The sequence below is a fragment of the Stenotrophomonas sp. STEN030 genome, from assembly GCF_056759995.1.
Window position 1 is genome coordinate 1 of the sequence record NZ_JBRREB010000026.1, and the last position, 57,671, is coordinate 57,671.

A 57,671-nucleotide genomic window follows, 5' to 3' on the forward strand; every position below is an offset into this window, starting at 1 on the left:
GGGGTGGGGCCGGTGCGCCGCGCCCGGGGCGGCCCCCCCCCCCCCCGCCCCGCCCCCCCACCCCCCCCCCCCCCCCCCCCCCCCCCCCCCCCCCCCCCCCCCCCCGCTCCTACAAAAGAAGCAGATGGCTATTTTCTGCTCGGATCCAACGAGATCAACCGGGTCACATCCAGCAACGCAGCAGGTAGATGCACGCCCCCCGGCGCGGCCAGATAACGTGGCCTCCACTCCGGTGCGAACTTGGACTTGAAGCGGCGCAGCCCGCTGAAGCCATAGAAACGCTCACCGTGCCGCGCGACCAGATTGGCAAAGCGGTTCCAGCGACCGGCGAGCCGGTGCTGGACCAGGCCGGTCAACGGCGCCATGCCCAGCGAGAAGCGGGTATAGCCATTGGCAGCGCCCCACAGAAACAGCTCGATGAAGAGGAAATCCATCGTGCCCTTGGGCGCATCCGGACGATGGCGCATCAGGTCCACCGACAACTCATGCCCGGCCGGTGCCTGCCAGATATTGGCAAACGCGACGATGCGGCCCTCGGCCTCGACCAGCGCCACCGGGAAGCGGCTTAGATAGTCGGGATCGAAACTGCCCAGCGAGAAGCCTTTCTCTTCGCCAGCCTTTTCGTCCAGCCAAGCGTCCGAGATGTCTTCCAACTCGCTCAGCAAGGCCGGTACCTCACTGGCCGATGCCAGCCTGAAGCTCAGTCCGCCACGCTTGCCTTTGTTCCATGCCTGGCGCAGGTCCGCGCGTTCGCTGCCGGCCAAGCTGAAATCCTGCAACGGCACCATCGCTTCCTCGCCTAGCTTGACCAGGGTCAGGCCCAGGTCAAGATAGTGCTGCCAGTACTTGTCGCTGGTCTGGTAAAACACCGGGCGCAGGCCAAGCCGGTCGGCTTCCTCGCGGAATTTCCAGATCAAGGCAGCTGCCACCGTTGGTGGCCCGACCGGGTCGCCCATCGCCACCAGCGAGCCGCCGTAGCGCTGCAGCATCACGAAGCCGTCTCCGGCTTCGCTGCGCAGGATCGCCTTGTCGCCGGTCATTGCCACGCAGGCCTGGGTGTCCTCGGCCAAAGCCAGCACCGGGCGCAGTTGCTCTAGCGTTGCTGCATCAGGCAAGGGCAGCGGACTGCGGGTGCTGTGCAGCAAGCGCGCCAGTCCAAACACGATCAGCGCGATGCAGACCAGCAGCAAGGCGCGCAGCGCACGTGGGGCATTACCGGAGGTGGCGAACTGCCACCACAGTTCGTTCTGGTATTCGACGTGGCTGTAGACGAAAAACAGCAGCCACACCGTCGCCACCAGCACCAAGGCGACATTGCGCAGCCATGGCCAGGACCATGCCTCGTCCAGCAACGCGCCTTCGCGGTAAAACTCGCGCCGTGCGGCCCATAGCGCCACCGCTACCAGCGGCAAGGTCAGAGCTACCGTCAGATGCCCGCCGCGCAGCCATGCCGGCACCGGCAAGGCGATGCACAGCGCCAGCGCCAGCATCCAGGCAGAGTGACTGCGACGTTGCAGGCCTTGCCCGATCAGCAGCAGCAACACGCCGCCAAGGCTGCCGAGCAGGTGCGAGGTTTCCACGATCGGCAGCGATGCTGGCAACAGTCGTTGATGCGGTACTGGCAGGGTGCCGTCGATCAGCAACAAAGCACCGGCAGCGAACACCGCCAGCGCGATCAACTGCGGCAGCCATGGCCGGATCACCGACCAGGCGGTGCCAGCACCACTGCGCAGCGGACGCCGTACGCTGGCCAGCGCGGCCAGCAGCGCGGACAGGAACAACGGCAGCAGGTAGTAAGTGATGCGATAGGCCACCGCGGCGGCGAGGATGGCGGCCGGTGCCACCTGCGGCAGCAGCTTGAGCAGGCTCCACTCGAACACGCCCAGCCCGGCCGGTACGGTGGAAACCAGCCCGGCCACAACCGCCACCAGATACAGGCCGACGAAGCCCGTGAAGCTGACCTCGGCCTGCGCCGGCAACAGCACATAGAACGCGGCCGAGGCCAGACCCAGCTCGACCACGCTCAGTGCAGTGACTTCCAGCACCGTGCGCCGGTCGGGAATCCACATGCGGTGCTGGCCCCAACCCACGCTGCGGCCGTTGCTCCCGACCAGCAGCAACATTGCGGCGAAGCCGGCCAGCAAGGCGATGCCGAGCGTATGCACAGCTGTGGCCGAGATCGGCAATGCCAGGGCCGCAGCGCCTGGTTCCAGCAGCAAGGCCAGGCCAAGCAGCAACCATGCGCCAAACACAAAGCCCAAGGTGCTCATCAGCACCACCTGGCCGATCTCGGCCAGGCTCAGCCCGGCCTGGCCGTAACTGCGTACGCGGATGGCGCCACCGGTGAGTGCGGCAAAACCCAGCGTCTGCCCAGCAGCATGCGCCAGAAAGGCGGTTATGCCGACGCGAGTTGCCGGCAACGGATGCCTGGCGCGGCGCAGGCCGATCGCATCAAATCCGATCAGGCATGCATAGCTGGCCATGCCCAACAGCGTTGCCATGCCCAGTTGCGACCATGAGAGCCCGCGCACTGCGCTGCGGATCTGGTGATAGCCATGGTCGCTGAACTCGCCGGCCAATGCATGCAGTGCCGTCGCCATGATGGCCATTGTGACGAGGATGGCAGCGATGCGGCGCCAACCCGGCGTTGAAGGCTCCGAAGACGTGGAAGACGCGGTCATGCAGGTGCTGAAGGGTATGCGCTGGTGCGGCGCGGACGCATAAGACTAGCCCTCATGCGTGATGGTGGCTGCATGCGCGGGCCAGGGCGTTTTCACCGGCTTCAGTCGGCGTGGTGGGTGCAGGCGCACTAGACTTGGCAGCTCAAACGCTGGGGAACGGGCATGGGCGAACATCGGCGCAAGGCAGGGAGACAATCGGCCGTACCGGAATTGGCGGTATTGGTGGCGTTGCTGCTGTTCTTGCTCATTGCCATTGGCCTGCAGTTCGCCCGTGATGATCTGGATTGGGTGCGCGCCACCCTCAGCCTGTATCTGCACGGCCCCTATGGCGTGCTGCTGCGCGGGGCCTACTGCGTGCTGGCCTTGGCCATCGCCGCACTCGGCTTGATGCTGTACCGGCAGGCGCGCGGAAGCGCGCGACGTGGCTTGCCGCCCAGTTTGTTTGCGGTGGCCGGAGTTGGTCTGGCTGGAGTGGCGATCGGTGACAGCTGGTTGCCGCAACATGCGCCGCTGTTGGCGCCCTTGCTGCATGGGCTGGCTGCGCAGACCGCCTTCCTGTGTGTGACCGTAGCGATGCTGCTGCAGGCTTGGTGCTTCGGCCGTGACCCACGGTGGCAGGGCCTGCATCGACTGGCATGGATATGGGCATGGTTGGCCTTTGCTGGGCTGTGGTTGCACGTACTGTGGCGTGGCAGCCCGCGTGGACTGGGGCAGAAGCTGGTGATTGCAGCGGTGGTGGGCTGGTTGCTGTTGGTGGCGTTCTCGGCATGGCGTCGTTCACGCAAAGAAACGCCTGAAACTTCCACTTGCCCTCACAATGGCAGGCACACCCACAACACGGAGTCACCCCAATGATCCAGCGCTTCGATACCGGCCCGCGCATGTCGGAAATGACCATCCACAATGGCGTGGCCTATCTGGCCGGGCAGGTGCCGGAAGATACCAGCGCAGATATCGTTGGCCAGACCGAGCAGGTACTGCAGGCCATCGACGATCTGCTGCGCCTGGCACCGACCGACAAGACCAAGATCCTGCGTGCCGAGATCTTCCTGGCCGACCTTGCCGACTTCGCGGGCATGAACCAAGCCTGGGACAAGTGGGTGCCGCAGGGTGCAACGCCATCGCGCGCCACCGTGCAGGCCAAATTGGCCAACCCGGCGTGGAAGATCGAGATCGTGATCACCGCTGCGGTGCCGTAAGCGGGCTGATTGAAATCGTCAATCTGCCTTGGACGTTACGGCGCCCTTGGCAGTTCAGACATTGCTGTCTTTGCAGGGAGGCAAGGGGAAAGGAATGAAACGCAGTCTGTTGTTCGGCGTATGTTGCGCGTTGACTGTTGCCAGTGCGGCCGTATGTGCCGCGCCACCGGCGCAGGCGCCGCTGTCGAAACTGATCTACGCGCAAGTGCCCTTGCAGCGCGTTGAGCCCTTGGACTACCCACAGTTCAAGCTGATCGAGGCCGAGCTCCGCAACACCGTGCGTCGATTTGGCGATCGCCGCGTGCCCAACCACTTCTGCGCGATTGGCTACCAGCTCGGCGGCGGCACGGTGGAAACGGTGCTGATCTGGGACAACGCGCAATGGCTGATCCGCTGGTGGGGTGGCGACGCGCTGGCTACCTCGGAGGAACGGCATGCGGTGTCCGCATCGTTCTCGCCGGTTACTGATCTACGCACGGATCTGGTCGAGGACAACCGCTATCCGCTGGGCACGCGCGCGATAGTACGCGCGGATGCGGAGGCCTTGATTGCGGATTGCCAGGCGCATGGACGGCAGTATACGGTGCCGCCGCTGGCGCCCAAAAGCGAAGATGACGAGTACTGACCAAGCGCGCTGTTGCTCGTTTGTGGGAGCGGCGTGAGCCGCGAAACTGGCATTGTTTGGATCACAGTGTTCAACATGATCTGGAACAGCTGCGCCTTTGCCGATTTATATCGGAATCTTTGCCAGCTGGGTTTCTACGAGCTTCGCGGCTTACACCGCTCCCACAACCCCGGCAGATCCTGCATCCGATACAGTTAGCAGCTCAATGCAATCCACCGGACAGGGCGGGATGCACAGCTCGCAGCCTGTGCACAGGTCGGCCAGCACGGTGTGCATGTACTTGGCGCCGCCGACGATGGCATCGACGGGGCAGGCCTGGATGCACTTGGTGCAGCCGATGCAGTCGGCTTCAACGATCACCGCAACCTGTGCTGGTTTGTGTTCACCGCGGCTGTGGTCGTAGGGCAGGGCTGCAACACCTAGAAGATGGGCAAGCGCCCGCGCGCCCGCGTCGCCACCAGGCGGGCAGTGATCTATACCGGCGTCGCCAGCGGCCATGGCTTCGGCATAGGGACGGCAGCCGTCAAAACCGCACTGCCCACACTGGGTCTGCGGCAGCAGACGGTCGAGGCGTTCGACCAGCGCGGCAGTTCCTTCTCCCGTTGGCAGAAGGTTGCGTGCAGCGTTGGATGAGGGTTGGGTAATCATTCGTTAGTCCTGCTGTTCGCCCTCACCCCAACCCCTCTCCCAGAGGGAGAGGGGCTCAGGTCAAGCATTTGCCGCGATACCAACGCTCGTGCGCCAGCGCCAGCATGGGCTTGTCCTCGCTGCTGTCGCCGTAGGCATGGATACGTTGGAACGAACCCAGGTCGAACATGCGCCGTACCAGTGCGACTTTGTGCCGCCCGCAGTCGCGTTCGGCGTAGCGCCCGGTGAGGCGATTGTCCTGCACTTCCAGCTTGTTGCAGATCATCTTCAGGCCAAGCGAATCGCACCAGTGCTGCAGGTACAGATCAATGGAGGCCGATACCACCGCCACGGTATGGCCCTGCGCCTTGTGCCATTGGATCTGCTCCAGCATTTCCGGGCGCACCATGTCCGGCAGGTGCTCGCGTGCGTAGTCGCGCGCCATCTGGGTGACTTCACCGGCATGGCGGCCGGTGAACACCTGTGAGGTGACGCGGCGACGGATGCGCTCGGCGGAGATCAGCTTCAGCCGGTAGGCCAGCAACCACGGCCCGACCCGCCACCAGCCCTGCGCGCGCTGCTCCGGCGTGGCCACGCGACGCAAAAACCGACTGTAGGTGTCACAGACGGTGATGGTGTGGTCGAAATCGAAGAGGGCTAGCTGCATGGGGTCAAGGCGGGAATCGAGATTGGGAGTTCGCAACCGCAAGAACGGGCGTGGGTTTTCGATGTATCTGGAAGCCCTGCTGCCTGCGCGATGTCGGAACCAGGGCTGTAACCGCTCCCTGATCCCGACTCCCGAGCGCCGGCTTCAGCGAACCGGCATGCCCGGCAATGCTCCACCATCGGCATCCAGCAGCGCGAGCGCGCCGCCGTCGAAACCGGCCGACAGGATCATGCCTTCGCTCAGGCCGAAGCGCATCTTGCGCGGGGCCAGGTTGGCGATGAACACCACGTTGCGGCCGACCAGCGCTTCCGGCTCGGCATAGCTGCCACGGATACCGGAGAAGATCTGCCGCTGGCCGAGGTCGCCGGCATCCAGCAGGAAGCGCAACAGCTTGTCCGAGCCTTCGACGAAGCCACATTCCAGCACCTTGCCGATGCGCAGGTCGAGCTTGGCGAAATCGTCGATGCCGATGTACGCGGAGGCTTCACCTTCGGCCTTGGCTTCGGTCTTCACTTCGACCTTGGCGGGCTTTTCGGCCTTGGCCGGCTTGGCCTCTGCGACGGGCTGGGCGGCGAGGGTGTCCTTGGAGGCGTCGGTCATTGCGTCAATCATCTTGGTGTCGATACGGGTGAACAGCGCCACGTAGGCGGCGATGCTGTGTGCGGTCAGCGGGACGGTGATGTCGTCCCAGCCGTGAACGGGTGCATTGAGGAAAGCCTCGGCCTGCAGCGCCGTGGCCGGCAGCACCGGCTTGAGGGCGGTGACCAGCACGCGGAACAGGTTCAGGCCCTGCGTGCAGACCGCCTGCAGTTCGGCGTCGGCACCCTCTTGCTTGGCGATGACCCACGGCTTGGTGTCGTCGATGTACTTGTTGGCTTCATCGGCCAGCGCCATGGTCAGGCGGATGGCAGCAGCGGCGTCGTTGCGCTCGTAGGCCTCGCGAATCGGGGCCAGCGCGGCGATGAAGCGGTCGTACTGGGCTTGGTCCGGCAGCGCGTTGGCCAGTTTGCCGTCGAAGCGCTTGGCGATGAAGCCGGCGCAGCGGCTGGCCAGGTTGACGAACTTACCGACCAGATCGGCGTTCACGCGGGCGGTGAAGTCGGTCAGGTTCAAATCCAGATCGTCGACGCCGCCGGAGGACTTGGCGGCGAAGTAGTAACGCAGCGCTTCCGGTGCCAGGCCGGCATCCAGATAGGTGCGGGCCATGATGAAGGTGCCGCGCGACTTGCTCATCTTGGCGCCGTCCACGGTCAGGTAACCGTTGACGTGCAGCTTGGTCGGCGTGCGCAGGCCGCTGCCCTTCAGCACCGCCGGCCAGAACAGGCCGTGGAAGTTGACGATGTCCTTGCCGAGGAAGTGGTGCAGCTCGGTACTGCTGTCAGCGGCAAGCACGGCGTCGAAGTCGTCGCCGGTCTTGGCGCACAGGTTCTTGAAGCTGGACAGGTAGCCGATCGGCGCGTCCAGCCACACATAGAAGTACTTGCCCGGTGCGCCGGGGATCTCGAAGCCGAAGTAAGGTGCGTCACGCGAGATGTCCCACGCGCGCAGGCCGCCCTCGGCATCCAGCCACTCGGCCAGCTTGGCCTTGACGCCGGGCAGGGCCACGTCGCCGGCCAGCCATTCGCGCAGGAACTCCTGGAAGCGGCCGACTTCGAAGAAGTAATGCTCCGAATCACGCATTTCCGGGGTAGCGCCTGATACGACCGACTTCGGCTCGATCAGGTCGGTCGGGCCGTAGGTGGCGCCACAGACTTCGCAGTTGTCGCCGTATTGGTCGGGCGACTTGCAGTTCGGGCAGGTGCCCTTGATGTAGCGGTCGGGCAGGAACATGCCCTTGGCCGGATCATAGAACTGCGCCACCGAGCGGCGGCTGATATGGCCGGCGGCGTCGAGCTTGGCGTACAGGGCTTCGGTCAGCTCGCGGTTGGTGGCCGAGTTGGTCGAATCGTAATGGTCGAAATCCACGCCAAAGGCGGCGAAATCGCGCTCATGGCCGGCCTGGATGTTGGCGATGAAGGTTTCCGGGCTTACCCCGGCCTTCTCGGCGGCCAGCATGATCGGCGTGCCGTGGGTGTCATCGGCGCAGACGTACCAGACCTTCTCGCCCATCATTCGCCGCGCACGCACCCAGATATCGGCTTGGATGTAACCCACCAGATGGCCGAGGTGCAGCGGGCCGTTGGCGTAGGGCAGGGCATTGGTGACTAGGGCGTTGCGGGTCATGGCGATGGTTTGCAGCAGGGGACTGCAGATTATCGCATGGCTGAAAAGAAGCAGCCCCGGGAGACCGGGGCTGGTGCTTTGGCTGGAGCTTGCAGGTCAGAGATCGAGCCAAAGCTCCTTCCTTCTCCCGCATGCGGGAGAAGGTGCCCCGAAGGGGCGGATGAGGGGGCTTTTGACTTTCCAGCTAAACGCTCCCCCTCACCCCAACCCCTCTCCCGTGAACGGGAGAGGGGCTTCAAGCAACGGCTTTGAGCGGCTTACTGGTCGCGCAGCCAGGTCTGGGTGCGGCAGATGAAGGCGATGCAGCCGGAAACGTCCAGCTTGCGGCCGTTGTCCACCAGTGCCACTTTCGAGCTGTAGGTCTTGCCCTTGGCCGGGTCCAGAATGGTGCCGTTGGCCCACTTGTTGGTGCCGTCCGGGCGGACGTTCCAGAGGATGGTCATGCCTTCGATCGGCTTGCCCTTGTTGGCGCCTTCACATTTGTTGCAGACCGGATGCGGGCCCTGCTCGGACTGCAGCACCTGCAGTACCTTGCCGCTGAGGGTGCCGTTGGCGGCCTGGCTGATCTCGACGATGGACTTCACCCGGCCGGTTTCGTCATCAATGGTGCGCCAGCGGCCAGCAGCGCTGTCACTGGCGCTGGCGGAGAAGCCGGCAGCCAGCAGCGGCAGGGCCAGCAACAGGGTCTTGAAAGTAGTACGCATGTTTCCCCTCCCAGGGTGGGTTTGGTCAGCGGCCGGTGGCGCTGTTACGAGCCGAATGTAACCGCATTCGGTCCCGTACGGAATCCGCAGTGCAGCAGATTGGCGGGCATGTAGTGCCGAGCCATGCTCGGCAGGGACTTTCCCGGTAATGCTCCAACAGCTGCCCTCACCCCAACCCCTCTCCCGCAAGCGGGAGAGGGGCTTTGAGGTAGTGGCGAGCCATGCTCGGCAGGAGCTTTCCCGGTAATGCCCCAGAAGCTGCCCTCACCCCAACCCCTCTCCCGCGGGCGGGAGAGGGGTTTTGAGCAGGAGCGGAACCTGCAGTGCCGAGCCATGCTCGGCAGGGGGGGGGCGGCAATGCTTCAAGAGCTGCCCTCACCCCAACCCCTCTCCCGTGAACGGGAGAGGGGCTTAAGCCGGGCGTCGCTCGCATCTTGCTTACTGCACCGTCACCCGCTTGCGGTTGTCGGCCGATACACGGTCGATCAGCTTGTTGTACGGGTCGAAGCCTGCTTCATCGGGCTTCTGGTCCACCGTGATCGTGATGCTGGGCGCCGCGGCGGTGATGTGATGACGCTGCAGGTACAGCACCTTCTCATCGCGCTCCTTGCCGGAAGCACCCTTGGCGAATACGCCAACCTCGATCCAGTCGTCCAGCGTCCCTGCGGTTTCCTTGCCCATGCCGTCGGCGTAACGCTTGTCGGCGTGCAGTTGCAGGGTCACGTCGTAGCGGCCGTCGGCGCGCTTCTTGGCATTGGCCTCGACCACGCGGTTGTCATAGAAGCTGATCTTCTCGAACAGGTCGGTGATCAAGGCCTGTTGCTCGGGCTTGGCTTCGGCGCGGATGAACTCCAGCAGTTCGGCCGAAGTGGTGTACGGCGGCTGCTGGAAGGCCTTGGCCTGGATGAAACGGGATAGCGCACGGTTCAGTGCTTCCTCGCCCATCTCCTCGCGTAGACGGTAGAACACCACTGACCCCTTGCGGTAATGGATGTACTGCTGATTCTCCACCCGGTACAGCGGCAGTTCCTCCACATCCTCGCCGCCGCGGCCCGACAGGTAGTTGTCCAGTTCGTCTTTCAGGAACTGACGCATATGGCCGCGTCCGTATTCCTTCTCCATCACCATCAAGGCCGAGTATTGCGACAGCGATTCGGACAACACGGTCGCACCCTGCACGTTGGCGCCGATCACCTGATGTGCCCACCACTGGTGCGCCACTTCATGTGCGGTGACATAAAACACATAGTCAACATCATCCTTGTCGCGCAGGTCGGCGATGAAACCGATCGATTCCGAGTAGGGGATGGTGTTGGCAAAGCTCTGCGCGAACGACTGGTAGCCCGGGAACTCGATGATGCGCACCTGCTTGTGCTGGTACGGGCTGAAGTTGGCCTCGTAATACGCGAGTGATTTCTGCACGCCCTCGATCATCCGATCGACGTTGTACGGATGCTTGGCGTCGTAATAGATCTCGATCGGGATGTTCTTGTACGTAGCCTTCTTCACCTGCCAGCGTGCCGACAGGTAGGCATAGAAGTTCAGCATCGGTCGATCCATGGCATAGCTGAAGCAGCGGCGGCCATTGCGTTCGAAATCCTTCTGCAGGTAGCCCGGTGCCAAGGCGATCTGGTCCGGTGCGGTGCAGATGGTGCTGCGGAAATCCAGCCAATCCGAATCGTTGGAGATATAGGTATTGGCGCGTGCGGCTTCATCTTCCAGCTTTGGCATGCGCGTCGGTTCGCCGAGGTCACGCTTGCGGCGCTCGTTGCGGTCGCCGATCTCCGCGCCGGTGTCATAGCCGAACGCAGGCAACACGCGGCTGTTGAAGAAGCTGCCGTTGTCGACGATCTGGCTCTGGGCCTGGTCGGAGGTGATGCCGTTGGGATGGATATCGACGGTGAAGCGGATATCACGCTCCTCGCCCGGTGCCATCGGTGCGTCCAGGTGATAGATGCGGTAGCCCAGTTCCTCATCGTGGGTGGTCAGCTTGGCACCGCCCATCTCGATGCTGGCCAGTGTGCGGTCATCGCCCATCGCGACATGGATGTCGGGAATCGCCGCCGAATGCGTATTGCGCACGCGGTAGACGCCATCGATGCGTACCGACTGGGTTTCCGGGTGCAGGTCGACATTGTTGTCGATGGCGATGATGCGCGGCTGCGGCAGGTCCTTGTACTTGCGGTATTCACGCTCGTAGCGGGCCTGGAGGTCGAGCTGCTGGTCCGGCGAAATAAACTCGTTGCGGATGTTGGTGCTCCAGTACAGCCAGCCACCGCAGGCGATGAAGGCGAGCGTGGCCGCTGCCAGGCCTGCCCCCAGCGGACCGCGCAGGCGCTGCTTTGCCAATCGCAGGCGCTGCCGCCAACCCGAATCCACACCGCGTACCCACAGGGCAGCACACAGCAACAGCAATGCCAGCAGGAACAGCATCCAGTAGCCCTGGAAGGCCAGCTGCCCGGTCAGGAAATGGCCGTAGCCGTTCATGTCCGAATACGGGGCGATCGGCCAGCTGCCGAAGTTGTACAGGTTCTGGGTGTAGTCGAGCATGCCTAGCACCGACTGCCCGATCAGCAACAGGATCAGCAACGCATAGCCCATGAACTTGTTGTTGCTCAGTACCTGCAGCACCAGCGCCATGCCGCCCATCAGGATATAGACCACCGAGTCCAGCGCCAGCGTCTTGACGTACAGCAGCGGCTCGATCTGGGTGTAACCCTTGCTGAGCTGGATGATGATGGCAGTAAGCGCGCCCACGGCCTGGAACGCGAATACCACCGCGATCAGGGTGAGGAACTTGCCCAGCAGCGGCACCCAGTTCGGTACCGGCATGGCATCGCTGATGCCAGCGATGCGTGCGCTGCGCTCACGCCACACCAGTTCGCCGGCGTAGAACAGCACGATGATGATCAGCAGGAAGCTGAAGCTGCCCTGCAGTGCCTCCAGCATCTGCGAGGTCACCGGCCAGCTCGGCGTACCGTACATGGTGCGGCGGTGCAGGGCGGTGGGGATGAAGTTGGCCATGCCCAGCACCAGCAACACTAGGAAGGGCGCACTGCGGAACACGCCAAAGGCATCAAATCCGACCTGACGCAGCAGCTGCCGCCAGCCGGTCGCAGCGTTGAAGCTCGGGGTCACCTTGGGGGCAACCACATTGCTGCGCTTGCTGTCGGTGGTAGCGACGCTGGCCACCTTCTTGCCACGCTTGCGGCCGGTGCCGCTACGCTCGGTGCGGAACAGGGCGAAGGTCGCGGCGAACAGGGCGCCGGTCACCGCCAGCCACAGCACCCGGTTCTCCAATAGATAACCGGTGAACGCGGGCAGGCCGGTGTTGCGCTCTTCGGCCGACCAGTAGCGCGTTGCCTGGCTCATCGCGGGCATGCCGAGCGGGTCGAGCAGGGCGGCAATACGCATGTTGTCGATATCGGCCAACAAGGCACGACTGACGCCGTACAGCACGAAGAACACGATGACGCCGATGTAGACCCACAGGATGCTGCGGGTGGTGACTGCCAGCAGCGCCAACAAGGCGGTGGTGAACAGTACGTTCGGCAACACCATGAAAACAAACGACCAAAGGTAGGGCTGCAGCGACACCGGACCAAGTCGGGCTGCATCGATCCACGGCATGAACTGGGCGATGAACAGGCCAGCTGCGATGATCACGTACATCAGCAGGCTGGCCAGCAGGGCGGCGCCGAGGCGGCCCAATAAATAATCGCGGCGTTTGATCGGGCTGGAGAACACCAGCTCGGCGGTGCCCAGTTCAAAGTCACGCAGCAATGCGTTGCTGACGAACAAGGTCACCACCAACAGCCCGAGCAGGGTGAAGGAGGTCATGAAGGTGGCGATCACCGAGGGTGCATTGCGATGCACGTTGCCGATGCCGCCCCCGATCTGGATGGCATCGCTGGAGGCAGCGCCGAAGGCGATCAGGGCGAACAGCACTGCAAGCAGCCACAGCAAGGGGGAACGCAGCTGCTCACGCAGCTCGAAGCGCAGGAAGGCGAGGGTCATGGTCGTCTCCGTCAGGCGGCCTGCGCCTGCAGGCGCAGGCGCTGGAAGTAGACGTCCTCAAGCCCCGGCGCGACCGGTTCGAAGCCTGCTTCAGGGCAGTTGTCGGCGAACACATGGATCACCGGGTGACCGCCGACCAGTCGCGTCGACAGCACGGTGAAACGGGCTTCGTAATCCGGCAGCGCGGCCTTGGCTACCTGTTTGCGCCAGACTTGTGCCTGCAGTGCGTTGATAGCTTCGGCCGGCCGTCCGGTCAGCAGTACCTCGCCCTTGTTCATGATGGCCATGGTCGGGCACAGGTCGGTTACGTCCTCGACGATATGAGTGGACAGGATCACCGCCACGTTCTCGCCGATCTCGGCCAGCAGGTTGAGGAAGCGGTTGCGTTCCTCCGGGTCCAGGCCAGCGGTGGGTTCATCGACGATGACCAGCTGCGGGTTGCCGAGCAGGGCCTGGGCAATGCCGAAGCGCTGGCGCATGCCGCCGGAATAAGTGCCGAGCTTGCGCTTGCGTGCATCCCACAGGTTGACCTGCTGCAGCAACGCTTCGACCACTTCCTTGCGCTGCTTGCGCGCGGTCAGGCCCTTGAGCACGGCGAAATGGTCGAGCAGGTCCAGCGCGCTCACTTTCGGGTAGACGCCGAAATCCTGCGGCAGGTAGCCGAGCTTGCGACGCAGTGCGTCCTTGTCACGCAGGATATCGATGCTGGCGCCATCGGCGGTGGTCAGCGTGGCGCTGCCGGCATCTGCCTCCTGCAGCGTGGCCAAGGTCCGCATCAGCGAGGATTTGCCGGCGCCATTGGGGCCGAGCAGTCCGAACATGCCGCGTGGAATGTCGAGATCGACATTTTTGAGTGCGTGTACGCCATTGGCGTAGGTTTTCGACAAACCACGGATCTGCAGCATGGGGACCGAACCTCTCCTTGGATGATGGCTGTCACATTCAGCTACAGCCGGGCTCCCTGCAATGCGCCGGAAGTCATTAGGACCAGGGACGTGGTTAGGGGCCAGATGTGACCGGCTACGGAAGGACCGGTTGTGGGAGCGGTGTAAGCCGCGAAGCTGGGGATGCTGGCGGAAGATGCGACCGGCAATCTGACGATGTACGAGTTTCGCGGCTTACGCCGCTCCTACAGTCCGCAGCGCTGATAGGGTGCTTGGAAAACCCCTGCCGAGCATGGCTCGGCACTACGGGATGGGTGTTTCGTAGAGTTCCAGCGGGAGGTCGTCGGGGTCGGCGAAGAAGGTGAAGCGGCGGCCGGTGAATTCATCCACGCGTATCGGCTCGCAGGTGACACCTTCGCGCTGCAGATGCGCGACCACCTCATCCAGCGCGGAAACGCGGAAGGCGAGGTGACGTAAGCCGCAGGCTTCCGGGCGGCTGGGGCGTGCGGGCGGATTGGGAAAGGAGAACAGCTCCAGCTGGCTGCCGTCGGGTAGGCGCAGGTCCAGCTTCCACGAGTCGCGCTCGCTGCGGTAATTCTCGGCGATCACTTCCAGCCCGAGAATCCGCACATAGAAGTCACGCGAACGTGCGTAGTCGGCTGCAATCACCGCAACATGATGAATGCCAAGCAGACTCATCGCGCGGCATCCAGCCAGCGCCGGGCGATGTCGATGGCCAGCGCATACGGCTCGGGTTCGTTGCGGTTGCTCAGCACGATCACCGTCAGCTTCTGCTTGGGGTAGCGCACGATCACATTGCGGAAGCCGATGCTCTCGCCGCTATGCCACAGCGCATCGCCATTGATGCGCCAGCCGAAGCCATAGAACGGCACGTCCGGCTCGCCGGTCTTTGTCGCCGGGCTGAAGGCCAGTTGAAGCGAACTGGCCTTCAACAGGCGCTCGTCGTACAGCGCCGCATCCCACCGAGCCAGGTCATCGATCGAGGAATAGATGCCGCCATCGCCGAGCACCGCGCTGGTGGTGCTCTGATCGGTGCGCTGCCAGCGACCATCGATCTGGCTGTAGCCGTAGGCGCGATTGGGCACCTCATCGACGCCGTTCTGATGTGCGTAGGTGTTGCTCATGCCCAGCGGCAGGAAGATACGTTGGCGCACGAAGCTGGCGAAGTCGCTGCCCGAGGCTTTGCCCACCACCAGTGCCAGCAAGGCGTAGCCGCTGTTGCTGTAGCGGTAGTCGCTGCCGGGTGTGAAGTATGTGCGGTTCTCTTTCTGCAGCAGCTGCAGCACGTCGGCGTCGTGGACCTGACGGGTATCGGCCGGGTCCATCAGATCTTCGTAGTCGAGCAGGCCGCTGGTGTGGCTGAGCAGCTGCCGCAGGGTCATCGTATCGGCCACGGCCGGCAGGCTGGGCAGCCACTTCTTCAGTGGATCATCGATGCCGAGCTTGCCGTCTTCGGCCAGCAGCAGGATTGCCGCGGCGGTGAACTGCTTGCTGACCGAGGCCAGCCGGAAATTACTAGCCGGCGTGACCGCGGTGCCGTCTTCCAGTACTGCCAGCCCGTAGCTGCGGCGGAACGCGGGCTGGCCGTCTTTCAATACCAGCACCGAAGCGCCGGGCACCTGGCCGTCGTAGCGCTGCATCAAGCCATCGATACCCGGATCAGGTGGAGCCAAGGGGGCAGCACATGCCAAGCTGGAGCACGCGAACAGGCAGAGCAGGGCAAGTCGGGGTTTCCAGCGCGGCATGGTGGCTCCTTGGCAGGTGATCAGGCTTTCTTGCTGGCGATCCAACGGTCAATCTTGGCTTCAAGGATGTCCAGCGGCATGGAACCGTCCTTGAGAATCTCATGATGGAATTCACGCGGGTCAAAGCGATCGCCAAGTGCGGCTTTGGCCTTGTCGCGCAACAGTCGAATTTTGATCTCGCCCACGCGGTAGGCCAGGGTCTGGCCGGGCAAGGCCATGAAGCGCTCGACCTCGGAGGCGGCGTCGGCGGCGGGAATATCGGCATTCTTGACCATGTACTCAGTGGCCTGCTGACGGCTCCAGCCAGCAGCATTGAGACCGGTGTCGGCGACCAGACGCACGGTGCGCAGCAAGGTGGTCTGCAGATAGCCGAGCTGGTCGTAGGGGTCGTTGTACAGGCCAAGCTCCTGGCCCAGTGATTCGGCGTACAGGCCCCAGCCTTCGACATAGGCGACGTCGCCACCGAGACGGCGGAAGCGCGGCAATGCGGTCAGTTCCTGCTGCGCACCCAACTGGTAGTGATGGCCGGGAATGGCTTCGTGCAGGTATTGCATGGTCACTGCCCAGCGCTTGCGAGAGGGCAGGTCGCTGGTGTTGACGTAGAGCACGCCCGGCTGCTGGCCGTCGGCGCTGCCGGGCTGGTAGCTGGCGGCACTGGAGGTGGCGGCGCGCTCGGCCTCGACAGCCTTGATTTCCAAGCTGGCCTTGGGCCGCTCGTTGAACAGCGCTGGCACGGCGGCATTTACCCGGACGCCGGTCTCGGCATAGCGTGCCAGCAAGGCATTGGCGTCGCGGAACACGAACTGGCGGTCGTTGCGCATCGCGTTGAAGGCTTTCTGCTGTGAGCCGCGGATCTTGGCCTGCTTCATCACCGCATCGATGCGCGCCTGCAGGCCCTTGACCTCCTGCTCGCCCAGCGCGTGGATCTCCGCCGGTGTGCGGGCCGGCGAGGTGCTGCTGGCAACATTGTGTGCATACCAGGCGCTGCCATTGGGCAGGGCGGCCATGCCATCGGTGCTGCGGGCGACAGCCATGTATTCGGTGGCGATGAAACCGCGCAGCGAACGATAGGCCGGCATGATCCGGTTCTCGATCATGCGCTTGTATTCGGCAGTGAGCCTGGCCTTGTCCTCGGCGGAGAACTCCGCCGGCATATTGCGGATCGGGCCCCAGAACAGGCTTTCTTCGGCTGTGGGTTTGATCACCGCATCGAGCTGAGGCAGTACTTTCTCCATCAATGCGCGGGGCTGCACAACGCCGGCGGCCTTGCCTTCGCGCATGTTGGCGATAGCCTGGTCGAACAGTGGCGGAATGCCCAGCGAGCGCTTGGACCAGTTCTCGTAATCCTTGACCGTGCGGAACGGCTGCGCGCCAGCGCCCGAGCCCAGCACCGCGATGATGCTGGACAGGTTGTAGTACTGGTTGATCGGCAGCATCCAGGTCGGGTACTGCTCGCCGGCCAGCGAGACCTGCGCATCGCGCACGAAGATTTCATAACTCAACAGGTCCTGGCCCTGCAGGCCGGTGGCACCGACGGCCTGGACCTTGCCCAGCCATTCGACCATGAAGTCATGCGATTGCTGGCGTGAAGCCGCGGACAGGAAGTTGGGCAGCTGGTCGTTGTAGCGCGGGTCGCCTTGGAAGGTGGCCTGCAGCGGGCTCAGCCGCATCGAGGCGTCCCAGTACTCGTCATAGATACGGTTGAGCTTGGCGGCGTTGTCCTGCTTGATCGGCAGCGGCACTGCGGCCGGGCGGCGCGGGGCCGGGCGCGGCGTGGCGCGGGGTTTGGCGGCGCGGCTCTGCGGCGCTGACTGGCGCTGGCTTTTCTTCTTCGCCGCATCGGCAGGGGCCGCAACGGACAGCGTCATGATCGAGGCAATAGCAAGCGCTAGCAGGCGCAACGGGCTGTAAGGCATCAGGTGTTCCGCAAATACATCGACCCGGGAGCTTGCCCGATATCAGCGGTGACGACCAGCCGTGGCGCGGATGAACACGCGCCGGTGATACAGCTCTGGTTATGCCCAATGCCCAGCGGTGATTACCGCTGGGCTTGGGATCAGGCTTACCGGTCGACGGAGCGGGTGAATGGCACGCTGTCCGGGGCGACCGCGCCGCCGGAAATGATGAAGCTCATGGCCTGGTCCACGGTCCAGTCGGTGGGGGTAAGCATCTCCACCGGGACGATTTCCAGGTAGCCGGAGGTCGGGTTGGGGGTGGTGGGCACGTACACGGCAGCCAGTTCGCGGCCGGTACCCTGTTCCTTGAGGACCCGGGTAACCAGTCCGATGGACTTCATGTCACGGTGCGGGAAGTCGATCAGCACCACCCGCTGGGTGCTGCCGGGCTTGGTCTGCAGGATGTCCAGCAGCTTCTTGGCGCTGTCATAGATGATGCTGGCCAGCGGAATACGGCGGATAACCGCACCAAACCAGCGCAGCAGCTGCTGGCCGATGACCCGGCGGCTGAGGATGCCGACCAGCAGGATGACCAGCAGGGTCGCCAGCAGGGCGGTGATGTCCTGCATCCACTCGACCTTGATCCAGCCCAGATAATCCGGGAACGAGGCGGCAATACGCTCGGAAAGCGGCACGATCAGCGGGCTGCTGATGCCCGAGAGCAGGACGAACACGAATTTGACGACCACCCAGGTCAACCAGATCGGCAGCAGGGTCAGCAGGCCGGTGAGGAAAAGACGTTGCAGGGAGGGGCGGGGGGCGGGGGAGACGGCTTCGGGCGACATCCGCGAATTGTAGCGGGATGCCGCAGCCGGTTAACCTCCTGACGTTCAGGGACGAGTGCGTAGGGGAGGAACACTGTGTTGAAAGGACTGCGTTGGGTGCTGGGGGGAATGCTGCTGGTAATCATCGTGGTTGTTGCGGCGTGGAGTGTTTCGCGATTGATGCCGGTACCCAAGGCGGAGCGCGACGCGCTGGCGCTGATGCAGCAACCCATTCATTTTGTCGGGCGCAATGCCTTCGAGGCTCTCTGGCTGCTCGATTTCGACGATGTTCCGGCGGCAGAGCGGCCGGGCTTGATCGAAGAAGACCGCCTGCGCGTCGCAGCCTTGGCCAAGCAGCCACTGGCCGATGACCAGGTGCAGCTTACGACGCTCCGTGCAGCGCAGGAGCGCTATGCCAGCCCGCCGCCGCTGCAGCCACCATGCCGTTGGACCAGCGACGACTGCGTTGCCCAGTTGCGTGCGAACCCTGCCTCGGCCGAAGCAGCGCTGCTCGGCCAACAGGCTTTGCTGACGCGGATAGCGGCATTGTCGGCTTACGACCACTACCAGAATCCATTCGTGCCTGATGCGCGGGCCCCGATGCCGAACTGGGCATTGCTGCAGCGCTCGCTGACCGCACACGCCTTGGCACATGTGCAGGGGCGCAGCGCCGACGCGCTGACAGGCCTGTGCAACGACACCCGCACGGCGAAGATGCTGATGACGCATGGCGATGGGCTGATGCCGGCGGTTATGGGGGCATCCATGGTCCGCGGCAATGTGGGTGTGCTGGCGCAGGTGCTGGCCGAACTGCCTGCTGACCATCCGCTGCCTGCCTCCTGCGATGGCGTTTTCACCACTCCGCCAGCCGCTGCACTGAGCCTGTGTCCGGCCATGCGCGGAGAGTTCCGTTTTGTCACCGAAGGGCTGTCGCGGGTGGAGCAACCGCTGGCCGTGCTTGTCTGGGACCGTGACAAAAGCAAGGCCCGCACCGCGCTGGCGATGCAGGGAGCTTGTACCGATGCGGCCGCGCAGGCGCTTGTTGCAGATCGAGCCTTGTTTATCGAGCCGCCGGTGCCGTCGTCGTGGCGGTTTGAATGCCTTGCCAATATGGTTGGCTGCGTCCTGGGTGACATCGCAGCGCCCGCTTACCGGACTTATGCGCTGCGCCTGCAGGATGCAGGGGCGGGTCTGCGCCTGGCCGAAGCACTGCTATGGCTACGCACCCATCCACACGCTGATGCCGCCGAAGCGCTGGCGGCGATGCCGGCGCCCTTGCGTGAGGGTGAACGGCCGCTGCGCTTGAGCGATGATGGCCTGCACCTGCAGGTCGCACTGTATGCCAAGGCCGGCAGCGAAGGAGTGTTGCGCGTGCCGCTGCCGGCAACTCGTGTCACGCGGTGAGTCAGACCTGGCTGCGAGCTTCCGGCTTGAGTCGCACGTAGACCTGCTTGCGCACCCGCGCCACCACTTCGCCTTGCGCGTCGAGCACGTCGTTCTCGAACCAGTGCAGGTACTTGTCGCCGTTGGCGGTGGCGGTCTTGACCTCATCCAGGGTGGCGTCGTCCAGGCGGAATTCGGTCCATACCACGCCGCGGCCGGGCTTCAGGAACTCGATGGTGCCGGCCTTGTCCCAGACGAAGTAGCGGCTGCCCATGTTCTGTAGCAGGCACAGCATCCAGAACGGGTCGGTCATTGCGAACAGGCTGCCGCCGAAATGGGTGCGCACGTAGTTCACATTCCACGGCCGCTGCCGCAGCTCCACCCGCACGTAGCGGTAGTCGTTGCTGATGGTGGTGACGTGGATGCCGGCAAACAAGAACGGCGGCCACAGATTGATGCCACGACGGAACAGGCTGGCTTTCATTGCGGATGCAGACGAACAGGGGAGTCGGAGTCTAGCATTCGCAGGCGTATGGAAGGGTTCAGTGCGGCCAGGGCGGGGCGATGCGGTAGCCATCGCGGCCGGCCTGCTTGGCCTGGTACAAGGCCGCGTCGGCGGCTTCGAACAGGCGCGCCGGGCCGTCGTCAGGGCCGGGCAGCACGCTGCACACGCCGATGGTGACGGTGGTTCGGATCTTGCTGTGCTGCGCCTTGTCGACCGGGATGCTGAGCTGGCGTACGCGGCTGATCAAGCTCTGCACCAACTGCTCGGCGCCGGCCGGCGGGGTGTCGGGCAGGATCAGGGCGAATTCGTCACCACCGAAGCGCGCGGCAAGGTCGCGCGGACGCCGTGCCATATCCTCGATGGTGCGGCCCAGGTAACGCAGCAGGCGATCGCCGACGTAATGCCCGTGGCTGTCGTTGCAGCTCTTGAAGTGATCCACATCGATCAGCAGCAGGGTCAAGGGGCGGCCGCCACGGCGGGCGGCATCGGTTTCCCGCCGCAGCGTCTCTTCAAAGCGCATGCGGTTGGCCAAGCCGGTAAGCGGGTCACGGTTGGCTTGGCGGCGCCAGTAGCGCATCTGCCAAAGCGTCCAGAACAACAGCATGCCGATGAAGCCAGCGGTCGCCGCAACTGGTGCGAACCACAGATTGGCGCCATGTAGCAGAGCCAGACTCAGCAATATGGGAGCGGGGATGGCCAATGCGCCCAGCAGCCAGCGCTGGCGGATGGCGGAGGTGATGCCAAGCGCGCCCAGTGCCACCAGCGCCATCGTGATTGCAGTCTGCAGCAGCGGTGGCAGCGGACGGATGGCGTTGCCGGCCAGCAACATCGATGCGACGTTGGCTTGATACTCGCTGCCGCTCATCCAGTTGTCGCGCGAAGTCGGGGTGAGCAGGCGCGGTGCAATGCCGCTGGCGGTCATGCCGACAATGACCAGACGGTCCTTCAGCAGATCGTTGGGTATCCGGCCCTCAAGCACGTCGATATAGGACATCTGCGGAAAGCTGCCGGGAGGCCCGGCATAGCGCAGTCGCACATAATGATCGCGATGCCATTGGTAGGGAGAGCGGGTCCGTGGCGCAGGATCGACCATGCCCGGTAGTGGCTCGTTGATCCCGGCCAACGCGGCACCGAGTGCAGGCCAATGTGGCGAGCCGATGCCTGCCTTGAGATAGACGCCGCGTGCAACGCCGTCACCGTCCACTTCGATATCGGTGTGTGCGAGCGCTGCTGCCGCTTTGGCAATGACGGGCACTGGCAGCAGTTCTTCGGGCACCGCTTCGTCACTGGCTGGTGCGGCCAGTACCGGCAGCACGACCCGACCATTGCGGCGGATCGCTGCGGCCAAGGCGTTGTCCTGGCTGGCGTCCTTGCGATCGGCGTCGGGCAGCATCAGGTCCAGCGCGACACGCTCCGCGCCCGCTTGATGCAGGCGATCCAGCAACCGCGCATGGACGCTTCGCGGCCACGGCCATTGGCCCAGTTGCTGCAGGCTGCGGTCATCGATGGCGATGATCGCCAAACGCGGGTCAGGCTGGTACTCCCAGTCGCCCACCAACAGGTCGTAGCTGGCGACATCCTGCTGCCAGAACAACCGGGCATGGCTGAGCCAACCGACCACCAGCGCGCAGCCAAGTACAAACAACAGCCGGACCTGCCAGCGCGGTCGTAGTGGTCTCATAAGGCGAGCAGCAGCAAGGCGCCTGCGCCGACGCCATAGCAGAGACGGCAGCGCAGCTGAATCTGCTGCGGCGTGGAGAACGTGCTGGCATAGCCATCGTCTTCGATGCTCTGCACGCGGACGTGCAGGGTTCCGCCGCGCCAGGGCTGCTTGAATGCGATCTCGGGAATGTCCACTTGTTCATCCAGCAGCAGTCGGGAGAAGTCTGCCTTGCGCGAGATCTGCACGCGATAGTGCTGGGCGGCGCTGTCTGCCGGCCAGCGCAGGGTCAGCAGACCCTTTTGGTCTCTTGCCGAGTCCAGAGGCATCGCAACGGGCGCATCACTGAGCTGCAATGGCAATGCCTGACCGTAGCGACCGGGGTTGTTGTCGCCATCAACCGAGGCCAGTCGCCAGAAATAGTCGCCAGCCGGCAGTGGACTGCGGATGCGCAACTGCTGGTTGCTTGCCTGTTGTTCGACCAAGGGGTGCAGGAAGTCGGAGCTGTCGGCGATCTGCAGCACGCTGCCAGTGGCGCCAGCAACCTTGGCCCATTGGAAGCGTGGCTGCAGCTGATGCACGGTCTGCCCATGCAGCGGCGCCAGCGTCAAGGGGGCGGGCAGGCCCTCCGGTACAAAGAAATCATGTTCGGCATCCAGGCCTTCGATGCCATCGGTGTCGATGGCACGTACCAGCAGGCGCAGCTGGCCTGGCGGCAAGCTGTCGATGCGGATCTGTGTTTCTGCCAGCTCGCGGGCGAACAATACGACGTCCGGCGTTGCCGCCAGCACCACCTCTACACGGTAACGTCTGGCAGCATCCAGCGGCTGCCAGGCAGCCAGCAACGGCAGTGGTTGCAGTCGCAAGTGTGATTCAAGCAGCTGGGGGGGCGGCAGCAGTGGCTGCGGCTGTGCCGGCGCGCTGCCCGCGGCGCGGATCAGGGTTGCGTGGCCGCCACCAATCACCCGCTGGCCGGCGCGATTGCCAACCTGCACACGCCCCTCGACGACTTCGGTGGCTGCCGGGCTGTCCTCGTCACCGGCGTTAACCCGGAACAAGGTGCCGCGCACGCTGCTGGTCGCGGTGGGGGCGGTGATGATGTAGCGCGATGCCGGGCCGCGCGCTGGCGTCACCTGATTGCTGCTGCGCCCGCGCTGCAGCCGCATGCGTGTGTCCACCATGCCAGTGGCGCCGTAGCTGCTGAGCTGGTCAAGCTGCAACAGCGAGTTCTCGCGCAGTTGCAGGCGTGAATTGTCGGCAAAGCTGAGGGTGACGCTGGCATCGTCACCGGTCTGCAGCTGGCTGCCGATCGGCAGCAGCATATTGGCCTGCAAGGCGCGCGTGCCGTTGACCGAATCGCTCACCTGGGCCTGCCCGCGTAGTGCGACCACCCGTGCCGGTGCTGGTTGCACACGCAGCCAGGCGATAGGGAAACGCAGTGTCTGACCGGGTGGGAGCCGGTATGGATCGGCGATCTTGTTATGTTCCTGCAACTGCTGCCAAGGCACGTCGGCTTGCAGGTAGCGTGCGCTCAGATCCCACAAGGTGTCGCCGGGGCGTGCGCGGTAGGTCCAGTCCTGGGCACTGGCCAGCGTTGCCCAGCACAGCAGCAACGCAGCTACCAGCAGCTGCAACAGAGATGGGCGAACGTCGATGTTTCTCACGGCCACTTTGGCTCCAAAAACGCGTGTCCGTTACGCTGACATCGTGCTGCTTGCAACTTCATCGTCATTCGATCCAAGGCGCCGTGGCGAGGGCCACGGCAGGATCATCCATGATGTGCTGTCAATTTTCGTGCAATTGACACGAAAATTGAACTGTCTGGCATCAAGTTAAAACAGTAGCGAAGACATCTTCCGGCGGTAGCGCCCCACCAGGTCTTCGTCTTCGATCACCCGGAAGGCATCGATCAATGCTTTTTTCGGCAGGCTGTCGCGGAAGCTGCGATCGATGCGCAGCATCTCGATGAACTGCTCCAGCGCGGCTTCATCTTCGCCGGCCAGTAGATGCTGGATGCCCAGCAGGTAACGCGCTTCCAGGTCATTGCCGTCGGCCTGCAGGCGTGCTGCCAGTACATCGCTGGCCGGGGCGTCCTGCAAGGCGGCGGCAAAGTCCAGACGCGCGCGCGCGCGGATGGCGCGGTCGTCGGTGGCAAGGTTGGCCGGCAGGCCGTCCAACAGCTCACCGGCCTGGCTGGTTGCACCGGTCTTGAGCAGAGCCAGGGCCAGATCGAGCTTCAGCTCGGCCTTGTCTGGCTCCGCGGTGATGGCCTCGCGCAATGCAGCGACTTCGGCCTGCGGGTCCAGCGGCAGGGCCTGGATTTCTTCTTCGGCGGTAGCAGCCGGCTCAGCCGGCATGACACCGTGCTGGGTCAGGAACTCACGCAACTGGCCCTCTGGCATCGCGCCGGGGAATCCATCGACGATCTGCCCGTCCTTGATCAGGAAGACGGTGGGTACCGAGCGGATCTGGAAGGCGGCAGCGACCTGTTGTTCCTTGTCGACATCGACCTTGGCCAGCTCGAACGCGCCGTTGTACTCGCCGGCGAGCTTTTCCAGCAGCGGCCCCAGGCTCTTGCACGGCCCGCACCAGGTGGCCCAGAAATCGACCAACACCGGAGTCTGCATGGATTTCTGCAGGACTTCGGCCTCGAAGGTCTCGGTGGTGGCCTCGAATACGTGGGGAAGATCGCTCATGGCTGGCTACGTTGCTGTCAGGAATGTCCTTTATGGCGACGGCGGGGCGGGTTCTCAACCTCTGTGGGGCTGGCGCGGCAAATAACAGGCGAGGCAGGCTGCGGGGCGGTAGCCATGGGCTTTACCGATGGTGCCGTAGTGCCGAGCCATGCTCGGCAAAGGCTTTACCGGCAGTGCGGGTAGTGCCGAGCCATGCTCGGCAGGGGCTCTACCGGGCAGGCCCTTGCCGCGCACGGATCGGCACCATGCTCTGCCCCCTCCCTTTCGCGCAGCGAAGGGGGAGGGTTGGGGAGGGGTATGTTCTTCGCGGGCTGATGCCGTGGTGGCATCGTGGCTTTTGGCCCGAGGTTACCCTGCGCTGCTCCAGCAGGCGGTCCGGGGCTGATGCGTTGCTGGGCAGGCCCTTGCCGAGCATGGCTCGGCACTACAAAAAACGCCGCCTTCCCCGAGGAAAGGCGGCGTTCGCGTTTTTTCCGTGACGCTTGGGCGTCAGGGATGGCTGGCCGGTTCCTGGGTGGTGTGGATCACCGGGGTGGCGGCGGTCGCCGGGGCGACGCTGGGAGTGGCTGGCAGGGTCAACTCGGGATTGACCTGCTGCGCCTGCAAGGCCTTGATCTGCTGGTTCAAGGCTTCCAGCTGGGTGTTGGTGGCGCGCAGGTCCGAGCTCAGTGCCACGGCTTGCTGCTTGCGCTCCTGCAGGGCGTTGCTGACCTGCAGCGACTGCTGGCGTTGCTGTTCCGCTTCCTGCTGCAGGCCGCGCAGGCGGCGCTCGTTCATTGCTACCAGCTTCTCGCTATAGCCCTTGCCGGCCTGCAGGCGGATGGTGTCCAGATAGACCTGGGCCAACTGCTTGGTCTGCTCGGCGAAGGTGAGGTAGAGCGATTCGGCGCTCTCCACCGAATCAGTGCGGATCACCCGCCAGAACTCCTTCTCGTGGAACAGCGCCACGTAGTAGTTCAGCGAATCAGCGTGGAACAGCAGGCTGGCGCCATAGTTGCCGTTGTAGGTGGTGCGCAGCTCGGTGAGCTCGTGGTTGCCCATCAGCCGTTGCAGTTCGGCCACGGTATTGCCCACGGCGCTGTCTTCGCTGTTGGCGGGGGCGGCCGGTACCTCGGCTTCACCGCGTTGCCAACGGCCGGCCATCGCGGCAGGTGCCGTCAACAGGCCAACAACCAGGAAGAGTGCACAGCCAAACCGGCTCGGAAGCATTTCGATCCTTCTCATAAGTCCTCGTAATTCCCCCGAATTGCGATGGCCGTCGCATTTCATGAATGCGCCTTGTTCGTAACCGAGCATAGCACGCGATCTGGCGCTGGAAAGCATTGCGGTGTGGGCGTCTGCACTGTTTGGGGTGGCCCTCATTCGACCAGCTGGCTGCGGCCGCATTGGATCGACTGCATATGCACGTCGGTGCGGCCCAGCTGCAGGCCCAGCACGTCCGACAGCAGCTTTGAGAGCAGGTTGCCGACGCCATTGAGCAAGGGCCGCAGGGTATTGTCGATGACCGGTTTGAGCAGCAGGCACAGCACGCTGCCACAGTTGCCGCTGCCAGTGACCGGGTTGTAGCCGCCGTTGCCGCTGAGGCCACCGGGCTTGGTCTGCAGGTACTTGGCCAGCGAGTTGCTGACGCAGTCGTTGAAAGCAAGACCGGCGATCAGGCCTTGGCAGGAGGTCAGGCCGAGCACGTCGAGCAGGCCGCCGAGCACGCTGGGCTTGCTGATCGTGGTTTCGTAGAGAAAGCCCTGCCAGACATCGCCTTGCACCTTTTTCGGCGTGCAGCCCAGAAGCCAGCTTTCGCAGGTTGGGATTTCAGTGGTCCAGCTGCCCAGTGCCGGCAGATTGGCATCGCTGTTGCCGTTGGTCAGGGCCTGAACCACGACGGCGGGCTGGTACAGGCCATTTTTCTTGGTGGCTTCCAGATACTGCACCGCCAGATCCTTGGCCGCATCGGTGCTGTTGCCTTGTGGTGCGAACAGTGACTGCACGGTGCCGAGCAATGCGTCGACCAGATCCGAGACCAGCGTGCCTACCTTCAGATCATTGGGTTTGACGGTGCCGGTCTGGCCCGCGCTCAAGGTGAGTTGATCACGTTGTGACAGTGCTTCAAGAGAGATTTTCTTGTTGAGTACATCGCGGCCGAGCAGGCTGACCAGGGTTTCGTTACCCAGCCCCGTGCGGCATAGCTCGCGGGTCGAGTCCCATGGCGTTGTGGCCTTGCCGATGCAGACATTGGCGATGGCGCTGGTGACGTCGACAGTGGCGGTAGCAGGTTGGGTAGAACAGTCGATGGCGGTGAGTTGCCCGAAGCCGTCGATTACATCGATGTAGGTGGGCAGCTTGATGCGCGTGCCCAACCAGTTCAGTACCGTGCCGAGCGCGGGAATCCGTTGCGAGTCGATATCCAGGAACAGGCGCACCTGGCTGTTGTAGGCGGTGGTGCCGACCGGGCCGATGCCGATCGAGGCGGGTTCGACAATGCTTGCTTTGGCTTTTAGCAGGCCGAGCACGTCCAGCTGCGGTATCTCGACGGCGTGCTTGGAATTGGCGATGGAGATGCTGGTGCCGAGGAGATCGAGAGCGTTGAGGTCTACATCCAGTGCGCCGTTGGCCGCTTCGCTGCCGCCGGCAATCTTGGCGAACAAGCCCCCGCTGCTGGTAGTGGAGCCCAGCTGCACCAATGCGTTGCTGATGCCGGCGCCAAGCAGCTTCTGCTGCAGCAGGCGCAGGTCAACCCCAGCCAGCCCCTGTTGGCTGGCCAGCGAGGCCATGACGTCCAGTAGTTTGCCGACGGAGACCTGATTGGCGGCAAGCAGATTGTTGAATTCGCCGACATTGATGTCGGTGGCAACGGGAATGCCCAATGCCTGCAGCAGGCCGCGGGGGGTGATCTTGAGGTTGGCCAGGCCCTGATAGCTGGCGATCTGGGTCTGGGTCAGATCGACGCCGACCAGCCGCAGTATTCCCTGCAGCGGCGCATTGCTGTTGGTGTTGAGCAGCCGCGAGCCCACGCTGAAAGCCGCTTGCGGTGCTGTGCGCTTGGCCACGGCGGTGGCGCTGATACGTGGCAGGGAGGTGAGCTGGCCCAGCAGGGGTACCGCTTGCCGCGAGGCGGTGACCTGGACGGCATTCAGGGGGCGGTTGCTGGCAACACCGACAAAGCGCGCTCCGGGCGCCAGTTCGGCACCCCAGTAGCCGCAGTTGATTGCCAGCTGGCCGGCGAATTGATTGTCGGTCAGTGCGTTGTTGCGTGCTGCCAGATTGTCTTTGTAATCGGTGGTGCACAGTTCCAGCCGCTGCGCGCCAGCCAATGCAGCCAGATCGGCGGTCTTTTGAACATCACGCTTGCTCCAATACAGGTAGCCCACCTCGACCAGACCGAGTATCACCACCAGCCCAAGCAGCAGCAACAGCATCGGCAGGCCTGCACCGCCGCGTTGGTGCGCGCTGTTGGATGGATCGCGTAGCGCGCGTGACAATGAAAGTGATGACCGCCGCGGGCTGTACATGGTGGGCCTCAGCGGCTACCGCCGCCTTGCTTGGGATTGGGGAGCGCTGCTTCGAAGTACTCGGGGATCGGGTGGTCAAAACTGTTGAGGTAACGCTGGTAGCTGCGACTTGCGGCCTCGCCAAGCATTGGCAGCGCAGTGCCGGGGCGGCTGTTGTCAGCCTGCAGCTGTAGCAGGGCGCGGGTGGTGTCACCTACCTGCGAACGTGGCAGGTCGGCGAAGGTGGTAGCCGGTACCGTCGCGGCTGTAGTCGGAGCGGCGGCTGCAGCAGTGCCGTTGCCTGGGTTTGTGCCGGTTCCGGTGCTGGTATCGGACATGCGTTCGATCAACGGTGCGTGCTGGTCGGCTGCTGATGCGCAGCTGCCGAACGTGGCCAGCAACAGTGCTGCGGTAATGGATGCCGTTCGGATCATGGCGTTACCTCCTGCGAAGGGTTCGACGAGGGGCTGAAACGATCAAGCATCGAGCTGGGCGGGCGCGGTACATGCCTGCTGCTGGTTGCAGGCTGCTGCGCGGCCAGGGTGGTTGCATTGCGTGCTGCCGTTGCAGCGGGAACGGCAGCGGCTACTGTTTGTCGCAGGGTCTGTGCGAGTCGGTAGATTTCGTTCCTGGTCGGTGGCGGCAGGTTCGCGCGTTGCATCATGCTTTCTGCCGTCGCCGCCTGGCCGGACAGCAATGCCCACAGCGCCAGATTGGAGATGGCGCGGATATTGTCCGGCCCCAACTCGGCTGCCTTGGCCAGCGGCGCCCGTGCTTGCTCGACTTGACCAGCCTGCAATAGTGCAAACCCAAGATCGCCGAGGTAGGCGACATTGAGTGGGTCGGCACGCACCGCGTTATCGAGCGCAAGCTGCGCGCCGGAGTGATCACGTGTGCTGGCCGCGATCAGCCCAAGTCCATGCCAGGCCGGCGCGGCCTGGCCGCCCTTGGTCAAACTCCGGTAGATGCTGGCTGCGGTTTGGTCATCTCCGGTTTCGCGCAATGCATTGGCTTGCAGGATGCGCAGTTCCGGGCTGTCGCCGAAGCGTTGTCGGAAGGCATCGATGTGTGCCAATGAAGCGTAATAGGCGCCTTGCTGCTGCATCTGTTTGAGCAGGCCAAGATACATCCCGCGGTCGTCCTGCGCGGCTTCCACCAGCGCTGGTTCAACCGGCGGCTGCTTGTAGGCGGCACGGTTGCCGCCACAGGCGGTGAGCAGGGTAGGGGTCAGTACGATCAGTAGTAGTGCTTTGATCTTCATGATGTCGGCTTTCATTACATCCCCTTGATCGCGGCGGCCAGCGAGATGATGGCCGGCCCGGCCAGTACCAGCATCAATGCCGGCAGCAAAGTGATCATCATCACCACGGTCATCTTGACCGAGAGCTTGCCAACCTTCTCTTTCATCCTCATGCGGCGCTGCTCGCGCAGGCGCATGCCGAACTGTTTGAGTGGCTCCTGCACTGCACCGCCGTGTTGGTGCACCTGCAATATCATCTGGATAAGGCTGCGCAGGTCGTCGTTGTCAAAGGAATCAGACAGGCGTCGCAGTGATTGCGCGCGACTGCGACCGCGGCTATAGCTGGCATTGGCGAGTTGCAGCTCACGGCCCAGCACGGGAATGGCGATGTGCAGTTTTTCGCCAACCATCTGCAGGCTCTGGTCGATGCTGAAGCCAACACCTTGCAGCAGGCGTAGCAGGTCGATCAGCAAAGGCAGTTCTTCATCCACTTTTCTGCGTAGGCGCCCAGCCCAGCTGCGCAGCAGCAGCTTCGGCAGCAGAATGCCCAGCGCAAAGCCAACCAGCACGATGATAACCATGTCGCCGCCGTGCGGTCGCAGCACCAGTACGGCAAGGAACGGCATCAGCAAGGCCAGCAGCAATCGTGCGGCCAGAAATGCGGCGGTGCCGGTATTGTGGTTCCAGCCCACTTGTTCCAGCAGCAGCTTGTCTTCAGGCGCCAGCAGTGCTTTCTGCACGCGGCTGCCATCGAAGTGTTGGCCGATGGCGGCAAGATCAGTCAGACGTTGCTGCCACCACCCGCTCTTCTGTGCGTTGTCCTGTTCCACGTGCTGGGCGGTGTCCAGGGCGCTCTGCAATGCCGCACCGGCTTGTTGGCTGCGGCGCCCGCGGTAGAGCAGGCCGGCCGCAGCCAGCACCAGGGCCAGCACGACCAGCATCATGGCGATGGCGTACAGCTGGTTCATGCGGCTCTCCGATGGAGGTGAGGGGCGATTGACGACGTCATAGCGATTTGGCCAGCCGGTACAGCAGGAAGCCGCCGCACAGCTCAAGCAGCACCGCGATCAGCAGGATCTTCTTGCCGAGTGGCTCATGGAACATGGGCTGGAAGAAGTCCGGGCTCATCAAGGCCATCGACAAGGCCGCTCCCACCGGCAGCAAGGCCAGCACCCAGGCGGACATACGGGTCTCGGAGGTGGTTGCCTGCAGCTCGCGCTGCACTTCTTCCAGATCGCGCATGAAATCGCTCATGCGCTGCAGGATCTGATCGCTGCGCCCGCCGATGCGGATGCTGGTGCCAAGAATCACCGCCAGCATTTCCAAGGGGCGCAAGCGATAGGCCTGCGCGGCGTGTTGCAGGGCGCGATCCAGGTCCATGCCTGCACGGGTATAGGTCAGTGCGTTGTCGAGGATGGGACGCAGCGGCGGATCAACATTCTGGGTGGCACTCTGGAAGGCCATCGACAAGCTGTTGCCGATGCCGGCCATGCGCACCATGTTTTCAAGGAAATCCGGCATCTGCGCGACCAGCCGCTGTTGGATCTTGTCGATGCGCCGGTATAGCCACAGCGCCACCCCCAGCAGGTACAGCGCCAGTACGAACGCGCCAAACCAGGCGCTACCAAGGCGCAGGCCAGCACCGATGGTGATGGCAATGCCGGGCAAGGCGATCAGGATCAAGGTTCGCACCGAGTCTTTCAATCCGGCACGACGCAGCAGTTCGGCCCAGCGTTTGCTCGGTGGGCGGCTGTTGCGAGCTTCATCGGCGGCGCGCTGCGGATCGGGCTGCGACAGCCGGGTGTCGGCATGGCTGGCGGCGGCGCGCTGTTGAACGCGGGTAGCCAAGCCCCACCACAGAGCCATGGCCAGGGCCACGAGCAGTACCGCAAAGCTCCCGAGCAGCAAGGGCAGCATCATGAGGGGAAGCTCCCCATGTTGGCCTCGCGCAGTTCCTGCCGGAACGGTTCGAGCTTGTGGCAGTGTGGGTGGAAGCCCAGGCCTATCCAGCGGTCGCGCTCGCGGCTGTCCTGGTCGATCCAAGCTTCGTGCTTGAACAGTTCCTGGCTGGTGATGACGTTGTCGCTGACGCCGGTGATCTCGGTGATGGAGACGATCACCCTGCGGCCACTACCCAGGCGCGAGATCTGCACGATGAAGTCGATGGCGCCGGCAATCTGCCGCCGCAGGCTGTCTTCGCTGCCCTGGAAGCCGGCAAAACCAGCCAGCATTTCCAGTCGATACAGGCAGTCGCGGGCGTTATTGGCATGCACCGTAGCCATCGAGCCGTCGTGGCCGGTATTCATCGCCTGCAGCATTTCCAGCACCTCGGCGCCACGTACTTCGCCAACCACGATGCGATCAGGGCGCATGCGCAGGCTGTTGCGGACCAGCTCGCGGATGCTGACCGCGCCGCTGCCGTCAAAGCCGCCCATGCGGGATTCCAGCCGCACCACATGCGGGTGGTTGAGGGCCAGCTCAGCGGTGTCTTCGACGGTGATGACCCGCTCGTTGTGGGGGATGAAGGTTGCCAGCGCGTTGAGCAGCGAAGTCTTGCCCGAGCTGGTGCCGCCGGAGATCAGGATGTTGCAGCGGCCGCGCACCATTGCGTTGAGCAGCGCGTACATCGGTTTGTCGAAGGCGCCGCGTCCCAGCAATTCGTCAGGAGTGAACGGGTCCTTGCGGAACTTGCGGATCGACACCATCGGCCCATCAACGGCCAAGGGCGAGATGATGGCGTTGAGACGGCCGCCATTGGGCAGGCGCGCATCGACCATTGGATTTGAGTCATCCAGGCGGCGGCCGAGCGGGGCGATGATACGGCGCAGGATACGTAACAGATGGCGGTCGTCGCCGAAGCGCTGGGTAGAACGGCGCAGCATGCCGCCGGCCGATACATGTACGTCCTTGTAGCCGTTGATCAGGATGTCCTCGATCTCCGGATCGTGCAGCAGGTCATCGAGCGGACCAAAACCAGTCAGTTCCTTCTGCAAGGCGCTGGCAACGGCTTCCATCTCGTATGCGTTGACCGGGATCTTCCATTCCTTGACGAAGGCCGCGGTCTGCGTGCGCACGAACTTTCCGATGGTTTCTGGTGACCAGGAGTCGATGTCGACGCGCTGATCTTCGACATGGTTCAACAGATATTCGTGTGCCGCCGACAGCACGGTCTGGAACTGCTCGGTCTGCTCGAACGGCACGTTCGGCACTGGTTCCACCGACAGTGCTGCTGCGGCGATGCGCGGGGACAAGGGGGTGACTTTGTCTTCCATTGTTATCTACCCAGCAAAGTAGCGAGACGAGCCAGCGGTGAGGCCGGTGCGGTGGGCGGGGGCGTTGCCAGCCGGCGCCGGTCCAGACGTTGCAGCAGGGGCTGCAATGCCTTGAGATAGGGGTCGCGGGGAGCAGCGTCGGTCAACAAGCGACCCAGTCCTGCGTTGGAGCGCAGTACCCGTGAACGATCCGGAATGGTGGCCAGCAGCGGCAGGTTGAAGCGCTGTGCGATCTGGGTGTCGGCCAGCCCGCCGTTGGCATCGAAGCGATTGACGATCAGCTGCAGGCGCTCGTCGCGCAGGCCACGGCTTTCCAGCTCGCGCATGGTCTGGTCCAGCGATACCAGCGAGCCAATCGCTTGGTCGGTAACCAACCAGACTTCGGATGCGCTCTTGAGCAAGGTGGTTGGTAGTAGCTGCACCGGCAGGCCGCCGACATCGCACAGGCTCAGCGGAAAGACGCTGCGCAGTCGGTCGAGCAGGGAGATGGGCTCATGCTTTTTCAGCAGGCTGCCGCTGGCGATGCCAAGCAGGGCCATGCCGCTGGCATGGTGTGCAAACGCGGTGGCTGCGAAGGTGCGATCCATCCGCTCGACGCTGCGCAGTGCTTCTTCATAGTTGAAGTGACTTTCCATGCCTAGGTAGAGCGCTGCATCGGCAGCGGGTTGGCCAAGGTCGATCAGCAACAACCACCCCTGCAGGCCGGCAACATCGGGCGAGACCGGGTTTTGTTCGGCCAAGCTCACGCCGAGATGGGTCGCCAAGGTGCTGGTGCCCACGCCGGGGCGCACCCCCAGCAACACGATCAGGCGGCCGTCCGGGCGCAGTTCCGGTGCGGCGGCCGCACGTACTGGGCTGGGAGCTGCGCCGACGCGCTCAAACACTTCCAGCATCTGTGCCGTGCTGTTGTCTATATCTACAAAGTCGCAGACGCCTGCGCGCATCGCCGCCAACAGGTGTGCAGCCTGTTCCGGGCCGGTGGTGCCCAATCCAATCAGTGCAGGGCAGTCGGGCAGGGCGTGCAGCTGCCGGGCGACGTCGGTGGAATAGGCTGCATTGCCACCGCAATAGTCGAGCAGGATGAATGCCGAGCCGGCAGCGGCATCGAGCAGCTGACGCGGGTTGGTTTCGCGACTATCAACCCAGCGCAGATTGGCCTGCCCCGCCAATACTGCACCCAGACGCGCCATATGGCGGTTATCCGGTGCGTATAGCAGCAGATTCAATTCGGGATGGCGCTGGGTCTGGGGCAAGGGCATCACCGGGGGCATGGGGACACTTCAGCGTGAGAAGCCAGGGAGTTGGTCGGGGCTGGCCGGGTGCAGCAGCCACGCGCCCCAGACCGGTAGTTTGGGTTGTGCTTCGCGTTGGCCGGGCAGCGGAATATCGGTGCCACGTGCCAACGGTTTGACCAGGCGCGGTGTCACCACGATCACCAGCTCTTTGTCCTCGCGCTTGTAGCTGAGGTTGCGGAAGAACGAGCCAAGAATCGGGATGTCGCCCAGCAGAGGGATCTTGTTGACGTTGGAGGACAGCTGGCTGCTGACCAACCCGCCGATGACGAAGCTCTCGCCATCGCCAAGCTCCACTGTGGTGTCGGCGCGGCGGGTAGAGATGGCGGGAATCTGGGTGCCATCCAAGGTGATACCGCGGGTGTAATCCAGGTCGCTGGCTTCCGGTGCCACCTTCAGTGCGATGCGGTCGGCCGACAACACCGTTGGTGTGACAGTCAGGCCGATGCCGAAGGGTTTGAAGGTCACCGTGGTCGTACCAAGCCCTTGCGGCTCCAGGATTGGCAGTTCGCCACCGGCAAGAAAGCTTGCGCTCTGGCCTGACAGTGCTACCAGGGTCGGCTCGGCGAGCACCCGTGCCATGCCATTGGCTTGCAGCAGATCGATATTGGCATCCCAGGCGCCAGGGATGGATTTGGCTACCAGCTTGAAAGCCGATGAAAGCGCACCACCGTCATTGCTGCCACTTGGCGAGGTGATGCCGTAGCTGAAGCCGCCGTTGATGTTCTTGAAGCTGATGCCGACCTGGCGCAGTACGCTTTTGTTGAACTCCACAACTTTGACTTCAACCTGCACCACGCCGCCGCTGGCAATGGTCGCTGCGTCGCTGATCATGCCTTTGTCACCGATTGCCGAGGCAGCAGCCTTGCGACGCGCTTCATGCTCAAGCAGTGATGGCGCACTGCCAGATAGCAGGGCTTGGCCGCCTTGTACGGTGAGTTGGTTGCCGCTGCCATCAAGCAGCCCGCCCTGTACCGCATTACGCACTTCAACCCGGATCCGGGTTGGCGCCGCCTGCTTCTGCAGCCACAGCAACAAGGTGGTGCTGCCTGCGGATTTGCCAACCAGCAAGGCCTCGCTGTTGCGACCGATGCGGGTGATGTCTGCGATGGAGGGGTCGGCGATGGCGATCCGCTCAACCCCTGCTGGCAGGTTCCAGGGGCGCTGCTCGTTGAGTTCGAGCACAACGCTGTTGCTGCCCGCCTGTGCCTGCGCGGTCTGTGTCAGCGGTGGCATGAAGCCACTCACCGCCAGTAGCGCAAAAGTGAACAACGCAGATGCAGTGATGGAAGAACGCTGGTGCAAGATGATTCCCCCGGTCATGGCGAAGACTGCTGATTGGAAGGGGTCGTGCCGCGGATGATCTCGATGCCTTGGTGGCTGGCTGGACGTGCGCTGCGGCGCCGTGGCGCGGCCGAAGCAGCAGCCGGCGCGGGCGTTGGGCGGCTGCTGCCGCCTGCCAGCGCGTTCAGGTCGATACCGGCATAGGCGCGGTTTTCTGGGCGCGCGGCGGCTTCAACAGCCGTTTCGTCCAGATTGCCGCGTAGCGCCAGCACCGCTGCCGGCGTTGTAAAGATGGATTCATCCGCCAATCCAGTGTCGCCGGGATTGCGCAGCGCAAGGAACAACTTGCCGCTATGTGCGGCCAGCAACAGGCGCCCGGCATCCTGCACCGGAACGGCCAGGATGGCGCTGCGTGCCTGTGCCGCATCCGAGCTTGTTGAACTGCCGTTACGGCCATCGCGTGATGCGATGGTTTCGGCGCGGCTGCCAGGCTCCGGAGACGAAGAACCAACTTCGTTGCTCTGTTCGTCGGCACGGTTGCTCACTTGGCCTACATCGGCGTTGCCATAGCCCAATACCTGCAGGCGAGAGAGCAGCAGTCGTGCCTGGGTATTGCTCTGGCCGCTGCCAGGGCTGGATGGGTCCTGCAGGCTCATGAATACATCGACGTAATCGCCGGGCGTGACGCGGTTGCTGACCCCGGCAAGCTCATCAACCGGCACCGCTACCGCGCGTTCGCCAGGTTTGATGCCAATGGCGATGCCTTGTAGCAATTGTTCGCTGGTGATCATCGCGCCGGCAGCGATGTTCCTTGCCGGCGTGCGTCCTTCCACTTCGCTGATGGCGGTGTAGCCGCTAGCTGGTGGCAAGGCCATTTCGGTGATGGTGAGATCGGCCGCTGTGATTGGTTGGCCGGCGGGCAGATCCTTGCTGGCGACCACCATCATCCGTTTGGATGGATTGGCCGGTAACGTCGCGCTGCTGACTTCGGCGGTCGGCGTTGCACGTCGGCCGATTCCGAAGGCCAGCACCATCAGCAGTGCTGCCACGGCCAACAGCAGGATTGCAGCTATGCGTATTGCCTTGGGCATCTTGAAGCTCCTCCCCCTTGGAGTCCGCGTTTAGCGGTCGCCTAGATCCAGTTGAACAACGGCGGTACTGCTCAATGACTTGCCCATGGTCCAGCCCATCAAGGTGCCGGTGCCCGGCATGAAGGGATGCGCGTCATGGTTGTACGAAGTAGTTACCTTGATGCACTTGACAGTGCTATCGGCAGCGCAGGCATAAGGTTGAGAGACGGCTATCGGCGCTGCACTGGCGCTGCTGCAGGCGGCCGAGGTCTTGGAGTAATTCAACAGCCATTGCATCGAACGTGCGGCGGCCTGGCAGGCGTTGCTGCGTCGTTCTGCGGTGCTTCCATAGCGTAACGATGCGCGAGCCCCCTCACCGGCGGCTAACGCCAGTGACTGCTGTGCGGCAAAAATCATCACTCCGGTGAAGGTGATGAACAACAGTGGCAGTACGCCAAACATCATCATCAAGGCGAACTCGATGGTCACCACGCCGTGCATGCGTCGCCGAGTTGGAACTATCTGCCTAGACATGACCACCTCCGCCAACCACGATGACGATCATCGCCAGCCCCAGGTACGCGGCATAAGGAATGCCGCGGCGACCGCGGCGCGCCGAGCGCAGATCCATCTGCCAATCCGCTATCAGGCTGGAACCCTGCAATGACTGCACCATCTGTTGCAGTCGAGGCGGTGTGCAATAGGCTGCTTTCGGCCAGGTGATGGTGACAAGTGCATGCGCCCCGGCAGCCAAACTGGCGATCATCCAGATCGGTAGCAGTGCATTGCTGCCCAGTAAAAAGCCGATCACCGAAAACAACTTCACATCACCTGCGCCCATCCAGCCGATGGCATAGAAGGGCAGCAATGCTGCCAGCCCGATCACACCACCGAGCAGGCAGCTGGCAAACGACGGTGGGCTGTCAATCTGCAACAACTGCATCGCCGCCACACACACAAGTACAGTCAGCAGTACCCGGTTCGATACCCGCCTGGCGACCAGGTCGCTGATGGCGACATGGGCGCCGAGCAACATTGCCGTCAGATAGGCGATGGTCATGGCGGCAGCCTTGGCTCAGGTGGTACCGGTGTCGGCACCGCCAACCAGTTCGGTGAGTTTGTCGAGGACGGTCTGGAATACGGTTCTCAGACCATCACGTGCGAAGAAAATGATCAGGCCCGCCACAACGGCGGCCAGCAGCCCGTACTCAAGGGCGGTCACACCGTCTTCTTCCCGGAAAAACCTGCGCAGCTGTGCGTTCATGATGTTCTCCCTGATGACCCGGTGTCGGTGTTGCACCGACAGAAAGCCGGGCGATGGGCATTGCTGCCCGATTGAGGTCATTGGGATACGCATGACACCGGCAAGAGTGTGCCGACGGTCGCTCAGGTTGCCGGGTAGTGCCGGCAGTTCCCTACCTTTGCTTCCGTTGTCCCCTGTCGGCATGCAGCGCATGCCCGGAAGCATCATTGCAATCGGCCTCGTCCACGGATGCGCAAATTCGGCAAGAATGAATTGTTTTTCATATATGTGATGGACTTCGCGAATAGTGAGTGGCGGAGCCAGCGTGAAGGCTTGTTTTTTTTGTCAGTATCCAAGGCGCAGGGGCTGTTGAATGCGTCTGTCATGGCGGTTCCGTAATACGAGTTTCAGGCTGTGCGGCAGGGGATTGCAGGTTTTGCTCGTTTACCTGCAACGGATGGTCGGGCTTCTGAAGCGCGTCCCTGACTCAGGGGCGCAAAGGCGTTCACATGGATGCGGTAGTCGGCGGAAACGGTTTGCGATCATTTGATCTGGCGTCGCTGAGCGGCACGCTTCGCGTGTGCCACGTTGAATTGGTGTTGCTTGATGATCAGCCACCCACGGCATCGATCACCTCGTTTGTTCACGACCAGGCCTTGTTGTGTACGTTCGAGGTCGGCGCGCGTACACGTGGCCGCTTCATGTTGCCGCTGGATTGGTGCTTATTGGGATGCCTGCAGACGGTGGACCCGGAAAGTAGCTGGTGCCATGGCGTGCCACTGGTATCGGGAAACATCGTGTCAGTAATGCCTGAGGGTGTTACCGAGTTTGCCTTGGGCGCCGGCAGTCGGATGACCTTTGTACTGGTCCCGCTCAAGCGTTTCCAGGAGCGTGCGGCAGCGCAGCGTTTAGGTGGTCTTCTGGAAGAAGCCGCCGGCGTACCAGTGTTGAGCAACCGTCCGCATATTCCGCTGCAGGCCTACTACCAGGGGTTGCACGAGCGGATACACCAAGGCGAAGTCGGCGGCGACGAGATAGATGCCATGCTCGATGCCCACGTCAAGGAAGTAGTGACCAATGGCGCGCCCGAACGCGCTGGCTGCAATCGCAGCCGACGCGCTCGCTATCTGATTTTTCGCCGCGCCGAAGACATGATGTATGCAAATCTTCGCCGTCACATCTATATGCACGAGCTGTGCGACGCCGCTGGGGTCAGTGAGCGGGCACTGCGCTATGCCTTCGAGGAACTGGTGGGGATTTCCCCGGTGCGCTATTTGTCGATGCTGCGTCTATGTGAGGCTTGCCGCAGTCTGTCCAGTGCGGATGCAGGCCGCAAGTCGGTCAAGTCAATCGCGCTGAGCTGCGGCTTGTGGGATTTGTCGCGTTTTGCCGACAGCTATCGCAAGGTATTTGGTGAGTTGCCGAGCGAGACCTTGATGCGCGGCACTTACTCGCCTGCCTGAGCTGCGTAAAGCGGCTGTGTGATGCGCATCACTTAATCGCCGCGGTTGCCGAATACGTGCATTTGCGTGCCGCTAACGGGTATCGCTTTGCCAAATTGCCCTATGGATGTGCCGGATGCGGGCAAACCATCGCGTGCGCAAGCGTTGTACTGGCCTCACGAACCAAGACCTGTCCGCGCCCGGACAGGTCGAACCGGAGGCGCCACATGAACCGCATTTACCGTTTGGTCTGGAACCGCACACTCAATGCCTTCGTCGTAGGTTCCGAACTGGCCAGCGCACAGGGGAAACGTTCGGGTCCGGCAAGGTTGTCGCCGTCGGTGTCGTGGAGCTTGGCTGGCCTGGGTAGCGCCATCGCGCTGGCCATGGCAGGGCCCGCATCCGCGACCGACGCCAAGCTTGCCGACCTGCAGGACCTGGTCGCCAAGTACAGCAACACCGACGCGCAGCAGATCGTGTCCACCGCGCTGCCGACAGTCGGCGCTGGTGCTGCGCTCAACGCCTCGGTGACGTTGCCGGCGTTGCTGCAGGTGGATGCGTCGGCGGCGGTCTCGGTCAAGCCGCGTGTTGCCACTGTGCCAGCTGCAATACGGGCACAAGTGGGTGTGCGTGCTGCGCTGCCGAAGTTACATCCGCATGGCGGGGCGACGTCACCTGCAGCAGCGCTGTCTGTCGTAACTGATGCTGCGCTCGCAGTGAAGCCGCTGGTGGCTTCGGCCAATGCTGCGGTAACTGCAACGGTCGGCCCGCTGAGCGGAACCGGTGCGGGACTGCAAGGCATCGCTGCGGTGCTGCTGCCGGGCAAGGAGGAGGGCGGAAGCCCGCTGCACGGGACCTTGCTTTCAACGGCTGGTGCGGTCAAAGAACTTACCGGCGAAGTACTGAACGGCAAGCCCGTGGCTGCTGTGGAAACGCTCACCTCACATGTGGAAACGACGCTGACTCCGCTTGGCCAGCATCTGGGCAGCGGCGTTGAAGCTGTGGTCGCTGGGTTGTTGCCTGGCCAGCAGGGTGGAAGCCCGCTGCAGGGCACGCTGGCTTCAACGGTTGGTGCGGTCAAGGAAGTGACCGGCGAAGTGGTGACCGGCAAGCCAGTGGCTGCAGTGGAAACGCTCACCTCACATGTTGGAACGACGCTGGCTCCGCTTGGCCAGCATCTGGGTAGCGGTGTTGAAGATCTGGTCGGCGAGCTGTTGCCGGGTCAACAGGGTGAAAGCCCGTTGCAGGGCACGCTGGCCTCAACGGTTGGTGCGGTCAAGGAAGTGACTGGCGAGTTGCTGACTGGCCAACCCGTGGCTGCGGTCGAAACGCTTACCTCGCATGTCGGCACGACGGTGACATCGGTTACCGGACAACTGAGCAGTGGCATTGCTGGTGTGGGTGGCGTGCTACTGCCTGGCGCAGGGCAGGGTGGCAATCCGGTGCTCGGTGCCGTCACCGGCACGGTGGGCGCAGTCGAAGACCTGACCGGCGGCTTGGTCGAGGGCACAGGTCTGGGTGGCGTTGTGAATGAGCTGGTAACTGGCACGGCGCCAGTGCTGGACGGCGTCGGCGATCTTCTTGGTGCGGTGGTTGGCGGCGTGACCGGCTCGGATACCTTGGGCACCGGCGTCACCGATACGGTTGGTTCGCTGACCGGCGGGCTGAAGGACACCACCGGTGCGCTCGCCGGCGGCGACGTCACCGGCACCGTGCAGAATCTGCTGGGGACGGTCGGCAATACCGCGACCACGTTGTTGGGCGCCACTGGCAGCACCTTGGGTGGCGTCACCGGCTCCGGTTCTGCTGTGACTGGCGTGACCGGTGCGCTGAGCGGCGTTATCGGTGGTGTGACCGGCGGGTTGTCGAACGTGATTGGCGGTCTGGCCGGAAATCCGGTGGTGCCTGCCGCTCCTCCGGCGGCGCCGGCCTCCGGGCCGTCGGGCCTGATCGTCGGTAATGGCGGCCTCGTAGGCTCGGTGAACCAGCTGGTGGATTCGCCGCTTACCTCCATCCTGGGTGGCAACGGCTATATCAACAGTGGCAGCCTGAAGGTCAACAGCACCAATGTGATGCAAACCTACTCCGAAGTATCGTTGCTGGGTTTGCCGGTGGTGAATCTGAGTCCGGTAGGTAGCCTGCTGGACGGGCTTGGTGGTTTGACCACTGGCGGCAACTCGCATTTGACGTTGATCGGAGGGGTCACCTCCGACAGCTATATCACCAACATCAACAATGGCGATCCGGGTGGGCTGCTTGGCTTGGTGTTGCCTGACGGCGCGCCCGGCTGGGCCTCGGATTGCCTCAACGTGTTGGGTGCGGTGACTGCCAAATGCTGGGCAGTGCCTGCAGCGCAGGATTACCAGGTGCTGATCGGTGATGGTGCCTTCGCCAACGGCTCCAAGGAAGTGGTGATCGGCAGCAATGCCGAGCATCGGCTGGCAACGCAGACGGCGGACCAGGTGTTCATCGATGCCGCAGGCGGCAAGACCGGTGTCCCGACTGCCGACTACGATGCGCGCCTGGGTCATTCGGTGGTGGTTGGCGACAGCGCCAAAGGCACCGCCAATGCGCAGACCCTGCTCGGTGCTGGTGCAACCTCGGACAAGGCCAACAGCGTGGCGCTCGGCTTCAAGTCCAATGCCGCACGTGGTGGTCAGGACAACTACACCGCGTTCGGTTTGACCGCTACGCAGACCTCCATCGGTGAAGTAGCCGTGGGTTCGGCGGGGCGTGAGCGCCAGATCACCCATGTCGCCGCCGGTAGCCAGGACACCGATGCGGTGAACGTCAAGCAGCTGCGTGGCGCATTGGATCAGATTGATGATCTGGGCCTGGCCGCAGTGGTCTACGACGAAGACGTCAATGGTGTCGTCAACTACGGCAAGGTAACGCTGGGCAGCGGTCAGGCGGTCAGTGGTACGGTGCTGGCAAATCTCGCGGCCGGCGCGGTTGCGGCGGGCAGCATGGAGGCGGTCAACGGTGGCCAGCTGTTTGGGCTGGGCAGCTCGATGGCGACGTACCTGGGCGGAGGCACGAGCTTCAATGGTGGTGTGCTTGGTGCACCGAACTACCAGATCAACAGCATCGGGGTGCTGGGAGCGGCTTCGCTGCAGTCGTACGCAAACATCGGCAGCGCGTTCAGCTCCATCAGCGATTCGCTGCTCAACCTGCGCAATCTGTTGCCGGGCAATGTCCCGGGCAGCAGCGATCCCTTGGCGGTTAAATACATCGCCGACGGTGCCGGTAACCCGACCAACGCGGTACGTTTGACCGGCGATGGTAGCGGTGCAGCGGTTGCCTTGGGCAACGTGGCTGCTGGCAGTGTCACCAGTGGCAGCCTGGATGCGATCAATGGTGGGCAGCTGGCGGCTACCAACGAGGCAGTGGCCTCGGCGATAGGCGGCACGATGCAATACAACAGCAGCACCGGGCAGTGGAGTGCCGCCAGCTTCACCGTCACCTCGATCAACAGCAACGGTGTCGGCAGCCAGCAAACGCTGGGCAATGTCACCGATGCTCTGGCTGCAATGGATGGCTCCATCGTCAACGTCAACAATCGCATCGACAACATCCAGAACGGCGGCGCCGGCAACCAGTACTTTGCGGTCAACTCAACCAAGGCGGCGGCCTCTGCTACCGGCCAGGACAGCGTGGCTGCAGGCCCGCAAGCCAAGGCCAGTGGCAACCAGGCAGTGGCGATCGGCAACGGCGCCAACGCTTCGGCAGCCGGCAGCGTGGCGTTGGGTGCGGGCTCGGTGGCCACGCGCGCCAACACCGTGTCGGTTGGCGCCGCGGGTGCCGAGCGTCAGGTCACCAATGTAGGCGATGGCACCGAGGCTACCGATGCGGTGAACGTGCGCCAGTTGCAGGCTTCGCAGCAGGGCACGGTGCGCTATGACCAGAACACCGACGGCAGTACCAACTACGCCAGCGTGACCATGGGGCGGCCAGGCACCAGTACCGTCATCCACAACGTGGGCACCGGTGTCGCGCCCACCGATGCAGTCAATGTCGCGCAGCTCAACAAGGGCATGGGGGAGGTCATGGACTGGTCGAAGAACTACACCGATCAACGGTTCAACAATGTCACCCGCGACATCAAGCGTATTGATGACCGGGCCTCTGCCGGTGTCGCCTCGGCGATGGCGATGGCCGGGCTGCCGCAGCCAACTGAAGCGGGCAGGCGCATGGCGTCGATGGCGGCCAGTACCTTCCACGGCGAGTCGAGCATGGCGGTGGGCGTGTCGGGTGTCACCGATGGTGGCCGCTGGATCTACAAGCTCAGTGGCTCGGCCAATACCCGTGGCGATGGCGGGGTGACCGTGGGTGCCGGTTTCCAGTGGTGAGCACTGCAAACGGCTACCTGCAAGCAGACAACCCTGGCTACGTATCGAGGACGCTATGAACAGGAAATGGACCGTACTTGTCTTGCTGGCAACGCTCACCGCCTGTGGCAAGGGCCAGGTGCGAGAGGAGTTTCCGGACCCGGCCCGCGCCTATCCCGCAGGTGGCACCTACGTGAATCTGGACAACCTGCGCCAGTACGCGCCAGGCATGAACAAGCGTCAGATCCAGGAGTTGCTGGGTACACCACAGTTCAACGAGGGTTTGTGGGGTGTGCGTGAGTGGAACTATGTATTCAATTTTCGCCGCTCGGTTGGGGCTGAGCCGATCCAATGCCAGTTCCAGGTCAGGTTCGACTCCACAGGGGTAGCCACCGGGCAGGGATGGAAGCCGGGTAGTTGCGCCGCCTTGCTGGAACCGCCACCTGCCCCTGCTGCGCCAGTGCCGCCTCCGCCGCCACCGGTGGTCGCACCATTGCGGTTGTCGGCTGACGCCTTGTTCGCCTTTGACAGCGCCAACCTGTCAGCCGCCGGTCGGGCAAAGCTGGATGAGTTCGTGCAGGAGCTCGGTGCCAGCACCGCGGCGGAGACGCTGAACATCATCGGCTACACCGATCGCATCGGCAGTGACGCCTACAACATGGAATTGTCGCAGCGGCGTGCGCAGAGTGTGCGCAGCTATCTGGTGCAGCAAGGCATTCCCGCTGGCGCCATCCATGCCGAGGGGCGCGGTAACAGCGCGCCGCTGGTGCAATGTGATGACGCTGCTGGCGCCGCACTGCTGGATTGTTTGGCGCCGAACCGGCGGGTCGAAATTGTCGTGAGTGGTGGTTGAGTCGTAGCTTTCAAGGTGGCGACCGATGTCATTGTCGCTCGCAGCCCTCACAATGGCGGCCGGTAGTCGTGGCAGCTGCGCCCCGGCCAGAGCGGGACAAGGTGTGCTGTGTTGAAGTGGAACAATGTAATGGCCTGGGCCGGTCCTCTGGCGGCGGTGGTTTTCATTGCCGCAGTGGCGGGTTTCGGCGCACAGCTGCACGGTTACGACCAGATGCTGCATCCAGTGTCCTTGCTGGGTGCGCGCGGTATCCCCGGTGGTACCGCCTTCAGTCTGCTGGGCTTCGTAGTGGTGGGCCTGCTGTCGGCGATTGCGATGCTGGACCTGATCCTGCGCATGCCGGCGAGCGCGCCGCGTCCGCTGCGGGTAGGTGGGCAGATGCTGCTGCTGGCCGCCATCGCTTTTGCCGCGATGGGCCTGTTTCCGCTGGACGTGGAGGATATTGAGAACCGCGCCAGCCAGTTCCACGCCAGCGCCTGGTTGCTGTGGCTGCTGGCATTCACTGCCGCCGCCATTGCCCTGCGTTTTGGGGCGGGCAAGGCCAGTGGCTGGCGATCTTTGTCGACACTGACCGTGGTCTGCGCGCTTTGGGCTGTCTGCAGTGCCTTCCTGTTCGAGATCGCCATGCCGGTGGCCATGGCGCAGCGTTTGGCGTTCCTGGGGTGGTTGGTATGGCTGTTGGGTGCGGCCCGGCTGGCGCCGCCGCGCAGCTGAGCGGTGCGGCACAATCAGCACGCTGGCGGGGCAGGGCACGCGCAAGCAACGCGCTTGGCGCTGGCCCGAGAATCTGCTGGTTTTTTAAAAGCTCTATATTTCAATGACCTGCGGGTTTTGCTGGGTGCTGGTCTGCGACCGGATTGGAGTGCAATGATGCACTGCGGTACCCTTTGCCGCTTTGCCGTTGCCCAGCGTTGACATGTCCAGCGTCGAACCGAATATCTACGATCCCCAGCAGGTTGAAGCCGCCGCCCAGAAATTCTGGGAGGCCGAGAAAGCATTCGAGGTGAACGAAACCTCGGACAAGCCCAAGTTCTACTGCTTGTCGATGCTTCCGTACCCGTCCGGTGCGCTGCACATGGGCCATGTGCGCAACTACACCATTGGCGACGTCATCAGCCGCTACAAGCGCATGACCGGCCATAACGTGCTGCAGCCGATGGGCTGGGATGCTTTCGGTCTTCCGGCCGAAAACGCCGCGATCAAGAACAAGACCGCGCCGGCCAAGTGGACCTACGCCAACATCGGCCACATGCGCAGCCAGCTCAAGTCGCTGGGCTATGCGATTGACTGGTCGCGCGAATTCGCTACCTGCACGCCGGATTATTACGTCCACGAGCAGCGCATGTTCACCCGCCTGATGCGCAAGGGCCTGGCCTACCGCCGCAACTCGGTGGTGAACTGGGATCCGGTCGATAACACCGTGCTGGCCAATGAACAGGTCATCGACGGCCGTGGCTGGCGTTCGGGCGCCCTGGTCGAGAAGCGCGAGATCCCGCAGTGGTTCCTGCGCATCACCGATTACGCCCAGGAACTGCTGGACGGCCTGGATGAATTGCCGGGTTGGCCGGAATCGGTCAAGACCATGCAGCGCAACTGGATCGGCCGCTCCGAAGGCCTGGAAATCCAGTTCGATGTGCGCGATGTGGATGGCGCTGCACTGGATCCGCTGCGGGTGTTCACCACCCGCCCGGACACGGTGATGGGTGTGAGCTTCGTTTCCATCGCTGGCGAACACCCGCTGGCCATGCACGCGGCAAAGAACAACCCGCAGCTGGCCGCCATGCTGGCCGAGCTGAAGCAGGGCGGTGTCTCCGAGGCTGAGCTGGAAACCCAGGAAAAGCGCGGCATGGATACCGGCCTGAAGGCCATCCATCCGGTCAGCGGCGAGCAGGTGCCGATCTGGGTCGCCAACTTCGTGCTGATGGGCTACGGCACCGGCGCAGTCATGGCCGTGCCGGGCCACGACCAGCGCGATTTCGAGTTCGCCACCAAGTACAACCTGGCCAAGAAGCAGGTCATCGCGCTGAAGTCGCCGAAGAACGACGACGAACGCAGCTACGACGACAGCCGCTGGCAGGACTGGTACGGCGACAAGAGCCGCGAAACCGAGCTGGTCAATTCGGCCGAGTTCGACGGCCTGGATTTCCAGGGCGCGTTCGAAGCATTGGCCGAGCGTTTCGAGCGCAAGGCCCAAGGCCAGCGCCGCGTCAATTACCGCCTGCGCGACTGGGGCGTGAGCCGCCAGCGTTACTGGGGTTGCCCAATCCCGGTGATCTACTGCGACAAGTGCGGCGCGGTGCCGGTGCCGGAAGACCAGCTGCCGGTGATCCTGCCGGAAGACGTGACCCTCAACGGCACCGGTTCACCGATCAAGGCCGACCTGGAATGGCGCAAGACCACCTGCCCGGACTGCGGCGGCGCGGCTGAGCGTGAAACCGATACCTTCGACACCTTCATGGAGTCGAGCTGGTACTACGCCCGCTACACCTCGCCGGGTGCCCGCGAGGCGGTGGACAAGCGTGGCAACTATTGGCTGCCGGTTGACCAGTACATCGGTGGCATCGAGCACGCCATCCTGCACCTGATGTACTTCCGTTTCTTCCACAAGCTGATGCGCGATGCGCGCATGGTGGATAGCAACGAGCCGGCGCAGAACCTGCTGTGCCAGGGCATGGTCATTGCCGAAACCTTCTACCGCCAGAACAGCGACGGTTCCAAGGATTGGTTCAACCCGGCCGATGTGGACACGGTGCGCGACGAGCGCGGCCGCATCACCGGTGCGACCCTGCGCGAAGACGGCCAGCCGGTGGTGATCGGTGGCGTCGAGAAGATGTCCAAGTCCAAGAACAACGGCGTCGATCCGCAGACCATGGTGGCCAAGTACGGCGCTGACACCGTGCGTCTGTTCTCTATGTTCGCCGCTCCGCCGGAACAGTCGCTGGAGTGGAACGAAGCCGGCGTCGACGGCATGGCGCGCTTCCTGCGCCGGCTGTGGGCGATGGTGCACAAGCACACCGCCGACGGCATTGCGCCGGCGCTGGACGTTGCTGCACTGAGCGCCGAGCAGAAGGCGATCCGCCGCAAGACCCACGAAACCATCAGCAAGGTCAGTGACGACTACGGTCGCCGCCACGCCTTCAACACCGCCATCGCTGCGGTGATGGAGCTGCTCAACACCTTGGCCAAGTTCGACGATGCCAGCGAGCAGGGCCGTGCGGTGCGCCAGGAAGCCTTGCAATCGGCGGTACTGCTGTTGAACCCGATCACCCCGCATGCCTGTCATGCGATGTGGCAGCTGCTGGGCCACGCGCAGACCCTGCTCGAAGACCAGGCGTTCCCGCAGGTCGACACGGCTGCGCTGGTCAAGGATTCGCTGACCCTGGCGGTGCAGGTCAACGGCAAGCTGCGCGGCACCATCGATGTGGCTGCCGATACCTCGCGCGAGCAGATCGAGAGCCTGGCCAAGGACGAGCCGAACACGGCCAAGTTCCTGGTCGGGTTGACGATCCGCAAGGTCATCATCGTGCCGGGCAAGATTGTCAATATCGTTGCGGCGTAAGCCGCAACGGGTATCTCAAGTGCAGTTCACGCGGCATCAGGCAGGCTTGCTGCCTGTTGCCGCTCCCGGCCGGCTCCTCCAGACTGTGTGCATGACTCGATACCTGACTGCCCTGATTCTCGCTGCCACCCTCACCGGTTGCGGCTTCCATCTGCGTAACAAGCTCGCGCTGCCTGCCGATATGCCGGCGGTGCAGGTGGTTTCAGCGGTGCGTTACAGCGAGCTGGTCAAGTTCCTCAACCGTGGCCTGCGCTCCTCTGGCGCCACCGTGGTGGAAGCCGGCGACACGCTGGTAGTCGCTGGCAAGCAGGCCGGGGTTGCCCGTCTGCAGATCCGCTCCGAGCGTTGGGGTGACCTGCCCATCGCCATCGATGGCCAAGGCCGTGCCCAGGAATACAGCCTGCGCTACGCGGTGGTGTTCTCGTTCCTGCGCCCGGACGGCAGCGTGATCGTGCCGGAGCAGGCGGTGGAATTGTCGCGCGACTATGTGTCGCCGCCGCAGGATGTCACCGGTACCACCACCGAGCGCGAAATTCTTGCCGATGAGCTGCGCCGCGAAATGTCGGCCTCGATCCTGCGCCGTATCGACAGCGTGGTTCGCGCCGATGTGGAAAAAGCCCTGCAGGCTCCCAAGCCTGCGGAGGACGCAGCGGGTGAGGTGCACTGAGTTGGCGCTTTCTGGCGCTACGCAGACGCATAGGGGCTGAACAATGGAGCTGCGACCGGAACAACTGGCCAGCCAGATAGGCTCCCAAACTCTGGCGCCGGTGTACCTGATCGCCGGCCCCGAACTTTTGCGGGTGATTGAAGCTGCTGATGCGGTGCGTGCCAAGGCGCGCGCCGATGGCATTGGCGAACGCGAAGTATTTGATGCTGATGGTCGCGATTTTGATTGGGGGCAGTTGGCTTCCAGTTTCAATGCGCCCAGCCTGTTCAGTGCGCGTCGTCTGGTCGAAGTACGCCTGCCCAACGGCAAGCCGGGCAAGGAGGGCGCCGAGGTCATCAGCGACTTCTGTGCGCGGCCGGCGCCGGATGTGGTGCTGCTGATCACTGCTGGCGAATGGAGCAAGGCGCACCAGGGCAAGTGGGCCGAGGCCGTCAACAAGGTTGGCGTGCTGTCGGTGGCTTGGGCCATCAAGCCGCATGAGTTGGCTGACTGGATCGAGCGGCGCCTGCGCAGCAAGGGTTTGCGTGCTGATCCGGCCGCCGTGCAGCGCTTGAGCGAGCGGGTCGAAGGCAATCTGCTGGCGGCCGCGCAGGAGATCGACAAGCTGGCGTTGCTGGCCGATGGCCAGCCACTGGATGTCGCCAAAATGGAGTCACTGGTAGCAGATGCCGCGCGCTACGACGTCTTCAGGCTGAGCGAGGCGGCATTCTCCGGGCAGGCACCAGCCGTGCTGCGGATGGTGGCGGGCTTGCGCGCCGAGGGCGAGGCGGTGGCCGCGCTGATGCCGATCCTGATCCGCGAATTGCTGATCACCGCCGGGTTGGCCCGGGTGCAGGCCAGTGGCGGAAACCTGGCTGCGGAAATGAAATCCAAGGGGATCTGGGAGTCGCGCCAGGCGCCGTTCAAACGCGCCCTGCAGCGCCACCCCGACCCGCGCCGCTGGGAGCGCTTTGTCGCCGAGGCCTCGCAGGTCGACCGCATGGCCAAGGGGCGGGCCGAAGGTGATCCGTGGCTTGCCCTGGAGCGTCTGCTGGTTGCGTTGGCCGAAGCTCGCGCGGTGCGCCTGCTCGTCCGTGGCGTGCGCTGAATGACTGCTGGGCTGTCGCCGGCAGACGCTGCCGCAGACAGTGGCTTGTGGCTGCTGTACGGCGGCACCTTCGATCCGGTTCACAACGGCCATCTGGCCATCGCCCGCTGCGCTGCGGCCGAGCTGCAGGTGCCGGTGCACCTGATGCCCGCCGCCGACCCGCCGCACCGTGCGCCGCCCGGCGCCAATGCCGCCCAGCGCGCGCACATGCTGGCACTGGCGGTAGCCGGCGAGGCCAACCTGCTGGTAGATACCCGTGAACTGCAACGCGCTGAGCGCAAGCCCGGTGTGCCATCGTGGACCGTGGACACCCTGCGTGACATCCGCGCCCAGATCGGCCCGCAACGACCATTGGCGATGCTGATGGGCGCTGACAGCCTGCTCGGCCTGCCGAGCTGGCATGAATGGGAGCATCTACTCGATCTGGCGCATATCGTGGTTGCTGAACGACCGGGCAGCGGTCTGGATGGCGATCTGCCAGCAGAACTGGCGCAACGCCTGCAAGGGGCGTGGGCCAGCTCGGCTGAGGCTCTGGTCACCAGCCCGGCTGGACGGGTCTGGCGGCTGCGTCAGCCGCTGCATGCCGAGTCCGCGACCGAGGTGCGGGAGGCCATCGCCAACGGCGGCCAATGGTGTGATTTGTTGCCTTCGGCGGTGGCTGGGTACATCCTTGCGCAAGGCCTGTATGGCAGTGCCGCGCGGGCGTGAATGCCGGCAGCGGCCATGTTCTCTATAATCGTCCCCCTTAATTCATCGAGTTCTGCTGCTTTGACCACCGAAGCCCAAGTCATCAAGACCCAAATGCCCAGCCCGGCGCCCTCCGTACCGGCCCTGCTGGCGTCCGTTCACTCCGCCCTTGAGGAGATCAAGGCCCGGGATGCCGTCGAGCTCGATGTGCGTGGCAAGTCCAGCGTGGCTGACTACATGGTGGTGGTCTCCGGTACCTCTACCCGCCACGTCAAGTCCATCGGTGAGGAAGTGGTGCGCTTTGCCAAGAACCTGGGCGTGATGCCGCTGGGCGTGGAAGGCGAGCGCGAAGCCGAGTGGGTGCTGGTCGACCTGGGCGACGTCATCGTCCACGTCATGCTGCCGCGCGTGCGCGAGCTGTATGCGCTTGAGCGTCTGTGGACCGTTGGCGATCAGCCGCGCTCCGCCTATGACGACGAAGGCGAAGACGAGCAGGATGCTGGCTGAGCCTGACGGCCGCAGCTTCTGTGACGGCGCCGCAGGGCGCCGTCTTTGTTTGTGCAGGTTGATAGGAGGCCGCGCATGAAAGCCAGATTGATCGCCACCGGCGAACGCGCGCCGTCGTGGGTGGCGCAGGGGTTTGCCGAGTACCAGAAGCGGCTGTCGCATTGGTTGCCGCTGGAGCTGGTCGAAATCGAACCGGGCCTGCGCGGCAAGGGTCGTGACCCCAAGCGCGCGATCGAGGACGAGGGCAAGCGGGTATTGGCCGCGCTGCCCAAGAACCCCTATGTGGTGGCCCTGGACGTGCCTGGCAGGCAGCTCAGTTCCGAGCAGTTGGCACAGCGCTTGGAACATTGGCGCACGCAGGGGCGCGATCTTGCATTCCTGATTGGTGGCCCGGAAGGGCACGCGGCGGAAGTATCCGCAGTGGCAGATGAGAAGTGGTCGATAGGCCCGCTGACCTTGCCGCATATGCTGGTTCGGCTGGTTGTTGCCGAGCAGTTGTATCGCGCAGCAGCGATGTTGGCCAATCACCCCTACCATCGCGCGTAATTAACGTATAGAATGCGCCTCCCCGCCCGAATAGCTCAGCCGGTTAGAGCACTTGACTGTTAATCAGGGGGTCGTTGGTTCGAGTCCAACTTCGGGCGCCAAGTTTTACGAAAAACCCGCATCGCGAGATGCGGGTTTTTTTTGTCTGTCGTTCAAGCCGCCCCGGCGCGGTTGACGCCGGGGCGGGGTACATCACTTGAACGTGTACTTGGCGCCCAAGGTGAAGTAACGGCCCACGGCGCCGCTGTAATGCAGCGGGTTGTAGTTGACCGCGCCGTAGGTGGCGGGGTCGAGCGGAGCGATTCGATCAAACACGTTCTGAACGGACGCACTCAGCTCGAAGGCCTCGGTGGCATTCCAGCGACCGGACAGGTCGAAGGTAGTGAAGGACGGAATTTCCTTGACCGGATCGCCGTTGGCGTAGAAGGACAGATAGTCACCGCCACGCTTGTCCTTGTTCTCCATCTTTGCGATGTAGTTGACGATGCCGCTGACCGACCAGGCCTTGTAGTTCCAGGTGGCGCCGAAGTTGCCCCGATCCTTGGGGGTACCGATGCAGTTGGTCACGTCGCAGTTGCCATGGGAGCCGGCGTAGTCACTGGTGACGCCGCCATCGGTGCGCTCGAACTTGCTGGTGTGGCTCCACTGCGCATCCAGGCGTAGGTCGCCCGCATTGCCTAGCGGGATGTCCTGACGCACGTCCAGGTCGATGCCTTGCACTTCGGACTGCGCGGCGTTCACGTAGGACGTGTTCACTGCAAGGATCGAACCCGTCCCGGCAACGCCGTTGAGCAGGTTGCTGTCGCGCAATACGTTGCCTGCAAGGATTGCCGCGGTGGTGTCGCCCTGGGCGATCTCATCGGTGCGCTTGATGCGCCACGCATCGATCGTTACCGAGGTGGTGCGGGTGGGCTGGAGGACGATGCCCAACGAATAGCTCTTGGATTCCTCCGGCTTCAAGTCCTTGTTGGGACGGGTGATGATGGCCACTGGTTGCAGGCCGCAGTCGGCTTGGGTTGCGCCGGGAGCGGGTACGCCGCCAGGGCAGCGCACGGGGTCATTGGCACGCGAGAATGCGGCCAGGCCACCGTCACCGTTTTCGGCAGGGTTGGGGGCGCGAAAACCTTCGGCGTAGGTGCCGCGCAGGGCAAACCAATCGGTCGGGTTCCATTTGAAGCCGACCTTCGGCTTCACTGCACCGTCGCCGCTTTCATACTTGTCATAGCGAACGGCTGCGTTGAGTTCCAGCTGTTCGAGCACGGGCGCCGACAGTTCCGCATAACCGGCATAGACGTTCTGGGTGCCGTCGTAGGCCGAATAGCCAAGGCCGATGATGTCACCCTGGTCGGTGTAGGTCTGCGGGGTAAGTGAGTTGCTGGTCTTGCGCCATTCTGTACCCAGTGCGAGGCCAAGTGGGCCGCCTGCAAGGTCCATGAGGGAGCGCGAGACCTTGAAGTCGAACATGTCCAGCTCGCTCTTGGCGCGGGCACTGATGGTTGGTGAGATGTAGTCGTACAGGCTTTGCGGATTGCTACCCGAACCCTGGCCGATGTTCCATACGCCGGCTGCGCAGTTGGGGTCTGCCAGCACGCAGCGCACCGCGCTGTAACGGAGGAAACCGTCGCGCTTGTTCACCAGATTGGTGCTGGAATGCAGGTAGGCAGTGTCGTAGTCCCAATCACCCCATGTGCCCTTCACGCCGGCGAGGAAGCGGAAGAACTCATTGGTGTTGTTGGTCACCCGTGGGCCCACGTCGAATGCCGAGTAGCGCACTCGTACGGCTTCGTCGTAAGGATTGTCCGGGTGGTCCGCACCAAGCATCACCGCGCCGGGGCCGCTGTTGGCATTGACCGGGCCGCCCGGGTAGCCCCAGCTGCCGGAGATGTTCGATGGTGTGTTCTGAAAGCGGGTTTCTTTCTTTGAATAGCCCATCTCCACATAGGCTTCGGAGCTGTCGTTGATGGCGAAGGTGGCGCGCGCAAACAGATTGGCGTACTTCTCCTCAGGTGCAAGGTCTCGGAACTGGGTCTGATCCCAGACGCAGCCGCCGCGCGAATCCTGCGGCGTAACACTGGATAGACCAGCGCAGCCAGGCAGGCTTTCGATGGTGCCATCTGGCGCGTAGATGCTGCCGGTGGGCGAGGAGCCTTGACCGGCAGTGCCATTGAAAGCGCCACCCAGGAACTGGCTGCCGTCGATGTCGTAACCCCATCGGCGCAGATCACCTGTGCCGATCCACTTGCGATTGCGTCGGTCGGACGTGCGGATGGCGTCGGACTTGCCCACATCGAGGCTGAAGAATGCGTTCCAGCCGTCTTCGGCAAGGCTGCCGGTACCGGCGGTCAGGGTGGCCTTGCGCTGGTCACCATCGCTGTCGCCGGATATGCCGTAGGAGCCGCGCAGGATGACGCCGGTGAAGTCGGAACGCAGGATGATGTTGACCACGCCGGCGATGGCGTCGGAGCCGTAGATGGCTGAAGCGCCATCCTTCAGCACATCAATGCGTTCCACTGCATCCAACGGGATCGTGCTCAGGTCGGTGAATACCTTCTGGCCATCATCGGCCAGGCCGTAGGTCGCCATGCGGCGGCCGTTGAGCAGTACCAGTGTCGAGCCAGCGCCCAGACCGCGCAGCGAGATGCCGGCACCGCCGCCAGCAAAACCATTGCCGAAAGTCTTGGGGATGGAGCCGGAGCCGTCGGCGGTCAGGGTCTGCAGGTACTCCGCAACATTGCCCTTGCCGGTGCGGTCGATGTCTTCGCGGGTAATGACCTGTACGGGCGAGGGGGTTTCGGTGTCGGTTCGTGGAATATTCGAGCCGGTGACGGTAACGCGGTCGAGTGTGGTGGGCTTTTCCTGCGCCATGGCGGCGGGGGCTGCGACGATTAATGCGGCAGGAATCAAGAGCATGCGGACCAGGCTCTTGTTGATTGAATCACTGAGAAGGTTGTTACGCGGGTAGGTCAGATGTTTCACAGTCTCTCTCCAGGGAACAGCGGCAAGAAGGCCGCCAACGCGCGGCCAAAGAACATCGACGGCCGCGAATCTAGGTTTTCCATGGGTGACGAGGTGGTGAAATAACCGTTAATAGGCGCAGGTGGATTCGCGGCTCTTACGGCAGCGTTTAGAAAACGCTGCCGTAAGTGGGCATCAGCCCTGTTCAGCCAAGTTTGAAGTCAACCGGGATCAGGCCATAGGCCCGTACCGGACGGCCGCCGTCGGTGGCGGGTTGGAACTTCCAGCGACGCAGCACCTGGCTGCGGGCGGCGTTGTCGAGGCTGCGGTTGCCGCTGCTGTGCTCGACGCTGACCTCCAGCGGTGAGCCATCCACATCCACCAGAACCCGCAGCGTCACCGTGCCCTGCGCGCCGGCGAGCAGGGCATCACGCGGATAGCCCGGTGCCGGCGCATTGAGGTAACGCAGTTGCGCGCCTTGCAGTGGTGTGGATGCGCCGATTGAATCGATGGACGGGCTGTTGTCGATCGTCGGTGCAACGTCCACCGGCGCGGTGACGACCGCCTCGGTGGCGAAGATCGGCATCGGTGCGTTGTCCACCGGTGCTGCCAGTGCCGGTTGCCGCGGCGGTGATGGCGTGCGGGTTACCGGGACATCCACCGGTGGTGTGGGCGGGTTGGGGACGACGGGTTTGACGTCGGGAACCTGCCAGCGTTCGCGCTCTGCTTCCCTTTGGATGGGCACCTGTGACAGCGGAATCAGTAGCAAGCCCAAGGCAAATGCGTGCAGGGCCAAAGCGGTGCTGTAGGCGAGGATGCGCGAGGGTTCTACGTGCAGGGACGGACTGCGTTGTTGCGTGCGGACCATGTTCCACCTCCATGCGTGGGCGTGTGACAGAGAACAACGCGCGATGACACGGGACGGGGTTGCTGGTTTGCGTCCCGTGGCTGCAGTGCGCCTTTTATTCAGGCGTTCGACAAGCGGGGTAGTTGTTTCTGGTCAGCTGGCGGACAGCTTGAGGGCTCGAAGGCCGGCTCTTGTGGGAGCGGTGTAAGCCGCGAAGCAGGTGCAGGGTCAGATGGCACAGCTGCCGACAGGCTCAGCAGTTCCAGCTTCGCGGCTTACGCCGCTCCCACAAAAGAACCGGCCAGCTCACCAAGGTAAGTGGAAAAAAAACGGCGCCCGAGGGCGCCGTTCCGATTGCAGCTGCCGCGTTGCTCAGCGGCCCAGTTCGAACACCACGTCCAGGTTGACCGAGACGGTGGTTTCGCCCGGCGACACAGCGGTGTCCATTTCCGCCTTGGCACTGCGGCCGGCGGACATGGCCATCATAGGCATCGGCCGGAAACCGCCCTGGCTGCCTTCGGAGATGCTGACGATGCGGCGCACACGCAGGCCCAGCGACTTGGCATAGGTTTCAGCGCGGGCTTGGGCCTTCTTCAGCGCGGCCAGGCGGGCTTCGTCATAGACCGGTTCCGGCTGGTCGATCTCGAAGCTGGGGCCGTTGATCTGGTTTGCGCCCTGTGCAGCCAGGCTGTCCAGCACCTTGCCCAGCTTGCTGATGTCGCGCACCTTCAGGCTGACGGTGTTGCTGGCCTGGTAGCCAGTGATCTTCGGCGCTTCGTTCTCGGCGTAGCGGTACTGCGGGCTGAGGTTGATGCCGCTGGTCTGGATGTCACGCTCGGCAATGCCAGCGGCCTTGATCGCGGCCATCACCTTGTCCATCTGCACGGCGTTGTCGCGCATGGCAGCGTTGCCATCGACGGCCTGGGTGACCACCCCGGCAGACAGCGTGGCCACGTCCGGCACCCGGTGGGCTTCGGCCTGGGCGGAGACGTTCAACAAGGTCGCGTCGCTGGCAACCACGGCTGGGACGGTTTGGGCATTGGCGGTCATCGAGACTCCAAGAGCGAGAGACAGGGACAGCAGCAGTGGGGCGAGAGCGGTACGACGCATGGTGATCCTCCTTGGCTGGATCGTGAAAATGAACACAGAGCGATGAACGGGTGGTGAGCCATGATGGGGTCACCGTCACTTTGCCAGCAATGCTCATCATTCAGGTTGCTGGCGCAGGTTATGCTTTCACGATGCTTTATCTCGCCTCCCGCTCTCCCCGTCGCAACGAACTGCTGTCCCGCCTTGATGTGCCCTTCCGCGCCCTTGATCTGGAGGTGCCGGAGCAGCGTGCGCCGGGTGAGGCGGCAGAGGCCTATGTGCGCCGGGTTGCGCTGGACAAGGCCCGGGCGGGGCTGGCGCTGGTCGCCGATGACCCGCAGGCCGTGGTGCTGGGCTCCGATACCGAAGTGGTGCTGGATGACCGGGTCTATGGCAAGCCGGCGGATGCCGATGATGCGGCGGCCATGCTGGCCTCGCTGGCAGGGCGTACGCATAGTGTGATCACCGTGGTGGCCCTGGCCGCGGCGGGGCGGCATGCGCTGGAGACGGTGATCTCGGAAGTGACGTTCGCGCCGATGAGCGCGGCACAGATCCAGGCCTACGTCGCCACCGGCGAGCCGATGGGCAAGGCCGGTGGCTATGCCATCCAGGGTGGGGCGGAGCGTTTCATCAGTCATTTGGCCGGCAGCTACTCCGGGGTGATGGGGCTGCCGTTGCAACAGACCGCCGCGCTGCTGGCGGCATTTGCCGCAGGCGCGGACGACGATTCCATGGACAAGGGGGAATGAAGGACGTGTCTGAAGAAATTCTGGTCAACGTCACCCCGCGCGAAACCCGCGTGGCAGTGATTGAAAACGGCATGTTGCAGGAGCTGCACATCGAGCGCGGTTGGCGCCGGGGTGTGGTCGGCAACATCTACAAGGGCAAGGTGCAGCGGGTGATGCCGGGCATGCAGGCGGCTTTCGTCGAGGTCGGCCTGGACCGCGCTGCGTTCCTGCATGCCAACGACGTGGTGCGTCCTGCGCCGGTGGCGGCCGACACCGACGAAACCGCGCCCAGCCTGCCATTGCCGTCCTCGGTGCCGATCGTAGAGTTGCTGCGCGATGGCCAGGACGTGGTGGTGCAGGTGGTCAAGGACCCGATCAGCACCAAGGGTGCACGCCTGACCACGCAGATCAGCATTCCGTCGCGTTACCTGGTGCTGCTGCCGCAGTCCAAGATGGTCGGGGTTTCGGCCCGCATCGAGGACGAGGGCGAGCGCGCCCGTCTGAAGTCGCTGGTCACCGAAATCTCAGCCCAACACGGGGGCTACGGCTACATCGTGCGCACCAATGCCGAGGGCCAGCCGGCCGAGGCCTTGGCCGAGGACATCTCCTACCTGTCGCGGGTCTGGGCGGTGGTGGAGCGGCGCGGGCGCGAAGCGCCGCCGTGCAGCATCATCTATGAAGACCTGAGCCTGCCGTTGCGTTCGGTGCGCGACCTGATCCGCAAGGACGTGGACAAGGTCAAGGTCGACTCCAAGGAAACCTTCGGCCAGCTGCAGGCCTTCGTCGCCAAGTACATGCCGGTGCTGGGCGAGAAGCTGGAGCTGTATACCGGCGACCGCCCGATCTTCGACATGTTCGGGGTCGAGGATGAGATCGTCCGCGCCTTGAACAAGCAGGTGCCGCTCAAGTCCGGTGGCTATCTGGTCATCGACCAGACCGAGGCAATGACCACCATCGATGTAAATACCGGTTCCTTCGTCGGCCAGCGCAATCTGGAAGAAACTGTATTCCGCACCAATCTGGAGGCGGCGCAGACGGTGGCGCGGCAGCTGCGGCTGCGCAATCTGGGCGGCATCATAATCATCGACTTCATCGACATGGATGACGCCGAGCATCGCCGCCAGGTGCTGCGTA

At 63.6% G+C, this 57,671-nt stretch carries 47 protein-coding genes and 1 tRNA gene (1 of these 48 running past the window's edge); 17 read left to right on the top strand and 31 right to left on the bottom strand.

The window, feature by feature from the left end:
- Positions 1-128 precede the first annotated feature (128 nt).
- Positions 129-2,681 (bottom strand): bifunctional lysylphosphatidylglycerol flippase/synthetase MprF, encoded by a 2,553-nt coding sequence (mprF, locus tag ACVOLR_RS10690; protein WP_481536391.1) that lies wholly within the window; start codon positions 2,679-2,681, stop codon positions 129-131.
- A gap of 162 nt (positions 2,682-2,843) precedes the next feature.
- Between mprF and ACVOLR_RS10695 the strand changes: the two genes are divergently transcribed.
- From ACVOLR_RS10695 to ACVOLR_RS10705, 3 genes are all read left to right on the top strand, one after another.
- Positions 2,844-3,536, top strand: a complete 693-nt coding sequence (locus ACVOLR_RS10695) for a DUF998 domain-containing protein (RefSeq protein WP_481536392.1) — start codon at positions 2,844-2,846, stop codon at positions 3,534-3,536.
- Positions 3,533-3,880, top strand: a complete 348-nt coding sequence (locus ACVOLR_RS10700) for a RidA family protein (RefSeq protein ID WP_481516473.1) — start codon at positions 3,533-3,535, stop codon at positions 3,878-3,880. Before ACVOLR_RS10695 ends, ACVOLR_RS10700 begins: the two co-directional genes overlap by 4 nt.
- A gap of 94 nt (positions 3,881-3,974) precedes the next feature.
- Positions 3,975-4,505: a hypothetical protein gene (locus ACVOLR_RS10705; protein WP_481536393.1), complete on the top strand. Its 531-nt coding sequence runs from the start codon at positions 3,975-3,977 to the stop codon at positions 4,503-4,505.
- Positions 4,506-4,655: 150 nt separating this feature from the next.
- Here the strand turns inward: ACVOLR_RS10705 and rnfB are convergent, their stop codons facing one another.
- The 10 genes from rnfB to ACVOLR_RS10755 form a co-directional block, all read right to left on the bottom strand.
- The gene (gene rnfB, locus ACVOLR_RS10710) at positions 4,656-5,153 is read right to left on the bottom strand and encodes an Rnf electron transport complex subunit RnfB (RefSeq protein ID WP_481536394.1); all 498 of its coding nucleotides are present in this window, start codon (positions 5,151-5,153) and stop codon (positions 4,656-4,658) included.
- 55 nt (positions 5,154-5,208) lie between these two features.
- Positions 5,209-5,799: an HAD family hydrolase gene (locus tag ACVOLR_RS10715; RefSeq protein WP_481536395.1), complete on the bottom strand. Its 591-nt coding sequence runs from the start codon at positions 5,797-5,799 to the stop codon at positions 5,209-5,211.
- Positions 5,800-5,943: 144 nt separating this feature from the next.
- Positions 5,944-8,022 carry a methionine--tRNA ligase gene (gene metG / locus ACVOLR_RS10720; protein WP_481536396.1) on the bottom strand — a complete coding sequence of 693 codons (2,079 nt, stop codon included), beginning with the start codon at positions 8,020-8,022 and terminating at the stop codon, positions 5,944-5,946.
- A gap of 257 nt (positions 8,023-8,279) precedes the next feature.
- Positions 8,280-8,726 carry a DUF2147 domain-containing protein gene (locus ACVOLR_RS10725; protein ID WP_481536397.1) on the bottom strand — a complete coding sequence of 149 codons (447 nt, stop codon included), beginning with the start codon at positions 8,724-8,726 and terminating at the stop codon, positions 8,280-8,282.
- 438 nt (positions 8,727-9,164) lie between these two features.
- Positions 9,165-12,743, bottom strand: a complete 3,579-nt coding sequence (locus ACVOLR_RS10730; protein WP_481536398.1) for a M1 family aminopeptidase — start codon at positions 12,741-12,743, stop codon at positions 9,165-9,167.
- An 11-nt stretch (positions 12,744-12,754) separates the two neighbouring features.
- Positions 12,755-13,648 carry an ABC transporter ATP-binding protein gene (locus tag ACVOLR_RS10735; protein ID WP_481536399.1) on the bottom strand — a complete coding sequence of 298 codons (894 nt, stop codon included), beginning with the start codon at positions 13,646-13,648 and terminating at the stop codon, positions 12,755-12,757.
- A gap of 282 nt (positions 13,649-13,930) precedes the next feature.
- Positions 13,931-14,326: an SMU1112c/YaeR family gloxylase I-like metalloprotein gene (gene gloA2 / locus ACVOLR_RS10740; protein WP_481536400.1), complete on the bottom strand. Its 396-nt coding sequence runs from the start codon at positions 14,324-14,326 to the stop codon at positions 13,931-13,933.
- A complete protein-coding gene (locus ACVOLR_RS10745; protein ID WP_481536401.1) occupies positions 14,323-15,393 on the bottom strand; it encodes a serine hydrolase domain-containing protein in 1,071 nt (356 codons plus the stop codon). Before ACVOLR_RS10745 ends, gloA2 begins: the two co-directional genes overlap by 4 nt.
- Before the next feature lie 20 nt (positions 15,394-15,413).
- Entirely contained in the window at positions 15,414-17,309 is a 1,896-nt protein-coding gene (locus ACVOLR_RS10750) for a DUF885 domain-containing protein (RefSeq protein ID WP_481536402.1), read from the bottom strand.
- A 146-nt stretch (positions 17,310-17,455) separates the two neighbouring features.
- Entirely contained in the window at positions 17,456-18,133 is a 678-nt protein-coding gene (locus ACVOLR_RS10755; RefSeq protein WP_296245975.1) for a DUF502 domain-containing protein, read from the bottom strand.
- Between the two features lie 78 nt (positions 18,134-18,211).
- Here ACVOLR_RS10755 and ACVOLR_RS10760 point away from each other — a divergent pair, with 78 nt between their 5' ends.
- The gene (locus ACVOLR_RS10760; RefSeq protein ID WP_481536403.1) at positions 18,212-19,516 is read left to right on the top strand and encodes a hypothetical protein; all 1,305 of its coding nucleotides are present in this window, start codon (positions 18,212-18,214) and stop codon (positions 19,514-19,516) included.
- A gap of 1 nt (position 19,517) precedes the next feature.
- Here the strand turns inward: ACVOLR_RS10760 and ACVOLR_RS10765 are convergent, their stop codons facing one another.
- From ACVOLR_RS10765 to ACVOLR_RS10845, 17 genes are all read right to left on the bottom strand, one after another.
- On the bottom strand, positions 19,518-19,979 hold the full coding sequence (locus ACVOLR_RS10765) for a DUF4442 domain-containing protein (RefSeq protein WP_481536404.1): 462 nt from the start codon (positions 19,977-19,979) through the stop codon (positions 19,518-19,520).
- A 58-nt stretch (positions 19,980-20,037) separates the two neighbouring features.
- The gene (locus tag ACVOLR_RS10770; protein ID WP_481536405.1) at positions 20,038-21,681 is read right to left on the bottom strand and encodes a CHASE2 domain-containing protein; all 1,644 of its coding nucleotides are present in this window, start codon (positions 21,679-21,681) and stop codon (positions 20,038-20,040) included.
- Positions 21,678-23,330 (bottom strand): FecR family protein, encoded by a 1,653-nt coding sequence (locus ACVOLR_RS10775; protein ID WP_481536406.1) that lies wholly within the window; start codon positions 23,328-23,330, stop codon positions 21,678-21,680. The genes ACVOLR_RS10770 and ACVOLR_RS10775 overlap by 4 nt, the downstream gene beginning before the upstream one ends.
- A gap of 162 nt (positions 23,331-23,492) precedes the next feature.
- Positions 23,493-24,356, bottom strand: coding sequence for a thioredoxin (gene trxA / locus ACVOLR_RS10780; protein WP_481536407.1), 864 nt, complete (start codon positions 24,354-24,356; stop codon positions 23,493-23,495).
- Between the two features lie 489 nt (positions 24,357-24,845).
- Entirely contained in the window at positions 24,846-25,565 is a 720-nt protein-coding gene (locus ACVOLR_RS10785) for a DUF2968 domain-containing protein (protein ID WP_481530931.1), read from the bottom strand.
- Positions 25,566-25,714: 149 nt separating this feature from the next.
- Complete coding sequence (locus tag ACVOLR_RS10790) at positions 25,715-27,862, bottom strand: pilus assembly protein TadG-related protein (RefSeq protein ID WP_481536408.1); 2,148 nt, start codon at positions 27,860-27,862, stop codon at positions 25,715-25,717.
- A gap of 8 nt (positions 27,863-27,870) precedes the next feature.
- Positions 27,871-28,275 carry a DUF3613 domain-containing protein gene (locus ACVOLR_RS10795; RefSeq protein WP_481536409.1) on the bottom strand — a complete coding sequence of 135 codons (405 nt, stop codon included), beginning with the start codon at positions 28,273-28,275 and terminating at the stop codon, positions 27,871-27,873.
- A complete protein-coding gene (locus ACVOLR_RS10800; RefSeq protein ID WP_481536410.1) occupies positions 28,272-29,117 on the bottom strand; it encodes a tetratricopeptide repeat protein in 846 nt (281 codons plus the stop codon). The genes ACVOLR_RS10795 and ACVOLR_RS10800 overlap by 4 nt, the downstream gene beginning before the upstream one ends.
- Entirely contained in the window at positions 29,117-30,049 is a 933-nt protein-coding gene (locus tag ACVOLR_RS10805) for a type II secretion system F family protein (RefSeq protein WP_481536411.1), read from the bottom strand. The genes ACVOLR_RS10800 and ACVOLR_RS10805 overlap by 1 nt, the downstream gene beginning before the upstream one ends.
- A 37-nt stretch (positions 30,050-30,086) precedes the next feature.
- A complete protein-coding gene (locus tag ACVOLR_RS10810) occupies positions 30,087-31,001 on the bottom strand; it encodes a type II secretion system F family protein (RefSeq protein ID WP_481536412.1) in 915 nt (304 codons plus the stop codon).
- Entirely contained in the window at positions 30,998-32,353 is a 1,356-nt protein-coding gene (locus tag ACVOLR_RS10815; protein WP_481536413.1) for a TadA family conjugal transfer-associated ATPase, read from the bottom strand. Before ACVOLR_RS10815 ends, ACVOLR_RS10810 begins: the two co-directional genes overlap by 4 nt.
- A 2-nt stretch (positions 32,354-32,355) precedes the next feature.
- Positions 32,356-33,606 carry a CpaE/TadZ family protein gene (locus ACVOLR_RS10820; protein WP_481536414.1) on the bottom strand — a complete coding sequence of 417 codons (1,251 nt, stop codon included), beginning with the start codon at positions 33,604-33,606 and terminating at the stop codon, positions 32,356-32,358.
- A gap of 27 nt (positions 33,607-33,633) precedes the next feature.
- Positions 33,634-34,881 carry a type II and III secretion system protein family protein gene (locus ACVOLR_RS10825; RefSeq protein WP_481536434.1) on the bottom strand — a complete coding sequence of 416 codons (1,248 nt, stop codon included), beginning with the start codon at positions 34,879-34,881 and terminating at the stop codon, positions 33,634-33,636.
- Between the two features lie 83 nt (positions 34,882-34,964).
- Positions 34,965-36,020: a Flp pilus assembly protein CpaB gene (gene cpaB, locus ACVOLR_RS10830; RefSeq protein WP_481536415.1), complete on the bottom strand. Its 1,056-nt coding sequence runs from the start codon at positions 36,018-36,020 to the stop codon at positions 34,965-34,967.
- A 30-nt stretch (positions 36,021-36,050) separates the two neighbouring features.
- Positions 36,051-36,533, bottom strand: a complete 483-nt coding sequence (locus ACVOLR_RS10835) for a pilus assembly protein (RefSeq protein ID WP_481536416.1) — start codon at positions 36,531-36,533, stop codon at positions 36,051-36,053.
- Positions 36,526-37,059: an A24 family peptidase gene (locus ACVOLR_RS10840; protein WP_481536417.1), complete on the bottom strand. Its 534-nt coding sequence runs from the start codon at positions 37,057-37,059 to the stop codon at positions 36,526-36,528. Before ACVOLR_RS10840 ends, ACVOLR_RS10835 begins: the two co-directional genes overlap by 8 nt.
- A 15-nt stretch (positions 37,060-37,074) precedes the next feature.
- Positions 37,075-37,263, bottom strand: a complete 189-nt coding sequence (locus ACVOLR_RS10845; RefSeq protein ID WP_481536418.1) for a Flp family type IVb pilin — start codon at positions 37,261-37,263, stop codon at positions 37,075-37,077.
- 488 nt (positions 37,264-37,751) lie between these two features.
- On the opposite strand from ACVOLR_RS10845, the gene ACVOLR_RS10850 reads away from it, so the two are divergent.
- From ACVOLR_RS10850 to ACVOLR_RS10900, 11 genes are all read left to right on the top strand, one after another.
- Entirely contained in the window at positions 37,752-38,705 is a 954-nt protein-coding gene (locus tag ACVOLR_RS10850) for a helix-turn-helix domain-containing protein (protein WP_481536419.1), read from the top strand.
- Positions 38,706-38,911: 206 nt separating this feature from the next.
- Complete coding sequence (locus ACVOLR_RS10855; RefSeq protein ID WP_481536420.1) at positions 38,912-43,033, top strand: ESPR-type extended signal peptide-containing protein; 4,122 nt, start codon at positions 38,912-38,914, stop codon at positions 43,031-43,033.
- Between the two features lie 55 nt (positions 43,034-43,088).
- Positions 43,089-43,865: an OmpA family protein gene (locus tag ACVOLR_RS10860; RefSeq protein WP_481536421.1), complete on the top strand. Its 777-nt coding sequence runs from the start codon at positions 43,089-43,091 to the stop codon at positions 43,863-43,865.
- Positions 43,866-43,976: 111 nt separating this feature from the next.
- Complete coding sequence (locus ACVOLR_RS10865; RefSeq protein WP_481536422.1) at positions 43,977-44,579, top strand: DUF998 domain-containing protein; 603 nt, start codon at positions 43,977-43,979, stop codon at positions 44,577-44,579.
- A 202-nt stretch (positions 44,580-44,781) separates the two neighbouring features.
- Entirely contained in the window at positions 44,782-47,424 is a 2,643-nt protein-coding gene (gene leuS, locus ACVOLR_RS10870; RefSeq protein WP_481536423.1) for a leucine--tRNA ligase, read from the top strand.
- A gap of 91 nt (positions 47,425-47,515) precedes the next feature.
- Positions 47,516-48,091 carry an LPS-assembly lipoprotein LptE gene (locus tag ACVOLR_RS10875; protein WP_481536424.1) on the top strand — a complete coding sequence of 192 codons (576 nt, stop codon included), beginning with the start codon at positions 47,516-47,518 and terminating at the stop codon, positions 48,089-48,091.
- 43 nt (positions 48,092-48,134) lie between these two features.
- Entirely contained in the window at positions 48,135-49,178 is a 1,044-nt protein-coding gene (gene holA / locus ACVOLR_RS10880) for a DNA polymerase III subunit delta (RefSeq protein ID WP_481536425.1), read from the top strand.
- Entirely contained in the window at positions 49,179-49,886 is a 708-nt protein-coding gene (nadD, locus tag ACVOLR_RS10885) for a nicotinate-nucleotide adenylyltransferase (protein ID WP_481536426.1), read from the top strand.
- A 60-nt stretch (positions 49,887-49,946) separates the two neighbouring features.
- Positions 49,947-50,372: a ribosome silencing factor gene (rsfS, locus tag ACVOLR_RS10890; RefSeq protein ID WP_481514113.1), complete on the top strand. Its 426-nt coding sequence runs from the start codon at positions 49,947-49,949 to the stop codon at positions 50,370-50,372.
- 75 nt (positions 50,373-50,447) lie between these two features.
- Positions 50,448-50,918: a 23S rRNA (pseudouridine(1915)-N(3))-methyltransferase RlmH gene (gene rlmH / locus ACVOLR_RS10895; RefSeq protein WP_282269795.1), complete on the top strand. Its 471-nt coding sequence runs from the start codon at positions 50,448-50,450 to the stop codon at positions 50,916-50,918.
- Between the two features lie 24 nt (positions 50,919-50,942).
- Positions 50,943-51,019 (top strand) — tRNA-Asn (locus ACVOLR_RS10900).
- 91 nt (positions 51,020-51,110) lie between these two features.
- Here the strand turns inward: ACVOLR_RS10900 and ACVOLR_RS10905 are convergent.
- The 3 genes from ACVOLR_RS10905 to ACVOLR_RS10915 all read right to left on the bottom strand — a co-directional run bounded on the left by ACVOLR_RS10905 (position 51,111) and on the right by ACVOLR_RS10915 (position 55,830).
- Positions 51,111-53,828: a TonB-dependent receptor gene (locus ACVOLR_RS10905; protein WP_481536435.1), complete on the bottom strand. Its 2,718-nt coding sequence runs from the start codon at positions 53,826-53,828 to the stop codon at positions 51,111-51,113.
- Between the two features lie 250 nt (positions 53,829-54,078).
- Positions 54,079-54,741, bottom strand: a complete 663-nt coding sequence (locus ACVOLR_RS10910; protein WP_481536427.1) for an energy transducer TonB — start codon at positions 54,739-54,741, stop codon at positions 54,079-54,081.
- A gap of 351 nt (positions 54,742-55,092) precedes the next feature.
- A complete protein-coding gene (locus ACVOLR_RS10915) occupies positions 55,093-55,830 on the bottom strand; it encodes an SIMPL domain-containing protein (protein WP_481536428.1) in 738 nt (245 codons plus the stop codon).
- A 131-nt stretch (positions 55,831-55,961) separates the two neighbouring features.
- Here ACVOLR_RS10915 and ACVOLR_RS10920 point away from each other — a divergent pair, with 131 nt between their 5' ends.
- Both ACVOLR_RS10920 and rng read left to right on the top strand, forming a co-directional pair.
- A complete protein-coding gene (locus tag ACVOLR_RS10920) occupies positions 55,962-56,558 on the top strand; it encodes a Maf family nucleotide pyrophosphatase (protein ID WP_481536429.1) in 597 nt (198 codons plus the stop codon).
- Between the two features lie 5 nt (positions 56,559-56,563).
- On the top strand, positions 56,564-57,671 hold the 5' portion of the coding sequence (rng, locus tag ACVOLR_RS10925) for a ribonuclease G (RefSeq protein ID WP_057627141.1). The gene runs 383 nt beyond the window's last position; 1,108 of the gene's 1,491 nt are visible here — the first part of the coding sequence; the start codon lies at positions 56,564-56,566; its stop codon lies beyond the right edge, outside the window.

Bases quoted from the DNA above. Each gene is read 5' to 3' on its own strand.
- holA (WP_481536425.1), top strand. From the start codon at position 48,135: ATGGAGCTGCGACCGGAACAACTGGCCAGCCAGATAGGCTCCCAAACT.
- ACVOLR_RS10695 (WP_481536392.1), top strand. From the start codon at position 2,844: ATGGGCGAACATCGGCGCAAGGCAGGGAGACAATCGGCCGTACCGGAA.
- trxA (WP_481536407.1), bottom strand. From the start codon at position 24,356: ATGAGCGATCTTCCCCACGTATTCGAGGCCACCACCGAGACCTTCGAG.
- ACVOLR_RS10770 (WP_481536405.1), bottom strand. From the start codon at position 21,681: ATGAGACCACTACGACCGCGCTGGCAGGTCCGGCTGTTGTTTGTACTT.
- ACVOLR_RS10815 (WP_481536413.1), bottom strand. From the start codon at position 32,353: ATGGAAGACAAAGTCACCCCCTTGTCCCCGCGCATCGCCGCAGCAGCA.
- ACVOLR_RS10810 (WP_481536412.1), bottom strand. From the start codon at position 31,001: ATGATGCTGCCCTTGCTGCTCGGGAGCTTTGCGGTACTGCTCGTGGCC.
- rlmH (WP_282269795.1), top strand. From the start codon at position 50,448: ATGAAAGCCAGATTGATCGCCACCGGCGAACGCGCGCCGTCGTGGGTG.
- ACVOLR_RS10850 (WP_481536419.1), top strand. From the start codon at position 37,752: ATGGATGCGGTAGTCGGCGGAAACGGTTTGCGATCATTTGATCTGGCG.
- ACVOLR_RS10790 (WP_481536408.1), bottom strand. From the start codon at position 27,862: ATGTACAGCCCGCGGCGGTCATCACTTTCATTGTCACGCGCGCTACGC.
- ACVOLR_RS10700 (WP_481516473.1), top strand. From the start codon at position 3,533: ATGATCCAGCGCTTCGATACCGGCCCGCGCATGTCGGAAATGACCATC.
- nadD (WP_481536426.1), top strand. From the start codon at position 49,179: ATGACTGCTGGGCTGTCGCCGGCAGACGCTGCCGCAGACAGTGGCTTG.
- ACVOLR_RS10805 (WP_481536411.1), bottom strand. From the start codon at position 30,049: ATGAACCAGCTGTACGCCATCGCCATGATGCTGGTCGTGCTGGCCCTG.
- ACVOLR_RS10750 (WP_481536402.1), bottom strand. From the start codon at position 17,309: ATGCCTTACAGCCCGTTGCGCCTGCTAGCGCTTGCTATTGCCTCGATC.
- ACVOLR_RS10910 (WP_481536427.1), bottom strand. From the start codon at position 54,741: ATGGTCCGCACGCAACAACGCAGTCCGTCCCTGCACGTAGAACCCTCG.
- ACVOLR_RS10755 (WP_296245975.1), bottom strand. From the start codon at position 18,133: ATGTCGCCCGAAGCCGTCTCCCCCGCCCCCCGCCCCTCCCTGCAACGT.
- ACVOLR_RS10855 (WP_481536420.1), top strand. From the start codon at position 38,912: ATGAACCGCATTTACCGTTTGGTCTGGAACCGCACACTCAATGCCTTC.
- cpaB (WP_481536415.1), bottom strand. From the start codon at position 36,020: ATGCCCAAGGCAATACGCATAGCTGCAATCCTGCTGTTGGCCGTGGCA.
- ACVOLR_RS10735 (WP_481536399.1), bottom strand. From the start codon at position 13,648: ATGCTGCAGATCCGTGGTTTGTCGAAAACCTACGCCAATGGCGTACAC.
- ACVOLR_RS10825 (WP_481536434.1), bottom strand. From the start codon at position 34,881: ATGCCACCGCTGACACAGACCGCGCAGGCACAGGCGGGCAGCAACAGC.
- ACVOLR_RS10920 (WP_481536429.1), top strand. From the start codon at position 55,962: ATGCTTTATCTCGCCTCCCGCTCTCCCCGTCGCAACGAACTGCTGTCC.
- ACVOLR_RS10765 (WP_481536404.1), bottom strand. From the start codon at position 19,979: ATGAAAGCCAGCCTGTTCCGTCGTGGCATCAATCTGTGGCCGCCGTTC.
- ACVOLR_RS10730 (WP_481536398.1), bottom strand. From the start codon at position 12,743: ATGACCCTCGCCTTCCTGCGCTTCGAGCTGCGTGAGCAGCTGCGTTCC.
- ACVOLR_RS10905 (WP_481536435.1), bottom strand. From the start codon at position 53,828: ATGCTCTTGATTCCTGCCGCATTAATCGTCGCAGCCCCCGCCGCCATG.
- ACVOLR_RS10795 (WP_481536409.1), bottom strand. From the start codon at position 28,275: ATGATCCGAACGGCATCCATTACCGCAGCACTGTTGCTGGCCACGTTC.
- ACVOLR_RS10835 (WP_481536416.1), bottom strand. From the start codon at position 36,533: ATGTCTAGGCAGATAGTTCCAACTCGGCGACGCATGCACGGCGTGGTG.
- ACVOLR_RS10785 (WP_481530931.1), bottom strand. From the start codon at position 25,565: ATGCTTCCGAGCCGGTTTGGCTGTGCACTCTTCCTGGTTGTTGGCCTG.
- ACVOLR_RS10715 (WP_481536395.1), bottom strand. From the start codon at position 5,799: ATGCAGCTAGCCCTCTTCGATTTCGACCACACCATCACCGTCTGTGAC.
- ACVOLR_RS10875 (WP_481536424.1), top strand. From the start codon at position 47,516: ATGACTCGATACCTGACTGCCCTGATTCTCGCTGCCACCCTCACCGGT.
- ACVOLR_RS10725 (WP_481536397.1), bottom strand. From the start codon at position 8,726: ATGCGTACTACTTTCAAGACCCTGTTGCTGGCCCTGCCGCTGCTGGCT.
- mprF (WP_481536391.1), bottom strand. From the start codon at position 2,681: ATGACCGCGTCTTCCACGTCTTCGGAGCCTTCAACGCCGGGTTGGCGC.
- leuS (WP_481536423.1), top strand. From the start codon at position 44,782: ATGTCCAGCGTCGAACCGAATATCTACGATCCCCAGCAGGTTGAAGCC.
- gloA2 (WP_481536400.1), bottom strand. From the start codon at position 14,326: ATGAGTCTGCTTGGCATTCATCATGTTGCGGTGATTGCAGCCGACTAC.
- ACVOLR_RS10915 (WP_481536428.1), bottom strand. From the start codon at position 55,830: ATGCGTCGTACCGCTCTCGCCCCACTGCTGCTGTCCCTGTCTCTCGCT.
- metG (WP_481536396.1), bottom strand. From the start codon at position 8,022: ATGACCCGCAACGCCCTAGTCACCAATGCCCTGCCCTACGCCAACGGC.
- ACVOLR_RS10745 (WP_481536401.1), bottom strand. From the start codon at position 15,393: ATGCCGCGCTGGAAACCCCGACTTGCCCTGCTCTGCCTGTTCGCGTGC.
- ACVOLR_RS10860 (WP_481536421.1), top strand. From the start codon at position 43,089: ATGAACAGGAAATGGACCGTACTTGTCTTGCTGGCAACGCTCACCGCC.
- ACVOLR_RS10845 (WP_481536418.1), bottom strand. From the start codon at position 37,263: ATGAACGCACAGCTGCGCAGGTTTTTCCGGGAAGAAGACGGTGTGACC.
- ACVOLR_RS10840 (WP_481536417.1), bottom strand. From the start codon at position 37,059: ATGACCATCGCCTATCTGACGGCAATGTTGCTCGGCGCCCATGTCGCC.
- ACVOLR_RS10705 (WP_481536393.1), top strand. From the start codon at position 3,975: ATGAAACGCAGTCTGTTGTTCGGCGTATGTTGCGCGTTGACTGTTGCC.
- rnfB (WP_481536394.1), bottom strand. From the start codon at position 5,153: ATGATTACCCAACCCTCATCCAACGCTGCACGCAACCTTCTGCCAACG.
- ACVOLR_RS10800 (WP_481536410.1), bottom strand. From the start codon at position 29,117: ATGAAAGCCGACATCATGAAGATCAAAGCACTACTACTGATCGTACTG.